Below are 49,637 nucleotides of genomic sequence, written 5' to 3' on the forward strand. Positions count from 1 at the left end.
CGCCTAATGTATCGCAAGATGATTGAGGAAGCTTCTTTCCAAAACCAGATTGCGGTGGATTTATTTAAAAGCTCTCGAAAACCCGACATGGGTTTAGTTAAGGAAAACAGCCGCTATTTGTATCGAAAAGTTGATTACATAAAGGACAAGAAATTAAAATCAGTCTACTTAACAGAGGGGATAAAAACCACAGGATTTTCACCCGTAGAGCTACTGATCAACCAAGCCAATAAATACTGGGAGCGATCGCAATTAGAATCACGTCCCATCGTCCAATTCCAAGACTTATTCCGTGGCGTGGAGTTCATGCCGCAGCAGAGACTGGAAGCGATCGCCGCGAAATTCGAGTTTGACCGACTGTTCAATGTGGCGTTTAGGATGAATCAAAAGCGGGAAACGGAAATAGGCCCCTCCGCCATCATCCAAACCCAACAAGGAACCCAAATCGAGGTGACAAACCTGACCCGCTACGGGCATCCATTGATTTGGAAGGCACAGACCATAAATCTGAAATTAGAGGCAATTGAAAGCGCCCCTACCAAAGAACGACCGCATACATTAATTGCTGTAGCCCAAATTGATAATGAACTAACAGAGTTAGGAAAACCCGCATACCGCAAACTGGGAACAGTCAGTTTGCAGTCGGTGAAAGACAATAACCTCAAAGCAGGCATGGCTACTAGTAATGCCAAACTGTTGGAACTAAAGCCAGAACTCACGCCAGGGCAAACGAAACTGCTGTTTGATGCGGCTTATGAGTACGCGCGGTCATTCAGAGATAACATAGTCCCAGAACAAAGATTAGGAGCCGCCGCCGCCGCTTGGGCTGTTGGTGCGGCGCGACAGGATGAACTGGAAAAAAAAGCCAAGGATAAGCCTACTGAAAATGAAGCAGAGTCAGTTGATGAGGATAAAACCGAAAAAGAAATTCAAAAGAAAATCCCCAACTTTGTATTTGCAGCATTCCCTGATGAAATAGTATCGCGCTTAGACCAGTTGCAATTCACCGAGTTAACACTGGGAACTCTCAGTAATGAGTCCAATAATTTCCGTGGTCAGGAATGGAACCCCCAAGAATTGTACCCGATTGAAATCAGGGCATCTCACCACCCTCCGGGACATGAGCGCCACGTTTCACGATTGGCATTCGTACAAGATAGTGATGGGCAGTATAAAGAATATGCCATGTTGGAACCAAGAACCGGACAGCTACCGATTGGTACAAAAGCACTGGCTAACATCATCCCAGGGCAGACATACACAGCCAACGCTACAATCTCTATACCGGGAAAGCCAGAGGTAAGCTTTCTCATCAGGGAAATGAGTAAGTTTACTTATGCGGGACGAGTTTTCAACGCCGAAGATGCGTTAATAGAGATTGGTACAAAATCAGTGCCTAGCCAAGCGGTAAAAATTAAATTAGATGGTCAAATTCTAGGAGAACTGGACGCTGATTCAATTAAACAATTGCAAGCATATAATATAGTCAGAGATGGACAACCCCTAAACCTGAAACTAAAAACAATTTCCGACAACCTTAAGCATGGATTTGTGATAGCTCAATCGCCCAACGGGAATTTATTAAGAATTAATAATATTGGCAAATATGACTACAAAGGTCAGACATTTAACGATGAATCTTATCGTAAGCTGACATTAGCTGTATCACAAACCCAGGTCAAGGATGCAATCTTTTTAAACGGTCAACCATTAGGTGTGTTGTTTAAGAATAAAGACAAGGAAGCTCTTAGGGAAATAGGTGTTTTACAACCGGGAAAACTAACTTCGGTACAAGCCACTATTCAAAGCAATTTCTCCACAGCGATACTTAAGGTAGACCCTCAAACAATCGAGTACCCCCAAACATGGACGAAGGAATCGCAGGCGTTTGGCACACAACAGCCTCCAGTACAGCAGCAGATGGTAGAGATAACTGCACCGATATTAGCCAAAATCAAAGAACGCCCGACTATCTTATTTGCCAGCGCAGAGGATAGGGAGCTTGGCATCACGCGCATGGCAGTTGATAATCATAAGTTTGAAGCTGTCAGCCAATGGTTGCGACAAAAAAATGTTAGCTTCACAAAATTAGCACCAGAGTCCGTACCAGAGGAAACCAAGAAAGGACTGTCCGTATTTAGGCTCGTCAACTCTTCCATACCTGAGTCAGTATGGAGGTCGATGACTAGTAAATTCGGTGCAGTTGAGTCATTTGACCAGTATCAAGCGAAAGTGCGATCGCTGCCCTTACGTCCTCAATCTTTGCAACCGTCAGGTGTGGAAAACGAAGATACTCAACCGAGCAATGTAGCGATCGCACTACGTCCGGTGAAGCAGTTTACGCCGAATGATTTCCCGGCGGTGAGAATGATAGAAAGTGCGATCGCTCACAAGCCATTAGAAGAACAATGGTGGTTTGATTCGACGGGAATGCCAACCAAACAAGTTCAAGGTAACGAGCGTTCTGTCAGTGGTGATTATCTGAGTGAAGAACTAGACGCATTACCAGTAGAACACAGAAAGTTCTTTAAACAATTTTGGGGAACACCAGTATTATTGACACATAATCACCCGACAAATAATCCGGTAAATGGTTTTACGAGTGAACCAGTAGGACAAAGGTATGCACCATTGAGCGATAAAGATTTAATAATGGCTTCGTGGTTAAATGTAACTATTAGGGCGGTTAATGCTGAATATGCTGGTGGCGTAGTTCATGAATTTAAGCCAGGGCTAGCTTATCAAACAGATATAGAAGAAGCTCTTCAAGCTGACCCAAATATAGTTTTAAACCCATCAAAACTTGAACAAGAGTTACAGAATAAGCAGTATTACACCAGGGATGACAATGATGAGTTAGTTCCTCTGACCATGACTGATGATAATAAGCCAACCCTGACAACTTATGAATTGCCTAAAGCCAATCTGATTCCTCACCCCCATTTGATGGGTGATAGCTTTACATTTAACTCACCACAGAAGACTGTTAATGTGGAACAACAATCTACCCTAAATCCGCCCAGAGAAGCTATGTCAACTGGCGTTGTTACCCGACAAGGACAAGTTACACCCAGTCCAAGAGTTACCATTGAAGATTTAAAGGACTGGTACGACAATGCCCATAATTTAGGTAAGCCCGACTCTTATTTGAAACGGATTGTGGAAGTAGGCAATGCTTTCAAAGCGGGAGAACCCTTATCAGAGAAAGCCTACGCCGCGATGCAACAGGATAAGACGCAGCTAGACCAAATCATTCGCCTCACCGAAATCGCTCAACGCCTGGGGAATAAATGGGGTGTCCCCATTGAAGACAACCTGACGCTGGTCACAGGCAATAGTTATGACTTGGCTTATAACAAAGAGCGCCAAGACTTAGCGATCGCACAAAAAGATGGTGAGGTACTTTTGCAAGTGGAGCGGGGGAAAGTAACAATTAACAAAGTTACTCCGCATTTATTAGAAACTTTTGATAACGCGGATAAGAGGCTTGAGGCGATTAATCGTGCTACACAGCAGATGGATATGCAGCAGTGAACAGGGTGTAGGGGGTAGGGGGTAGTGTTGGCGTAGCAAGAGCGTAGAGAAGACGGCGCTCTTAAAAGGATTCTGACGAATTCCAATGCAATCACCCTGAAAGGGTGGGGCTTCTGACCCACTGGTTGTTGGGGCTATCTCGATCCTGCAACCCCACACCCCACACCCTACACCCAACAAAGCGCCCCAACGGGGCTTGGTGAGAAGAAGAAAAGCCTCCAAGCGGAGGCTAAGAAGTACTTAACAGTAGTTAACAGTGGTTAACAATAGTACGGATCAAGCAAGATATGCCACAAACCTAACCACTCGGCTAGGCTAACATCTTCTCTGCGTACTGATGCTTTATAGCCGTTAGGATAGAGTTCTTTATCCTGTTCGTTAACTTCTACCGATAAATTAGGCTCACCAGGAACCCAAGATACTCTTAGGATTTCCATACAGCATTCTCCGATTCCGGGGATATTAAAATCTGTGGCTGGAGTCGGTATCCTTTTCTTATTTAATTCCTCGAAATCAGCCAGGAAAGTTTCCCATTCTGCGAGTGAAGTAGGTAGTTCAAGACTATCTTCATAAGCCTTCTGGTTCACCTTTTCTTCTTCGGTTAGATTTAATTCCCACAGTGCATCAATCTCAAAGCCGGACATATATTTTTCTCCAAACTTAACGTTTTCACTAATGCTTATGCAAAGCATCAGTAAGTGAGATTTTTCGTCAAAGCTGAAGTATAGAAAAACGCTAATAGCATATTCTTTACCTCTAACTTTCATTATGTTTCGGCGTAGCCTTTTAAATTCAAGTCCTACAAAATAAGTAATTATAATAAATTTAAGTACAATTATTATAACTAGATAATTTTGGTAAATAAACAATTATGGAAGCAACAAATTTAGAGCAAGCACAAGCTTTTTTTAATCAAGGCATAGAACATCTTAAGTCCAAAGATTTAAAATCCGTTGCTGAATGCTTTGAAAAGGCACTAACGCTTAACCCAAACTTTGCAGAAGTTCATAACGCTATAGGATTAGTGCAGTTTGGGATTGAAAAATATGAAGGTGCGATTGAAATGTTTGAGGCGGCGATCGTCCTCAATCCAAATTTTGCCGAAGCTTATAATAATCGCGGTTTAGCTCGGTTAAAAATCTGCCACAAATCTGAGTTTCCCAAAATTGTTGAGGATTATAATCAGGCGATAACTTCGTTAAGCTTCGCTAACGCTCTCAATCCCAACTTGCTTGAAGCTTATCAAACCCGCGCAGATATTTATAAAAATTACATTGGGGATTTTGATGCGGCAATGCAGGATTATCAAAAAATAATATCTCTTGAACCTAATCATGTAGAGCCTTATATTAACATAGCTCACATTCATTTTGCATTAGGAAATTTAGAAGAATCGCTTGGTCAATTAGAGCAAGCTTTATTGATAGACTCTGATTGTCCAGAAGCTTACTGTGGACGAGGGACAGTTAGGTTTCATTTAGGTGACAAAGAGGGTGCGAAAAAAGATTTGTTCCTGGCTTTTGATTTGTACGAAGCGCAGGGAAATATAGTTTATTGCGTTTTCACAAGGAGTTTAATCATGAATTTATTTAAGGATTATGAAGTGTATAAAGACCTGTTTGAAATTGAAAGTAGGATGAGAGAGAAAAAATAAATACTCCTAACAGGAGTATTTATATAAGAGATTAGAAAGGAATCGGGTCGTCCTCGCTGGGTGGGACATAATTACTTTCGGACGGGAACTCTTGCCTGATAAAATCTTCCAGAATTTCTAATGGAAGATTTTCCTCAAGCTGGACAGCAAACTGATAATTAGCCTGCGTCCAAGTTATCTCAGGGTCTTGTATGAAGTCTTGAACCCTCTCCCTGAAAAACGGATCTCCCTTAATCAGTTCTTTTTCCTCCTGATTCCAATCGCGTTGGTTAATCAGGAGAATAATTGTTTGGAACTGTTCGGCAGTCGCGCTAGTGATCATAGCAATACCCTCCTTTGGGCATGAAATTTTCACTAACGCTTTGGCGTAGCCTTCTTTCAAGAAAGTGTATTGGCGCGTAAGTCCTGTTATTTAAAAAATAAAGCGACGGGCATTAACCCATCGCTTGACAATACAATTAACCAACGATTCTCATCACATCAGCCAGAATTGCCGCAGCTTTGTCGCCAGTTGGCACGAATATCCGCTTACGCCATTGAATAATTTCCGTGAAGCACCCCACAGCCACAAGCCGATCAGCCAACGAGATGGCATCAACCAACTCTAGTCGTGGTTCAAGAGCAATGGAAGACCGCCGCAGCGTGATTCCTCCGGGCAATTGCTGCGAGTGGAAAAGTCCTTGTTAATATTGCAGTATGAGGCAGTAATAGGAAATAAGTCATGTTTGCCCTCGTTTCTCCAGACAAAACTGAATTACCTGCTGGTGCTGTAGTACGATTGCCTGCCAGTTGGCAAGAATATCAGCATTTATGCAATCAACGAGGAGATGGGTCAATACCGCGTATAAAATACCGTGATGGAGAAGTATTGCTGATGTCGCCTTTACCAGTGCATGGTCGAGATGCTCATTTACTGGCTAACATTGTGATGGCTCTACTAGATCACGATGAGCGAGAATATGATGCCTTTACGCCTGTAACTATGAGCTTACCCCAAGAAAGCGGCATTGAGCCAGATTACTGCTTTTATATTGACAATTGGCAGGCAGTCTCAGGCAAAAAACGTATCGACTGGAGGCAAGATCCCCCACCATGTCTAGTCATCGAAATTGATGTCACCAGTTACTCTGATGTGCAAGATTATCTCCCCTATCGTGTTCCAGAAGTTTGGTTGTTCAGAAACCAGCAGTTACTAATTCACGAACTACAAGGTGAAAATTATCAACTGCAAACCCATAGTCGCTATTTTCCTAACTTTGATTTAGCGCAAACCATAGCTCGTTGTGTGCAGATTGCTTACGAGCGTAACTCAAGTGCCGCCATCCGCGATCTTAAAAGGCGATTGAGGAATAATGTTGAGCCTTGATAGCAGTCAGAAACTAGCTTATATGTAAAAAAGTTTCTGATTTTAGCAGCACAAAATACGGTTTTTGGTAAAGTAATTAACAAGCGTCACCTTTTTTTGGAAATGCCAGCGATGGCACTCTTGTTTCAAAGGTAGGACTCAACGGAGATTAAGATGAAAGTCCTTCATGGCTCGTGGATACCAAACCAATGTAGCGATTTTGTACAGTCTGGAGCATTTTATCTATGGGTAGAAACTCCGATTAATAATAAAAAGCGTACTCATACACAAGTTCACCCCGGACATTTATTATCTCTTGAATTAATCAACTTTCTGACTCAAACTTTGGGTCTTAAAGAAACTGAAGCGCAATTAAAACAACGGATATGTTCAAAATATTTTGCTTTACCAACTGCTAATAACCAGCCATTACCTTCACCAGAGTTAGTCAAATACTTAGAAATAGAAGTCCCTGAAGAGTATGAAGATTTTCAATATTGGCAGATAACTTGTTATGAAACTGTTACTTCTGTGAGAGCAGTGACAGCAATTAATATTATTAAATTGCTCAAAGATATTCATTTTTTAGCCTTGTACAATGCTAGTGAATTTCAATTAGGGTCAGATTTATTATTTTGGTATCATTATACGCAATCATTTAGACAAATAATTATTAAGGATCAATATATTCCGTCTTTAAAATATAGAACGATTGCAGCGACTATAAAGAAAAAACCTAAACAACCATCCCCAGGATTGGAAATATATGCTGGTTGGGAAATAATTTCCGAGCAATATGAAGCCAATATTCAAAAATATATTGAATATATGCCATTGATTTGTGTAGCAGGTAACAGCACACAAACTGATAAAATAGAATTTTTCGCTCCAGAAACTCTATTACGCCACTTCAGTGAGTATCTTCTCAATGATTTAGTGAGTAAGACACCATTTACCGCAGCATTTGACAAACAAATTGATGATTCTCTAATTCACTATTGCCTTTATCCCCAAAAACACAACCCACTCAAAACTCATACTGCTCTCCAAGAGTATCAGCAATGGTTGGGATGGAAAAATAGAATTATCCGTACTCAAGCTGAATCACCATTTTATCTTTGCTTTCAGTTACATTCACCGCAGACTGAACAAATCGACAATTGGCAGATGCAATTTTTGGTATCAAGTAAAAAAGATCCGTCTTTAAAGTTAGCTTTGGCAGATTACTGGACGATGAACCCCAAAACCAAAGCTGGTGTACATAAAGAATTTGGCAAAGATTTCGATACTAATTTACTGCTAAATTTAGGCTATGCAGCAAGAATGTATCCCAAACTCTGGCAAGGTTTGGAAACGGATTCTCCCACCCGAATGCAGCTAAGTTTAGATGAGGCGTTTGATTTTCTTAAAGATAGTGCTTGGGTGTTGGAAGATTCAGGATTTAAGGTCATTGTCCCGGCTTGGTATACTCCGACTGGTCGTCGCCGTGCGAAAATTCGTCTCAAAGCTTCTAGTGGTCGCAAGGTAGCTGCTACGGTAGGGGAAAGCAAAAGTTATTTCGGTTTAGATTCACTGGTACAGTATCAGTATGAATTGGCAATTGGTGAGCAAACAGTCACACCCCAAGAATGGGAACAATTGATTAATACTAAAGCACCACTAGTGCATTTTCGCGGTCAATGGATGGAATTAGACCGGGATAAAATGCAGCAGTTATTAGAATTTTGGCAGTCCCACGGCGATGAACAGCCCCAAATGAGCTTGCTAGAGTTCATGCAACGTAGCGCTCAAGGGGAAGATGACTGGGAAATTGAATATGATGCAGCTTTATCAGAAATAATGGCAAAGTTACAAGATAAAAGTCAGCTAGAGCCGATTTCTGAAGACTTAAATTTGCAAGGCAACCTACGAGAATATCAAAAGCGGGGTGTGGCTTGGCTGCAATATTTAGAAAAATTGGGATTAAATGGCTGTTTAGCAGACGATATGGGGCTGGGGAAGTCCTTGCAGGTAATTGCGAGATTAGTACAGGAGAAAGATAGCCAAAGTTCTCCATTACCGACATTATTAATTGCGCCGACTTCGGTTTTGGGTAACTGGCAAAGAGAAATTGCTAAGTTTGCACCCCATTTAAAAACTATGGTGCATCATGGTAGCGATCGCCTGCAAGACCCTGCCGAATTTAAAGCCGCCTGTCAGCAGCATGATGTGGTGATTAGTTCCTTTACTTTGGCTCGCTTAGATGAAAAACTCCTAAATAGTGTGACATGGCAACGTCTAGTTTTAGATGAAGCGCAAAATATTAAAAATCCCAAAGCAGCACAGACTAAAGCTATACTTAAACTCACTGCTAAACACCGTCTAGCTTTAACGGGTACGCCAGTTGAGAACCGCTTACTTGATTTGTGGTCAATTTTTAATTTCCTCAATCCCGGTTATTTAGGAAAAGAAGCCCAGTTTCGCAAATCTTTTGAAATTCCCATTCAAAAAGATAACGACAAAGTTAAATCAACTACTTTAAAGAAACTGGTTGAACCGTTAATTTTACGAAGGGTGAAAACAGACCAATCAATTATTAAAGACTTACCAGATAAAGTTGAACAAAAACTCTATACTAATCTGACCAAAGAACAGGCTTCATTATATGAAGTGGTAGTTAGAGATGTGGAAGAAAAATTGCCAGAAGCAGAGGGAATACAACGCAAAGGTTTAATTCTCTCTACCCTGATGAAATTAAAACAGATTTGCAATCACCCCAGACAGTTCCTCCAAGATAATAGCGAATTTTTACCGGAGCGATCGCACAAACTTTCACGCTTAGTCGAAATGGTAGATGAAGTCATTTCGGAAGGTGAAAGTCTGCTGATTTTTAGTCAATTCACAGAAGTCTGTGAACAAATAGAAAAATATCTCAAACATAACCTTCATTGCAATACTTATTACCTACATGGGGGTACAAGTCGCCAACGTCGAGAACAAATGATTAATGACTTTCAAAATCCTGATACAGAAGCATCTGTATTTGTCCTGTCTCTAAAAGCTGGCGGTGTGGGGATTACTTTAACTAAAGCCAATCACGTCTTTCATTTTGACCGTTGGTGGAATCCAGCCGTTGAAGACCAAGCCACAGACCGCGCTTTTCGCATAGGTCAGAAAAAGAATGTGTTTGTACATAAATTTGTCGCACTTGGCACTTTAGAAGAAAGAATCGACCAAATGATTGAAGATAAGAAAAAACTTTCTTCAGCAGTAGTCGGTAGTGATGAATCCTGGCTGACTGAATTAGATAATGAAGCCTTTAAGAAACTAATTGCCTTGAATAAAAGCACAATTATGGAGTAGTTATTATGAATAAGTTTAGTAGAACGTGGTGGGGCGAGCGCTTTATCAAAGCACTAGAAGATTTTACCGATAATGGTCGCCTACAAAGAGGGCGCTCCTATGCTCGTGGTGGTAAAGTAAAAAGTTTTGATATTGATAAAAATACCATCACGGCTCAAGTCAGAGGTTCCGTGAATCCTTACTTTGGAGTTTATAAAGAACCTACATATAATATAGTCATTGAAATTACTCCCATTGCCAAAACCCGTTGGAATGAAGCCATCAAAAATCTTTCTTCCAAAGCGAGTATTGTTTCGCGGTTATTATTAAACGAAGTCCCCGAAAATATTGAAGAAATATTCTCCCAAATGGGGTTACACTTATTACCCCATAGTAGCAAGGACTTTAAAACTAAATGTTCTTGTCCAGATTATGCTAACCCTTGTAAGCACATAGCTGGCGTTTATTATTTAGTAGCTTCTCAACTTGATAGCAATCCCTTTTTGCTATTTGAATTAAGGGGGCTTACCAAAGTAGAATTACAAGCTAAACTAGCTGATTCACCTTTAGGTAAAGCATTATCTACAGTTTTAGATGAACAAGAATTGGCTATCGAACCGAGTCAATCTTTTTACACAAAGCCTGAAAAACACACTGTTAGTGACAAGCCACACTTAAGAGAGTTTTGGTTAGGGGCGAAACGTTTACCATCTACTATTGAAGTCACCAATGATAGCGGAGTTTCAGCAATTTTAGTTAAAAAGGAAGGCGACTTCCCAGCTTTCTGGCACAAAGATAATTCCTTTATTGAGACAATGGAAGAACTTTATCAACGAGTCAAAACTAAAAATCAAAATCTAATGTGAATGTTTTGATAGTTAATCGCTTTGGATAATTAAGAAACCACAGATACATAGTTTAAATTATCCTGGCTGAACCAACAGTGGATCAAGCTGGCCTTTGGTATGGGAGCAACGCGATTTTTTGAAATTCGGTTTTATTCTCAATTAAATAGGTAAATTCTCAATAACCCCAGGTATTTGGGTGGCGATCGCGCTACTGTAGGGGGAGCATCATCACTCGTTTTTATCCGACTTTAGAAAATCGCGTTGCTCCCATGCTAAAACGGTATGGCCACCGTTAACGATGCCATCACTCCCACCCTCATTAGCCTCTAATATCTCTAGTTCTAGCTGAGTCTTTTTACTGTTGGGCTTGACCTTGTTGGCACACAGTACAATTCCACTATGCCGCTCAAAGAACTTTTCAGGTTCTGTGGTCAGTGAGTCGAAAATTTGTCTGTACGTTGAGCTTTTGCGGTTCGGCTCCCGAATATTTGGTTCTAACGGTAGGTCAGAAGGAAAGCTGTCAACATGAGCAGTAGCGATAATGCAGTGTGTGTTTGCATTGAAAAACTGGTCTACTTTCAAAGCCCAATTTTTTGGCATAGTCTTCTTAGCCCAAAAGTGCAGTGCATATTGATCCAGAGTACAGAATCCTGAATCGAATGGCACTAAAAAGCCTCAAAATATCTTGGCATAAACTTTAGAGATATCTGAGCAAATATACTTAAGGAGGTAGTTCAATCTTACAAATCAAGAACGCTGATTTTTTGCACAAATGGCGGTGATTATTTGCGCTCTGGTTCATAGACTAGTGCCACAACACCTGAACTGAACGACTGTGATTTCAAAAGCTTCAAAGTCGCAGTAGTACCCTCTTGAAACAGAAGCTTGCCTTTGCCCACAACTACTGGGTAAACAAGCAGCCGATAGAGATCCACAAGATCGTGCCGAATGAGAGTTTGCACAAGCGCGGAACTGCCGTAGACCAGAATGCCCTGGCCGTCTTGCTGCTTGAGTCGGGTGATTTCTTCGACGATATTGTCTTTGATGAGAGTTGAGTTGTTCCACTCTACTGCGTTTAAGGTCTTTGACACTACGTATTTGCGGACGTTATTCATGTATGAAGCCCCATCATCAGTGCTGTTTGGCCAGGCGGCGGCAAACCCTTGATAAGTCACGCGCCCCAGGAGCAAAGCATCACTGGTGAGTTGCTCTTCATCTTTAAACTGAGCGATGTCGTCATTCCAATAGGGTGCAGTCCAGGCCGGTTCTTCTATAACGCCATCGAGTGATATGAATTCAGTGACGACTACTTTTCGCATGGTGTTATCCTTTTACCATTCGCTGTCTACCGCAATTATGGTGCAGCAAGAGAACGGAGTTTTGGAAAAAAACGCAAACTATGGAACCGCGATTTTGGAAATGATTTGCGCGGGAGTTTTGCCAATAAAGTGCTTTAGCGAATTAGTCAGATGTGCCTGATCAAAATAGCCTAGCTCGAAGGCAGTGTCTAAAATGGATGTACCTTGCTCAAGCAACCAGACGGCACAGTGGGCGCGTTCAATCTGCTGAATCGTCTTTTGGGTTAATCCGGTTGCCTGCAAGAAACGGTACTGTAAGGAACGTATCGATATGTCGGGCTTGTGTCCTTTTATTGCCGCCTCGACCACTGGATCTCGCACAAGTATCTCCTGACGAATCAGCCTGTTGACAAACACATCGGCGTTTTCAAAGGTCGGCAATTCCCAGGACACACCATGCAGCCAGAAGGAAGTATTTGACGCTTCAGGAAGAGTTGCATCCTGCCGATCCACAAGGGTTTTTACAGGAAGATGGGGCATGAACGTGCCAAGTTTGAAGGTGATGCCAAAGAACTCAGCTTCGGCCGGGAAATCGGCAAGGGATGCTTTAGTTTCCGGGCCTCGTGCGACAATCTTTGTCTTGCCGTTGAAGGTGGCGATGACGATCTCCCAGTGACTGACAGCTGAGGAAGTAAAACTACCAGCGCGATCGCTGTGAGTGTGCCAAATCGTTTCGACAAAAGACAAGTCTGCCGACCTTGTTTCAAATACAAATTCCATACTGTCTTCTGTAAGAATAACAGAACTATCGGAGCAACTAGGACTACAAACTTTATATTTAGTTATAATTTTGACTTTTAATTCCTTAATAGATATCTCCCGAATTAGTCGTTTCTACAAAACTTTTTAATCGACGGGAGCAGCAGATTTCATCGGTTGTCTATTGTTCAGATAAATATAGCCATAATAACGTGATAACTCCTCAAACCAGAAGTTATCAAAGCATGAGCCTACTAGTGAACCAGTCAGTGAACCTATGACTGACCCAACAACAGAAGCACCCAAAGACATTAGTAATGCAACTGTTGGTGAACCACTCCCAATACCAACAACACAACCAATAGCTGAACCAACAATTGCACCGCTTAAAGAACCAGCAACAGAACCAATTACAGACCCAATTCTTAACATCGGTTGATTACTACGTTATTTTTCAGAACTGTCTAAAATTATATACGTATATTAGCGGTGAGAGTGTACATCAAAATTTGATAAACACCAATGCACAAGCAAAAAGGAATGAAATCAGGAAACCCCAGCCAAGTGCAGAGTAACGGCGAATAGCATTGCGTTTAAACAAGGCAATTGCCGCAGTCACGAAACCACCTAAAAAGCAAATTAAAAAAGTTTTAGACCAGACGATAGTTGCCATTAGCTGAATATCAGATGTTGGGCTAGGAGTGGGTTTATTGGTTGAGACATCCAAGAATGTTAACGATAGGAGAAATGCGGGGATAAAAACTGCGCCGATAATGGCAATATTTCGTTATCCTGGTACAGTGTGGCAACTAATAAATGAGATTGTAACCGAGCATAACCCAACAAAGTTTACGACTGCCCAAACGATCAAGATCAACAACACAACTATTCCCATAAAAAATATGGCGTTGCTGAATTAGAATATGAAATCGCAAAATGACCGTCCTTTTTCTTTGTAACTTAGCGCCTTTGCGCCTTTGCGTGAGACAAATTCATATCTTGATCAGCAACGCCAAAAATATAGCTAGATTTAGCTATATTTACGAACAAATAATTGTTAAGCCATAAATTATACCCATTATTTTCTTTAACACCAATGCAAATCAAGCGATGAGAGCGGCAACATCATTAGCGAGTTTACGAGTATCAGACGAAAATACCCGATGAAGTCCTTGCCTAGCAAAATTTTAGAAAAACAAAGCGACGTGAAAACCACATCGCTTTGCTCTGATTACACAAGAATCCTAATCACCGCCGCTAGTACACTAGCAGCGCTTATGCCAGTTGGCACAAACAACCGCTTGCGCCATTGAATGATCTCAGTGAAACATCCAACAGCCACAAGCCGGTCAGCCAGTGATATCGCCTCGACCAATTCCAAGCGAGGCTCACCAGCAATAAAGGAACGACGCAAAGTCACGCCTCCAGGCAATTGCTGCGAGTAACCTTCGTTAAGTACCAGAGATACTAGCTCTTGTGGAGAAAGCAGCTTCTGTTTCAAGCCCAATTGTTCTGTGACTGTTTGGATGTCTACCGCATGAACAACCCGCCCCAAAATCTTCTGGCCATCACTTGTTTGCAAGCGAAAGACCCGGCTGTTCTTCTGTGGGAGAATTTTCCAGATAGGCAGCAAAATACCAGTGACTAGATGTAAATGGTCAATAGTGAACTGAGGTAGTTCTGAGACTTCCTTTGACCATGCAGCAACAAACGCATCAGTCAAAACAGTCCGCCAAGTTGACGACTCTAATTGTTCGACTGGCATACGGGTTTCTTTCTGTGGACGGACGAGCAGAACTCGCGGTATAACACCACCTTGCTCATCAAACACGCTATGAGTTGGCACTGACACAGCCGCGTTACCAGACTTATCATTTACCATGAGTTGTCCAAGGTACTTAGCAGCAAAATCCAGCATCTCAGCAGCCGTTCTGATGTTATTCCTTTGAGTGCGTTTTATCTTGAGATAGTTCGTTACGCTACCAGTTGCAGGGTGAGTATATACTGTTTGACTACTTTCAATTATGAACCGTTCAGCACGCAGAGTTTCTACACCCATCTCGTAGATACCATGTGCGATCGCAGTTTCAATTTGCTGACTTAATAGCAGTTCAAAGCGCTCGAATATGACATTCTGCATCCCGATTCGCAAAGCCAGCAACCGATTGAGAAATTGTCGCAACGGTGGTAAATCTATTTTCATCCCGCCTTCGTGAGATGTTAGCGATAGTCCAGTCATTTCCTCAAATTTCCCCAAAGGCACTTCATGAAACCGACCCTGGAATATCTGCTTGAACAATTCATACAGTGCATACTCTGCGTACTGAGACTCAAGGTTATCCTTAGTATCAAAGATGCCATTTCCACCAGTTTGGCGTTGTCCCCGCGTCAGTGCGCCCAGGCTGTCCAGCCGTCTAGCAATCGTGCTAATAAATCGGCGTTCACCGCGCACATTAGTAGTCACAGGTCTAAACACTGGTGCTGATGCTTGGTTTGTACGATGCGATCGCCCAAGCCCTTGAATCGCATTATCAGCCCTCCAACCAGCTTCCAGCAGATAGTGCGATCGCCGCCGCCGATTCACAGCGTTGAGATCCGCGTGATAGCTACGACCAGTACCACCAGCATCGCTAAAGATGAGAATCTGCTTGTCTCCCGTCATAAATGCTGTAGTCTCCGCGATGTTAGCACCACTACCACGAGAATCCACAAACAGCCGTCCAGAGTCATCCTTGAGAACTCGTTTACTGCGTCCGGTAACTTCAGCCACTTGTTTGTGACCAAAGTGCCAAAGTAGTTGCTCTAATGCGCCGGGTATTGGGTCAAGACTTGCTAACTTATCGACTAGCGCATCTCGTAACGCCACAGCTTCAGATGAAACAATCGGAGAACCATCGGCATCAAAAGCTGGTTCGGAACGTTCTTCACCTTCAGCTGATGAATGAATCTCATGCAGATGTACGGGAAACGCACTCACCAAGTAGTCAAGAACATACTCCCTTGGTGTTAAATCAAGGTTTAAATCCTTCCACTCCTCTGCGGGAACTTCCCCCAGTCGGCGCTTGAGTAATTCCTCATTGGTGGAAACTATTTGAATTACAACAGCATTGCCTTGGTCTAAATCATTCTCAATTGCTTTAATTAACTGTGGGCATTTCACGCTCGTGAGTAAATGATTAAAGAAACGCTGTTTGTGACTTTCAAATTGAGCGATCGCGCTCATTTTCGCAGCACGGTTGTAAGTTTTCGCACCAGTGATGTTGCAGGCTTTTAAGGCTTTCTCCAGGTTATTGTGTATGATTTGAAAGGCATCGGCATAGCTATCATAGATACGTTCTTGAGTAGGAGTGAGTTCGATTTCTAACATCTCGTACTCGACACCATCGAATGATAGCGATCGCGCCAGATACAACCCCAACGCCTTCAAATCCCTAGCGACTACCTCCATCGCCGCAATACCGCCGACTTCGATAGATTCTACGAAATCCTCACGCGAAGAAAACGGGAAATCCCCAGTTTGCCAGAGTCCGAGACGATTGGCATAGGAGAGGTTAGAAACTTTAGTGGCTCCAGTTGCAGAGACATAAACAACCCTTGCCAGAGGTAATGCGTTTTGTAACCGCAGCCCAACAATACCCTGCTGTGATGCGCTCACCAAACCGAGTGTTCCCTCAACTGCCATTGCATTCCCCATAGAATGGCACTCGTCAAAGCATATCGCACCCTCATAGTCCTTGCCAGCCCACTCAATGATTTGCTTAAGCCGACTTTTGCCGTTCTTTTGAGAGCGCAGAGTTGAGTAAGTACAGAACAGAATGCCTTCAGTGAAAGGTATGCGATCGCTAAGTTTAATGTTACTGAGGTCGATAATGTCTTTCTCATTACCACCCATAGCACACCAATCGCGTCGGGCATCCTCAATTAGTGCGGCACTTTTCGATACCCAGATAGCTTTGCGTCGTCCCTGACACCAGTTATCTAATATAATACCAGCGCATTGTCTACCCTTACCCGCGCCCGTCCCATCACCGAGAAACCAGCCGCGACGAAATCTAACAGCGTTTTCTTCACTAGTTGCGGCAACTGTAATATTATCCCATGAATCATCTACCAAGTATGACCCTGATAGATATTCAGAATGAGCCTGACCTGCGTAGATGACGCTTTCAAGCTGTGCTTCTGACAACAAACCTTGGGTAACGATATGCCGAGGCAGATGTGGTTTGTATACGGGAGCCGGGGGAGAGACTAGAGCTAGTGCTGCACTTTCGCAAAGTAAGGAAGGATGGGGTAAAGCGTCCTTGATTCTGATTCGCTGTGGGCGATAGGTTTCATAAAGTGTATCCTTTAAACCCTCAGTAGCAGCCCAATCAACTACCTCATAATTTAGAGGTGCAACATCCTGAAATTGAGTTAATACTTGAGTAACTAGTGCTGATTGAGATTTTGACTTAACAGTATCTAAACGAATCGCTTTTGATACTCCGGTTTGAGCAGTTGGAGTAATTCGTTCCCACAGTAGTCGCGGTGGCAGTTGTTCAATCAGCGTTGCGAGTTCCGCTAGTTCAACGGTGTCGCTAATACAAGGAATTTCCTGTGAGTCAGTCGCCGGAACTTTATCGATCACCGTCAGGCGGGTATCCATCTGCGTACCATGTTTTGAGTACACCTTGCCGTTGATACCGACCGAAAGCACTACTGTTGCTTTCTCCTGCATCTTGGTGAAAGTATCTCGCCAAGCTGCATTGTTTGGTGAAAACCAGTTAGCAGAAATTGTTACCAACCGTCCGCGATCGCTAAGTCTCTGTAACGCCGAGTTGATATGCCGTGGTGTAGCATCAGGGTTGCGGCTGTTGATTTTGGGTGATGCCGAGAAAGGAGGGTTCATCAGCACTACAGACGGCTGAGTCTTTCCAGCTAAGTAATCGTTAATCTGTTCGGCGTTAACAGAGAACAACGGAACGCCAGGGAACAACCGCCGAAGGATTTTGCTTCTGTCGGGCGAGATTTCGTTAAGCATCAAACTCGCGCCCTGAAGTTTAGCAAACTGAGCCAATACCCCAGTTCCGGCTGATGGCTCCAGCATTAAATCATTAGGTGTGATTTGTCCAGCTACAGAAACCAGATACGCCAGAGATAACGGCGTAGAGAACTGCTGAAGTTGCAATTGCTCCTCGCTGCGGCGGGTGTGCGTGGGGCAAAGACTTTCAATCAGTTGCAACTGTTCTAGTGGATTGGTGGATAATCCCAAGTGACGCAAGTACAGAATTGCTGCCACTTCCACCGCTTCGTATGCGTCCTTCCACTGCCATGCTCCTTCTGCTGCCGTGCCGTGGAAGTGGCGATTCATCTGGGTTTGGATTGTTTTGGTGGAGATAGCCCGTTGCTCAATCAGTGATTTGGTGAGTTCAGTTGCAACGCTGAGAATTGATTGCCCGTAGTCGAGGACTGTTTGTATATCAAACAGATTGCCTTGTGTGGCGATAAGGCTGACCATATCTATATATATCAATACATCACTTTGTTTTGGCGTAGCCGTTTCAAAAAAAACTATCGCTGTTGAGCCACAAGACTTACCTTGCGCTCAAGAGCGATGAGACTACGGTCATTTTTCACGTCGAAGCTTCGACAATGGTGTGGGTGCAAAACTTAAATCCCGTTCAATGCCCAAGCCGAAACGGTTGCGAACCTCTTGCAATTCGCTCAAACTAAAGTAGCCCAACTCTTCTTCCTGCCCTTGCACCAATCCAAAGAATGTATCCTCACCGTCGAACTCGGTGGCATACCAAGTCATGTCACTGCTGGGCATGAAGAATTTGACATATGCGATCGCGTCTGAACAATGTTCCTGCGCGTACAATGCAGGCAATTGTTCGCGGATGGATGCGGTTAATAGTTGCATAAAAAATCCTTTGTGTTAAAGTGAATTGAGCTAGAACCTGTTGTGGAGAGAAAGTTCTAGCTAGCTTGCGGGGCTATATTCCCAAAATCGCCCGATAGAAGAACTCGACCTGTTCTTTTAGATACTCAAAAGTAGACCTAGCACGAACATTAAGACACTTCTGAGTACCTTCGTAGAAAGTGAGTACTAACTGCTCCCCCTCAATTTCCCAGTCAACCAAAAATCTCAAATCCTGGGCTAATTCCAGGTACAGGCGAGTATCTTCGGGAATTTCGTGTCGGTGCATTTGGAATAGCAAATGTATCCCAATCGACATAGCCATCTTTGAAGTGATATTCATGGTTAACTCCATTAATTAGTGTTAGTTGGGAAAGGCGATCGCTCCTGTGAAGCGAGGTCGGGGCGATCGCTCATAAATTCTTGGGACTAAGCAGTAAGAGTGCGTGTTTTGGTGGACTGGCGCTTGGGAGTAGAGGCGGATTTAGGGGATTTAGGAGATTTAGGAGATTTAGAGGACGATTTCGCTCTCTTCCGCTTGGGTTTGCTCGGCTGTACTTTGGCTGGTGGCAACAACCTTAATGTGGGGAATGGGACGATGACTGATTGTGCGCTAACTGTATTTACTGGCGCTGGCTCTAACCAGGGATCAGGTATCTCCTCAAACTGTGGTGCGGACGCGGGAGATAGTTGTGGGATTTCCTGCTGTGGGTTGGGCTGTGGTGCTGTGGCTGGTTCGATCACTGGTGGTTGCCAGGAAGCCGGGGGCATCGGTACACCCCAAAGTCTATCGGCAAAGTCAAACAGCATCAACGATACGAAACCCATAACGATTACTTGAATGGCGATATTAAGGATATTTTGAATGTCCATGATTAACTCCAAAGGTGGTTGAATGTGGTGAGGCGTTGCAACTCTCATCATGTTTTGGCGCAGCCTTTTTTATCTGGGAGCGTAAAGTGCGTATGTTGGGAGAGTGAAGCGTTGCACTGTTACCTCATATTGCTTTGGCATAGCCGTTTTCATTTGTGGCGATCAGCGTTCGCGGAGCGTCCCGTAGGGAAGCTATGCGCGGAACGCCATCGCGTGAATATTCAACTCACGCGATCGCCTGCTCTGACAAAGCCCCCTAAAAAGGTATGTATGTTTTTTCTTCCTCATCACGTAGAGAAGATGGGGATAAACTATTGACCAAATCGTAATTAGCATCATGCCAGCAGCCATCACTGAGGCTATTTTCAAACCATCCTTGCAACTGGTTCATCAGTTCGGGATGACTTAAAACTACAGTCTTTTGTTCATCAGTCCACTCTCTTTGACTGCCGTCACAAACAGCAACAAAGATGGAATCATAAATTTGTCTTGTAATCATAATGAGATTTTCCCGTTAGCTTTTCACTCTCGCTTTGGCATAGCCGTTGAAATCTCGTTACTAAAAGCTAAGATCCAAAAAAGTAAATCAATTGAAACCAGCAATGCCCAGCAAATTAATCGAAGTCAGAGAGTACACTGTCCGAGCGCACAAACGCACGATTCACACCCGCACATTCAACTTCGTGTGTAAGCAATGCGAACAAATGACCAGCCGCGAAACGTTTGGGCCACGTCCTCTGTATTGTGAAATCTGCCGTCCGCCCCAGGCTCCGAAGAAGTCTGCCGCCGCGCCTGCAAAGAAGGCCAAGCCCAGGGCTAGGGTTTACAAGAGCGATGTGGACTTTCCTAAATAGTTGTGGTGCGATCGCATCAACAAAATGCTTCTGAGCAATTGAGTCAGAAGCATTGAGTGTGTTTGACTTTGATTGAGCGATTTTCCAGTTTATAGAACAATTGTACTATTAAATAATTGTTCTGTTAAGTATCAAATCAAATGTGATGGGCGCTTATTCAAATTTCCAGCCATCAAATAAGTTAGGCTGATCTACGCCGTATTGACGTTGCACTAAGCGCCGCAGTTCTGCTACTGAATTTGCCGACTTCATCAGCACCAAAACAGAAGTAATATGTGGGGTTAATCTTTGTTTTGTTTCCTCATTGAGCAGTTGATGTATTTTGTACTTTCTACGTCCATTGGTGAGTACAGGATTAACCAGATCAAGCTTGACTTTTTCCTCTGGAGTCATCCACTGATAAATAAATTCCCAGTAATACTTTCCGTTTTTGATGTGCTTTTTGTGCAGCTTGCTTAAGCGTGCGAGGTTTTCCTCAAACTCTACTTCAAACATTTTTGTCCAAGGCTGGGGGGTTTCCAGAATGCGACTAAGTTCTTGCCTTTGCTGACGTGATGATTGATATTGCTGTGGTAGCCATCCTGTTTTGGCTTGAATAAAACTGTTGATACCAATTGCACCAATTGCATCTAAAGCTCTAGAGGCTTGGAGTCTACCTTTGCGCTCATAGTATCGTAATATGCCCCAGCAAACTAGGGCTTTAACTGGCGTGGTTTCTCCTCCCTTAACAGTGGTGCTATCGGTCAGGTACAAGTCGCTTCCTACAAGGTTTTGAAGCCAAAGTGGGGCTTTATTTTCGGTCAGGTTTTTCAAGAGATTTTGCACGGTACTCAGCCGCACCCCACACAGACGAGACAATCCCCTTTGGCTCATTCCTGATTCCCCAGTGCTGGCGATGGTGAAATATTCTACGCCGTCAATTTCTTGACGCAAGATATCTGAAGACATATTTGTTTGTCCTGAAAAGAGCGTGATTGTGTGTAGTCAGATTTTTGGAAGGCCCCAACGGATACCAAAGCAGTTGTCCGTTGTTTAGCTCCTCGCTCCAGGCATCAAACGCCGCTTCTACCTTTTGTTCTGCTGCATGGGTGCAACTGGGTATTGAGCAGTACTATAAATTGGTGCTAAAGTTTTAATAATCATCATTTCCTTTCTGGTTTTGGTGGAGAGGCGATCGCGTAGTCTCGCAAACAGGGCGATCGCCTTTTTGATTAGTTTTGGTAAGTAATATCTCTCACTACCACTAGATATATACTAGCACTCTGTCTAGTAAGTGTCTAGTAAATATGTCTAGTGTTTGATGAGTTTTTCTGATCAAGGCTCTCTCTAACAGGACATTCGGCTTATATATAGTCTTCAATAGTTGACTAGTGCTAGTATGATGTCTAGTTAAGAAGCTAGTAATATGAGTGATAAAGAAAGACTCCAGTTAAATCTTCGACTAGATGGACATCGAGAATTGTATGAAGCAGTCAAAGCAGAGGCAGCCAAGCAAAATACCAGTGTCAACAGTTTTGTGATCAACGCCCTCCAAACTGCTGTAGGTTGGCAGCAGGAACAACCTCACCAACAAGTATCTCTTTCCTTAGAGGTAATTTTAGAAGCGGTAGAAAATAGGTTAGATGAGATACTAGACAAAAAATTAGAACAACGATTGGGGGAATTAATAGCCTGAGAGAGAAAGGTTGAACCTCTCAGGCTAGCATTACAGCTAAATTATCAAATCATCCGCGATCGCGCTCTTGCCAAACTCGGAGTAGATCAACTATCTCCCCAATCCCAGGCGATTAATGCTTTATAATCTGTTATTTTCAGAATAGTGAGGCTAAAGTTACAGAAATAGAGAATGCCATTAAAGACTCCGCCGCAAAACTACCTCTCCACACTCTTAGCATTACGAGACTATTACGCACCGCTTGTGGAACAGTATGAAAAGTTATATACACAAGCTAAAGATAACCTCAATCATGTAGAAGCGTTATTAGCAAACTGGCCTGCAAGGTCAAGCGAACAGACCAATCGCTCCCCATCAGAGCAAGTGGCTGTTGCGGTCACTGCTGCTCCCCAAGGAAAAGACTCTTCAAATGGCAGCCAGAAGAATTTAGAAACTGAGACTAACTTAGGCCAAAACGTACAAACAGAGCATGTATCCCAAGCTGAGGAACAAACTAATGTCCAGCTAGAGATTCCACAGCCAGATGTTATTGCTGTGGAATCTCTATCCTTAGACAATAGCAATACTATTAGTGAAGTTGAAACAGTCTCGGTAGAATCCAACCCCACTCAAGAAGATTTATCTTTAGCTCCTGGGGATGACACAGGGCAAACACCAGCAGAGCAAGAAGAATATTTTGATGAACAACTGCCAGTCACAGACATCAAGCAGACCGATTTATCATCTGTCAGCCAAGAAAATAACGATCCAGCTAGCGTTGAATCTACAACTGTTGCCCCCGACTTGACATCAGACAACGGCGGCAACAACGCCGAAACTGAGGATGGTTCGGAGAATACCGCCACAGGCAACTTAGAAACCAACAGTTCATCAACAGCCACCCAAAACGAACGTCAACAGCCACAAACAACATCTAGCCAACAAAAGAACGCACAGCAAACTGAGAACGAACCGCGTTCTTTGGGGGAAATTCCCATGCGAGATGAATACAAGGGACTTAGCCGCATAGAAGCAGTACAAAAGTTATTACAAAAACGTCCAGGCAGTATATGTCATGTGGATTTTGTGTTACGTGCGCTTTATGATGAGTTAGAGCCAGATGTTATAAAAATAGTTAGAGGTAGAGTTCAATCAACACTAACTCAGGGGAAAAATAGCGGTCTATGGTTTTTGGTTCCAGGGAAGCCGGGTTATTACACCATAGATTTAGAATCGCTAAAATCGAACCAGAAAAGTAGTTCTTCCCAACTTGAAAATAATAGAAAACCTTCTCCCCAGTCTAAAGCTAATGCTGCGCCGATGAAGGAAGAATTTGAGGGCAAGTTTTTAATTGATGCGCTGGCTAGTTTATTGCAACAAAATCCCGGAAAAGTGTTCAATCCTACTCAAGTGATGGAAGCACTATATGGACAGGTAGAACCAGAAAAATATCAAGAGGCCAAAACTAGTGTAATGAATGAATTATCACGGGGTCATCGCACAGGACGATTCTCCAGAGTGCCGGGAGAAAAAGGTGTTTATACTTGGGATGTTACGTTACTTAACTCACAGAGTTAGTTGAGAAATATATATTGCGGCGAGATTTATTTGTAGACAGAAGTCAGCATATTACATAAAATTACATCTTGTGGTTAATATGTGATTCAAGGCAGGTAAGTCGTGCTGGGGTTGCAAAACGCACTACCCAAAGCCAGGGTTGTCTATGTCCCCGCGACTGGTGCGACCAAAGTATCAAACCTTTCTTATGCCAATCGCTTAGGGTTGTGGCAAACAGGGGATTTCCCGTTTACCTCCCGTGAGGATTTCGTAGAATCTATCGAAGTCGGTGGTATTGCGGCGATGGAAGTGGTAGCCAGGGATTTAAAAGCGTTGGAGGGGACAAAATGTTAGGCTTTCAATATATAGTTGAAGCACGAAAGTCTTGACTTTACTAAGTTTCACGCTATAAATCTTCATCAAAGTTATAGTTCAAGCTATTATCTTCTTCATCAAAGTTATAGTTCAAGCTATTATCTTCTTCATCAAAGTTATAGTTCAAGCTATTATCTTTGCTATCTATAATGTAATAACAATCATCTGTCTTACCGTGTTTGGCAGGACAGTTTGCATCCCAATTACCATGAATCCAAGGTACTTTATGAAAAAAAACTTTACACCCATGTAAACATTGAAAGTACCAAGCGTAAGCACCACAAATTTTACAATGAGTCTCAAAAAACTTTTCTCGACACTCTTCTCCATGAGTTGCTCCTCGACTGTCTCTCCAGTTATAACCATTCATGCTTTTAAATTGGTTTTAATAACTATAAAAATTATCAACTAATCTTTCGTACAATATTTTTAAGTCTGAATCTGAAAAATGAATTAAAATTTAATTACTTATCCTTATCACCTTTTTTGACTGGATTATTTTAAATTATTTAACTTTTTCATTACTAATAATTGTAGAGTGGATTAGTTGCTTGTAGGTTCAGATTGAATTAACTCTTCTACACTAATATTTTCTGCTCCTATGCTTTGAGTTTCATTATTTTCATTATCCTTTTCAGCTTTTGGAATTACTTGTACAGATATTTTAGGTATATATTTTAGAAAATCCAATTTATTTCTGAAAATTTTGTAGTTATCTACAACTTTATTTAGTTCATATTCAAGTTGAAACTCAGATCGTATTTGCTGTATCTTAGTTCTTATTTCTTCGCTTTCTTTACTGTTATCCAGTTTTTGTTCTATCTCTTTCAAAAAATAATTTGCTGTACTGCGTTTTGTTTTATTAGGGTTGTTATCAAGAAAATGTTTAACTAGGCGGCTCAATTTTTGGGAAACACTTTCCAAGCTTAATATATCCAATGCTTTTTTTTGTAAATCATTTAATTTAATAAATAAGACTTTAAAATTCTCAATAAGTATTTTTATATCAGATTTATGTGGGTGATTTTCCATTTGTTCTTGACTTATACCTTGAATAAAGTCAATAATACTTCTTGCGAACCCGACTCTATCAATACTATGTTCACTATGCTCTAAAAATAAAGCATCTTGTATTGCACTAAATACTGTTGCACCTTTACGAATCTCTCCATCAACATACTCTGATATAGTTTTGTAGTTAAACTCACTTAACCCATAGACTTCTTGTAAATAAGCTTTGACCGCTTCTAAGCATATTGATATAGGAATAATATCTTCTATTTCTATTATTTTTTCACTATTTATTCCTTTAAATTCTGAGTATAAATCTCCTATCTGAAGTATAAATTCATTATTAAGAAAAGCCTTTTTATGATGGGTTCTTACTAATCTAACTTTAGAGGCTTCTGCTATATCATTGCTACTCATCAAAGCAATCATAGCTGGTCTTTCTATATCTCTACCACGAGCTAAATAAGCAATTGCTAACATATTACTAGAACCATCCGTTGGAATAATAGTAATATTGTTTAGATCGAGAGTTTCTTCAGGAGGTATAGCAGATAAAGAGCGTAAATATGTTGCTAATCCAGAAATTAATATTTGGGTACTTATATTTTCAACTAATAAATTACAGTTACCAATAAAGCTTGTTTCTCCTACAAAAGCTCCAAAAGCCGATCGGAGAGGTTCATAATGATGCTTTGCTGCATCGTTAACTACTCTTGTACCCTCGTCATTTACACCTTTCTCTAAAACACGAACTCTTTCTGGATAATTCTTATCAATAAGAAAAGGTGAATGAGTAACATAAATTACTTGGATAGGATTTCTATCATCTTCTGGATTAGCAAAAGCTTGAAATATTTTTAGAAGATTTTGTTGAGCTTGACTAGATAAGTATTGATCTGGCTCGTCCATTAAAAGTATTTCTGAGACATTAGGCTGAGAAATATGAGATTTATATTGTATATAGTAACTTAAAAAATATTTTAAGCCACTACTCCTTTCTTGGAATGAATATTCTGAACCAGTTCTATCTTTAATAGCAAAGCCAATATCATAATCTTTAGGTGAAATAACTAATTGAAAATTTTGGTCTTGAACCCACCAATTAGGAAAATTTAAATTTTCTGCTAAAGATTTATTGATTTGTTCGGTAATAGCGCGTGTAAAGCCTTCATTTTCAGTCAGCATTGATGCTGCGAGTTCAATAAGAGCCTTTGGATCAATCTTAGCTACATTACAAATTAATTTATAAGCGAGTTGAATTTCAGCCTGGCGTTTTTCAGATAAATTTTCAGATTGCGGTAAAAATTCTTTATAAATTTTATTTAGAGCTTCTGGTGGTTTGGTGCTATCAGATTTTGCAGATGAACTAGCATTTTTTTGATTTCCTTTCTTCTTTTCTTGAGCTATCCAATCATCTATTAATTGAGTTATTTCAGTTCTTTTTTGACGTTCTAGTTTTCCAAAATAAGTTGTAATTTCTTTTGGTAACTCTTTAGTAGAAACTCCAGATTCTTCAATCAACCTAATAATAGGTACACTGTCTGGTAGAGCAGTCTTTGAATTAATTTCAAAAGGTTGCGGTAATAATTTAAGAAGATTTGAAACTTTATTATGTGCAATAGAAAATTCTAAAAAATCGTCATGGTCTAAATCTACTTCTTTCTTATTAGGTATATATACACGAATATCGTTACTGTTATTTCTAAATATTAGAAAGTTAGTAAAATGTAGATTTTCTTTAGATGTGTTACAATTTTTAACAATAATATCTTTATCTTTTACATCTAAATTAGTATATTCAAACCCAAAGTCAGGATACATCATTTTATCCTGTTGCGCTGTAAATAACTCTGAATAACGACAAAAATCCTGTCTTTGAATTTCTGTTCCTTCAAAGTCGATACCTGTTATTCCTTTAGCAATAGCACTTAAAAGATGAGATTTTCCAGATTCATTAGCTCCTACAACTGTTGTGATTTGTGCATCAATCGGAATTTCTACATAGGGATACCATAATTCTTGATTTATTTTTTCCCAAGGCTTCTTATTTATCTTTCCATAATGATATTCAGAAAACTTAAGATAATCATAATTAAATGATTTATAAAAACGTATAAAAACAGTTTTTAGTAGCATACTTTCCTAATAAATTTAACACTAAATTGTAAACACTTGGTTTTAGAAATATTTATGGTAGAATTTGTATAAAATTTTACTTTACTAATTGATACGCTAAGTAAGTGATTTACAGTGATTACATCATAAAATTGCTAAAGCTCGCTTGTAACCCGTTAATATACTGTTTTTTAGATCAAATTTTAGAAAGTAGCAAAAATAAAAAGTAGATTGCAAGTATAAAGCCATCAGCAAGTATATGGTAACTTAGCGCAATCGTTCTAGTCTTACTCACCTATTCCACCAATCATATCTGCCCCTCCCAAGATTCCAGTTGCCCCTTGCGCCCCCTCCACTTAAGGCATGACGCATGACAGGGCCGCCCAGACCTATCACCATGATTATGGTGCAGTAGGTGGACAATCTCATGCGCTACCACGGACGGCAACGCTGACACGGGCGTGGCGGTTGCGGGTGATGTTGTGGTACGTTTCGCAAACCTGCTTTTGTTGGGGTATCTTGTCTGGTGTGCTTCGACTCACCACAAAAAGTATAAAGTATTGGCATTAATTACCCCTGTTTTGTCACTCTCCAAAAACATTTACCATTTCTTAATCCTAGAGCTTTTGTAAAGCAAGTGCTTGCTCAATTTTTTTCTAATAATACAAGAGTCACTTTTTCTAATATAGGATTCCTACTTGATTTTTGAACAGATACTTAAATGTGTAGGGTGTGTTAGCGACAGCGTAACGCACCTACCCTGATACTTTGGGTGCGTTACGGCTTACGCCTAACACACCCTACACATACTTAGATTTTTTCAGAAATCAAATCGGATTCCTATAGTATAGTTTGTATTGATTGCCTCATGAGGCTTCTAGGGATCACCCTCCCCGAAAGTAACAGAAGAGGGATAAGTCCCAGAATGAAAATCTCATTCAGCTTCTCCACTAAGAGCAAATGCAGCCCACATACTCGGACAATTACGATATTCTTGCATCACTGTTAATATAGCTTGACGTAAAGCTTGAGCTTTATTCATGCCTGTGCAGAGATTTCTATAAAACTCAATCATTAAAACTTTGGTAGAACTATCTTGAACTTCCCACAGAGATAATATTACGCTAGGAACACCAGCAAGAAATAAACAACGAGACAAACCAAGGATACCATCACTAGTAATTATTCCTCTTCCAGTATCACAAGCGCTCAGAACAACTAATTCAGCATTTAATTTTAAATCTAAAATTTCACTAGAAGTTAATAAGCCATCATCGTTATCTGATGGAGCTAAAGCTATGGCTCCTGGTATTACTAATTTATTAATATATAGTAGTCCATGAGTAGCAAAATGGATCAGTCGCGCTTTAGGCATCTTTTGCAGAATATGTGATTTAATAGCCTTTTGGCCAGTTAGAGCATCTGTTTTAAGTAATAAAGCTATTTCATTTGCTTCTTCTTCAGCATGAAATAATGGTTTTAACTGTTGTGGTGGTTGAGAGTATTTATCTATTGGCATTGTTGGATTTCCTACCACAAGAGCATTAATAAAATCTTCTTTTTCTTGAGAATATATATTTCTCAGTCTTTCTCTTTGTTGGAGAGTTAAGTTCAGGGTCATGATAGAAGGAATTGTTAATATAGTATATTCCTCAATTAAAAATTTGCCATTACTATTGTTCTGCAATGCGGAGAAAGGAACCAAAAATAACTGATTGCTTGGAACAAAAATTACAAGCTGATTGGTTTCAGTTGGCAGTAAATTATGAATTGGCTGAATTAAATATTGGTAAAGCTGCTGTGCTAAGGCTTGAGCATCATTCGCCCAGGAGGAACTAGCAATTCTTTGATGTGCCTCTACTATAATTTCTTCTAAAGGTATATTCTCTTCCATTAACATTGTTAAATCTACATTACGAAAGTAAATTTCGCCTGTCGGTTTAATAACCCAAATATACAAAATGGAAAATTCTTTAAAATAAAAAGTTGAGTATTCAACGATTATTGCTTTATGTGATTCTGCAATGCGTCTAATTGTACTAATATTAGGTAGATTAATTTCTAATTCTAAATTTAATGCTTGAATAGATTCTAAAGACTTCGTTGATAAATGTTTAGACAATAATTCTACAAATGCCCTAGTACGGCTTCTTTCAGAAATCTCTAGAGCTTCAGATATTTTGTTTTGATCTATTAAGACTTTTTGCAGTAATAAGTAGGGAGATAGCTGAGTTTCAAAAATTGAAATTTTATCGCTATCCTTAATTAATTGTGAACGAATTTTTTCCAAATTTTTGATTGCATCATACAATATTTTTTCAGATTCCTCTAGTTTGTTAATTTGAAGTAACGCATACCCTAAATTATTTAAATATTTGCTTTTATAAATAGTATCACCTATTTCTTGAAAAATAGTTATAGACCTTTGATAGTATCTTATTGCTTCCTCAAATTGATTTAATAATAAATAAGCATTTGCCATATTACAAAGAGCTATTGATTCTCCTGTTCTGTCATTAATTTTTTGCGTAAGAGTAAAATACTGGCTATATAATTTAAGTGCTAAATTATATTGCTCGCACTTCATATAAAAATTACCGATTCCAACCAATGAATCAGCTTGTCCTTGATAATCTCCTATCTTTTGAGCTATTTTTAACCCTTGATCATAATAAGCAAAAGCTTTATTATAATTATTAATAGCAAAAAAACTATTACCCAACCCAATAAGCGCATTTATTTGTCCATTATAATAAGATATTATTTGTGAAGTTTCTAAAAAATTTTGATAATAAATAATAGCTTCTTCATATTTACCGAAATGGTAAAAAAGATTACCTAATGCGCCTGAAGAAGCTGCTTCACCTCGACGATTATTAATTTTCCTTTCGATGTTCAGAGATTTCTGATAATAATTTATAGATGTTTGAAGTTGCCCTAAATTTTGATATACATCTCCAAGATTACTTAATGCAGCAGCCTCACATACTTGATATTCGTTTTTCTGTGAAATATCTAAAGATTCTTCAAGGTATTTAATTGCATTATCATATTCTCCTAGTAAGATATAAATTTCTCCTAAATTATTTAATGCTCCTGCTTTACCTTCAATATTATAGTTATTAATAATACTTAAAAAGTTATTTTCATATTTTAAAGCTTTGCGAAATTCTCCTATAGAACGGTAAGATTGACTTAAACAATGGTAAACCGCAGCTTGCATATCATAATTATCTATTTCTAATGCTAGAGTTAAAGATTTATGAAGAAATTTAATACCTTTTTGATATTTCCCTAACAAAAAATAAGCGTACCCGATTTGAAATAATAATCTCTCATTTATATCGAACTTTGACTCATCTATTCTTTCAAGAGTTTTAATTGATTGTTCTAAAATGCGTAATGCTTTTTTAGGATTATCAGGGTTACCTGTATATAAAGTAATTCCTTCTTGTAGCTTATTTTGGCATTCAGAGATTGTTATAAAAAACAACTCTTGAATTAAATTATAGTTTTTATTTTTACTACTTTTATATTTTTTCATACATTTTCATGTAAATAAGTAAGCTAATTTAATAACAATTTTACTAAAATAATGAAGTGATTGCTTGCATTGTAAGTTCATTGTTTTACTCTCTCTCCCACTCCATCAACTGCCCATCCACAACCACATAACCCGACTGCGGACACTTCCGCACTAAACCTCGTAATTACAATTTGCAAGGCGGGGTCATCTTGCCAACACACCATTAGAAAATCTAACCCAGGATTTCCTTTGAATAACCCTGCCAACTTGAGTGTATCCATGCGCCTGGGTCTAACCTTCGACCTTTCGGCGATCGCTTGACCATTTGTCTGTCTGTGTTTCCGGCTCAGGGGTGGACGGCGGGGAAATATGGACTTTATGACTTGTTCCCGGCTCAACACCTAAGTCTTGATTCTCCGCCGACAACGGAGTGGGTTGGTTTTGCTGCTTTGGTTCTTCGTTTTGAGCTAACGCATTTTCAAAACCAAGAACAACGGATGCTAAAGGAGAATAAGCGGTTTCAGCTTGATATAGCGCAGTTGTGTCGTTTAGCTTTGTGCTAAATCAGTCATTTATGTTACTTTGTTATAGTAAGTAGATGTATTTACCAATACTTATTTTTAAACTATGACAAAGGGTTTTGGAAAATCAAGAGACAGCGACATTCCTAATGAAGAAAAAAAAGCTCGAATCCTACAAAAATTAAATGATGAGCGAGACACTATACTAGCCTTTTTTTGGAAAAATTATCTCACACAAGGGAATGGAGCAGTAATTATACGAGCAGTAGAAGATGAAGTTCAGATGACTTACCGTCCACAAGATAAGATAAATGACTACAAAGATTTAAAGATTGTTCTAGGTAATGATCCTAATATTGCAGCAGTTGTTTTTGCTTATTTCAAAAAAAACGAATATTTAGTAACAACCTTAATAGGGACAAAGACACCACCGGAATGTTATCAAGATATGCCAAAAGATTTAAAATCCGAAGATTTATGAATAAAATTAAATACAACTAAATCAGCTACGCTTATACGCACTATTTGATGCTATGAATGTAAAAATTTGAACTACCATAAAATATGGATAAAAACTTAGAATGGCGCATTAAAAAACACGCCCTGCGGTGATTTTACCTCTTTCCACGTCCGCAATGCCTCCTTGAGATACGCGATCGCACCTGGCACATTCGCCCAGTAACGCTTGACCGTCTGCTGAATCTCCCAGTTTAGCCGAAACTGTGGAGTACAAGGAATTTATCTTAACTGTTGCAATACCCCCTGAACTTCCTGCTGACTGGGCTGTACTGATTTATCTTGTGGCTCATGCAGCGATGGCTGCGCCAACGTCTGCGACGAACGCTTTCGGTATTGGCGCACTGCATTACTCTCTCTCCCACTCTATCAACACCCCATCAACTACAACCAAACCCCACTGCGGACACTTACGCACTAACCTCGTAATCACAATCTGCAAAGCGGGGTCATCGTTCCAGCACTCCATGAGAAAATCTAAGCCTGGGTTTTCCTTGAGTAACCCCGCCATCTTTAATTTCTCCATGCGCCAAGGTCGAGCCTTTGACCGAAGGGCGATCGCTTCACTTGACCATTTGTCAGGCTGTGTTTCTGGCTCAGGGGCGGACGGCGCGGAAATATGGCCTTCATGACTGGTTTTCGGCTCAACACCCAAGTCCTGTTTCTCACTCAGCAACAGGGCGGGTTGACTTTGACTTACTGGTTCCTCACTTTGCGTTACCGAATTTTCAAAACCGGAAGCACCCGGCGCGGCGGAAATATGGCCTTCATGACTGGCTTTCGGCTCAACACCCAAGTCCTCCTTCTCTGTCAACAACGGAGCGGGTTGACTTGGTACATCATCTACGAGCGCCAGCGACGTGCAGTCCGTTACCGCAGGTAACTCTTCTCTTTCTTCCACGCTTTCCAAGGTCTGAGGCGACGCATCCCCCAAGGATGCGATCGCCGTCTCATCACCGTGCGAATTTTCGTTTTGCGTGGAAGACCTAACTACCTTACCAACAACCTTAGTTGGTTGTTGGTAGGTAGTTAAAGAATTGTTAGAAACGTTGTTAGGTTTCTGGAAGCCTTGCAAATCCTCACTTTTTTGACCATTCTTTTGGAATTGTTCCAAATCAGGTTGGATTGATTCCACGCCGGGATGGTTTTGATTGGGTTCGGCGTGGTTGATTTCCTCCCCGGCTTGGACGCTGTTCTCATTACAAGAATTAGTTTCGCCTGATGTGGACGACTCCCAATAGAATCGATTGTAATACCCATGCAAATTACGGACACGGTAGCCAATCAACCCAGGTCTACCAGAGGGCAAACGGCCAAACACTTCCTCATATTGAAATAACCCCTGAGCCGTCAATGCCGCACCTGCTTTTTGCATGGACTTGTAGGTTAGATTGGTATCCAGTTTGTGAGCAGCCCCACCAAATTGTTCTGCTGCAACCGAGTCCAGCCATAACTGCTGCACACAAGGCGGTTGCTGTCTTACCCAGTTGATATCCTCTATCGAGATTTTGCAGTGGAGTCTAATGGATTTCTCGTCTGTGGATTTTTGGCGATCGCTGTTTTTCTGACCACCTTTAATTGCTTTCAATGCTGTAGTCATAGTATTCCCCTAATTTTGAGTATGACAATATCGGCGGTACTGTATTCGTGCCGCATTTGTTGAGTGGACTATTTAGTCGTTGCTAGTCAGACAACAGGCGTAACTCGTCTTTGGAATGTCGGAATGATTTTTCAGTTCGGTCTTTCCAGTGATCCCACGCCACCCAGACATCATCACCTAAGTCTTGAATAACTTCACCTCTGGCGTTGTATAAAGCGAAGTACGGGTCATTGTGGGCAACGATGGAACCTACGGTTATAGTTTTGGGTTGTGCGGCCTTCTCTAAGGCGGTGATTAGCTCTACCTCTTGTGGGGTCAATTGGGCTAAGTAATCCTGCTCGATAACCTCGTACTCTCTTGCTACATCCAAATAGTCCTGCCATGTACGCCCAGGCTTGGACAGCACAGCCCGAATATCACTCACAGCTTGGGGTAATAGTTGCAACTGCTCGGCTCGATATGCGATCGCGCTTGGTGTCGGTTCACTCCCCAAAAGCACAGCCGCAGCTTGCAGCGCTTGAGTGTTGTTCATTGCCGTCGCTAGATTACCAAGCGCTATACCCATTAGTCTGAGACATTCTTGGGCGTTCTCTTTTGGTGGTTCGACGGCTAGCGATCGCAGATCAATAGTCTTGTCTAAAGCTTGCTTAACTCCTTTGTTCAGTGCTTTAGTTGCCTGCTTGGTCAAAGTATTCCCCCACTGCTGGGCGGGGTGTTCTTGTACTGCGTTCTCTAATTCCTGAATACGCTGCTTGAGTTGTTGGTTCTCATATTTAAACTGTTTGAAAGCTTCCATCTCATCCAATCGCTGTTGTAATTGGATGTTTTGCTGCTTTTGCTGATCAAACAGTTGTTGTAAAGTGGCCAGTTGCTCTTGTACTTGCTGTTCAGCTTTGGCGTTAGCTTCGGACTGTAGACCAATCCTCAACTCCTGCTCTAGCCGTTCTATTTTCTGCTGGTACTGCTGTTCGAGTGCGGCGAGTGCTTCGGCGTATCCTGGGGGGTAAGTCCTTTCTAGTGGTGATGTTGAGATATTTAAATCAGCATTGTTAAGCAGCAACTTTTCGCCATCAGCAAAAGTTACAATCTGCTGGGTTGGGTTAGGTGGATCTGCCTCAATGGTTCCTTCCTCACCATAACGAGGGTGATCTAGTGACGTAACCGTAACTCTGGCAGACTGGGGAACCAATGGTTCCTGATTTTTGGGAACCATTGGTTCCTGACTGGGGGCTTTGATGCGTGGGCGTGGTTGGCGAGGAACCACTTTCTGAGCCGCAGTCGCAAAATCCGATGCGCTCGGTGAAGGGTTCTCTTGTAATGCGATCGCTACAGCTTCCCGGAGTTTGTCTGGTTCCTTGACTAACCGGAGCAAGGGTCGGGCTTGACGTTCATTCTTGATGTGCTGTCCTAATTCGCCTACTGTATCAATAACTCTCTTGGCCCCTAACAGTTGGTTAATTCTTCGTAAACCTCCCCAAGCTAACAGTTCGGCTTGGCAGTATTCTTTAAAATTCGTGTAGCCAGCCGCAAGGTAAAGCTCAGAGTCCCGCATTTGCAGAAGTTCATCTATGGCCTGCCACTCGAAGCGGTCAAGGGAAGTGAAGGTTTCTTTAATGCTGTCATTGAGCAGGCTGTAATTAGGGGTTGATGTTTCGGCTTGGTCTAGTGTCAGCATGACAATTGCCCACTATTTGGTAAATGCTGAAGACGGTCACGAATGCAAATTGCCAAAGTGAACATTGATGCTGAACTGGTGGGTTACACCTTAAATGTGTCAGCATTATATTTAGCTCACTTTGTTGTCTAACGATTTGAGCAGGCGATCGCACTTGCTTGGACGGCGGGCGATCGCTTTCATTTAAGAAAAAATAGAAAGAATTTTGAGCGTTTAAAAAAAGCTAAGGAATAATAATGTCTACCAAAAAGCTGATGAAAAAGATAAATCATACGGCTTGTTTTGGCAAGACTCGTTGCATCTAAGATGACGGTTGCATTTGAGCGACAACATAAATGGATTGATTTGGACATAATCGTTTTTATGCTGATTGCCTCTCAAATGGAAGCACTATTCCATCTGCTTGATCTTTCGATTCTTTACGAGGACGCTGATTAATATTTGCCCTGTCGTCGATTTGAGATATTTGACTATCGGCAATTACGTCAAGACATGGTTCTTCATCAGGTAGCCAAACTAAAAGTTCCCCTGGCTGAACTCTATAAGTAGTGCAAATTTTATCTAATACACTGCCTGTAGGTACATAGTTCGGGTCATTGCATAGACGATAAGCAGTGTCTCTGCCAAGTTTAGTGTCTTGCCAGAACTTATATCGGCTGATGCCTTTGTCTTCAATAAATTGTTTGATTCGATTTTGCACTGTCATACCTCCATATTCTCATAATAGATACTATAGCCTAAAAATGCGAATACGCATATTGACACTATTACCAAATAATGCGAATATAGGGGTATAACAAAAGGCGATGCCCTCAGCCTGGAAAACTTTGAAGCAATCGCCTTTTGACTCTGTTGCAAGAGGATTCTATTATGACTCATATTACCGACCGCAAGCAAGCGCCAAAAAGCGGCAACCGCACCCCAATTCAGGAACAAGCCGCAGCACAAGCAGAACTATACAGCCACCTGGAATCCCAAGCCCAGACTGTAGCACCCGAAAGCCTGACAATCCAAGAAATTCACTCGCAGCACTTTGAAATCTTTGCTGGTAATCAACTGATTGCATACATCACCTACGATAACGCCGAGTTCGTGACTCAACGCTGGGTTGTCATGGTGCAAGGTAACGAGATTTTCCGCCACAACACCATCGCCCGATGCCTGCGTTACGTAGAATGGCATCACAAAGATGGTTCACTTCCAACCCCATTACCTGCACCAGTCGAATATCCCGAAGTTCCCAGAGTTACAGAAATCTCCTTCCATGATCAAGAACTAATCGTTGATGGTGAACTAATCGCCAGCATTGAGTACGACCACGACAATTATCAAGATTTATACTGGCGAGTCATCATCAACGGCAAGGAGATTTACCGCGACACCACCCCCGCCAGATGCCACAGCTACGTCAAACAAGCCTATCAGCAAGGTATGCTACCCGTCCAGAAGCCATTTGAGGAAGAAGACTTTTCCCCTCTGCACCCTGCCCCCTGCACCGTTGCCTCTTCCGAGAACCGAATTATGGTGCATATCTTCAACGAGTGCCAAAAGTACGGTTTTGAAATTTTAGATAACGGCATATATAAGGACGACCACAAGCTAGGACAGGTCGGATGCACTAACGGGAATTGGTGGGTAATGCTAGGTAGCTTAGGTCAACCCCAGTATTCTAACTCGGTATTTGATGCTGTACGAGCGCTTGTACCCGTGTCCGAGTCAGGCGATGCAGAAGTTGACGACTGTGAGCAGTTGCTAGACCTGCCGTTTGAGATGTTAACGGCTCAAGACTGGCAAAGACTTTCGGTGTATGAGCCAGATTGTGATTTAGTCGCAGCGTAATTCTCATAGCGATCGCTCATCTCACCCAATAAAGAGCGATCGCATCCCTTCATACCCTTACTACCATCAATTCATCTATGCAACCGACAGTATCAATTCCCCAGGGCTGGGACTACCCCCGATTCGTGCCTGGACAATGGACAAAGCAGGGTCTAATTATTGGCATGGAGTACAACCCTCCAGGCACATTATTAGCCCATGAATACGGGCAGGGCTGGCGTTACGCTATTTTACCTGATAAGAACTCCCAAGAAGTGCTTTATTGCTTTGATGACCAAATCGAACAGCTTTCTGCGACAGAAGTTCAGGCAAAGATACAGGCTGAACTTGAGCAACATCAACAGCAAATTGAAGCACTTCAACAGCAATTAGTGGTGATCACGGGAGCAGCGAACGATGGCTAAACGGAAGAAACACGCCTCTAATTTGACTGTTGCAAATTTGTTGTACTCTCTACGTTGCCAAGGCGGTTCTGCCCCTTTGCATACTCTCGGCTTTTCTAGAGGTGTCATTCAGTCTTTGTTGGATAGAAATTTAGTCAAAGTGCAGAATACGGGACGCGGATTTTTGTTGCAAATTATCGACCAGATGTAACCAGTAGTCAGGAACCAAAGCCATTAAAACTCATAAACATTAATGGTTCCTGACTGTTGATTATCAACAAGCAAAAGTATTAGGAGATACTGTCATGGGCGAAGGTGAAGTTAAGTTAGTTGATTTAGTGAGTGTCACCCAATACCTCATCTCTAAAATTGCTCAACATCCAGACTTTATCAAGTTGGAATACTACCCTGATTTAACGATTGGTGACGCTCAAACTGCACTGTCTTATCTCCAGTCAGAACTAGAAGCTAATCAACAATCTGCTGCTACTGTCAATGTTTCTGATTAGAAGAAACTCGCCTGAATTTATCACTCTTAATTCGGGCGAGTTCTAGTATTCATAAATTTAACATTTTAGTACAAGCATGACTAAACAGATATCCGATTCATACAACTATAAATGTCATCAAGTTGCTAGTATTCTCCATCTTAATTTGTCTACTGTCCGTCTTTGGATAAACCGGGGCTGGCTCAAAGTAAACAGGCGTTGCCCGAAGCATTACGAGATTGGCATAGTCCACCTCAAAGAGTTTTTAGAAAACCCTCCACAACAAATCAAAAAACGCATTGAGGCACTTGACATTGAGGCGATTAATCATCTTTTCAAGGGGAAAGTATGACAGAACAGATCAACGAGTTAGAAAGATGTTGGTATTTGTCCCCGCCTTGGCGTGGGGAAATTCCTCCAGTTGAGGTGAACTTATGGGAACGGGTTTATTTCACACCGTTGCGGACATTCGGTTATTGTAGTGGATTCCAGTGGAGCAAAGGCGAGTGGGTTTATCTCATCGACCTTAAGGATGAAATTGTACAGACTATCAAACAAGAGATTATTGGCACTGGCCGCATGGAAGCGAACACTGTGAGAAAACCGGCTTATGTAGTTGGCGATCGCGTGATGCTCGTTAATGATGCGCCAGGGACAAAGCAGCGTTTGGTGTTGGGTCTTCAGGTTGTAGATAAAACTTGGTTCTACCTCGTGGAGTGGCGCTCACCAATGCTTATCAAGAGTACGTCCACGTTCAATCGCTTTTCTTTGGTCAGGGAAGAAGACTTAGTGCGAGTGATGGTCTGAACCCCTGGTATTGAAGATTTCAGTAAAGGTGACTCACTAAAACAGAACTCAGAACTCAGGAGCCAGAATTTGTAAATTTACAAATGATGAATATGATTCTGACTTCTGGATTCTGACTTCTGGATTCTTCATTGAGTTGCCCTACAAAATATTAATTCTGTTTTGATTTTGATGAGTTCTTGAGGTTGAGCTATGAGGATTAAATGGAGTGAAGAAGAATTAACTACCCTTGAAGAGATGGCAGAAATTTACACAGTTCAACAAATCGCTTTCCGCCTTAAAAGACGAGGGTATACACGCTCACTTGAAGGTATCAGAAAAAAACTCCGTTCTTTGGGTTACTCAGTGCGGCCTACCCTGGACAACTATAGCTGCAAATATATTGCTGAAATTCTGCAAGTTGATTGTAGTACAGTTGCAGACTGGGTTAAAAAGGGTTGGCTCAAGGGAACAAAACCTAGCACTCATCATTATCAAGTTAGAAGCCAGGATTTAAAGCAATTCCTTAACAATCCTCCGCGCAGAATTAGGAATCGGATTGCCTCTTTGGATCAAATGGCAATTAGTTATTTAGTGGGGTAATCGAAAGTTAGCAAGAACTCGGAGATAGTTCAAATGTTTAATCTGACATACGAATTTAAACTTAAACCCAATTGCGCCCAAATTGCTATATTTGAAGACTGGCTAGAACAATGTCGCCGTGTCTATAACTATGCACTAGCAGAGCGCAAAGATTGGATTAAATCTCGTTCTTGTCGGATTAATGCTTGTTCGTTACACTCTGAATACATAATTCCTGCTGATACACCACGACCAACTTATTTTAATCAATCCGAAAGGTTAACCCAAGCCAAAAAGATATATCCTGAACTTAAGAAAGTTTCGGCACAGGTTTTACAACAGACATTGAAACGTCTTGAGAAAGCTTTTGTGGCAATGTGGGAACAAAAACACGGATTCCCCAGATTTAAAAAACCAGGGAAGATGCGCTCTTTTGTATTTCCACAGTTAGCGGCTAATTCAATTGAGAAAGGAAGAATTAAACTGCCTAAAATTGGCTGGGTTAAATTTCGTCAATCACGAGAAATACCTGATGGTGGCATGGTTAAACAAGCTCGTATTGTTAAACGTGCCTCTGGTTGGTATGTCATGCTCATCGTGCAATGGGATGTATCCGTACCCCAGCCAACGCCACAAGGTGAAGCATTAGGAATTGATGTCGGGTTAACAAACTTTATTGCTACTTCTAACGGGTTAACTGTCAAACGTCCGAGGTTTTTTGTAGATGCCGAACGCAAGCTTAAATTGCTGCAACAGCGTGTTTCCAGAAAACAGTTAGGCTCGAACAACTGGCACAAAGCCCAAAAAAAGGTGGCAAAATTTCATGAGTATATTGCTAATTGCCGCAAGGATTGGCATAGGAAACTGTCTCATCAAATCTGTAATGATATTGGGATGGTGTTTGTTGAGGATTTGAATCTAGTCGGGTTGTCCCGTGGGATGCTAGGCAAGCATTGTTTAGATGCAGGATGGGGTCAATTCTTCAACATCTTAGAGCAAATCTGTTTTAAACGTGGTGTCTATTTTCAGAAAGTAGACAGTCGCAAAACTAGCCAGATTTGCCCTAATTGTGGTGTTGAGACAGGTAAGAAAGAGTTGGCAGAACGTACTCATGTTTGTTCAAATTGCGGCTATACCACTGATAGAGATGTAGCCGCCGCTCAAGTAGTTCTTGTTAGAGGACTTGCAGCCGTAGGGCATACGGTCAAGATGCTTGCTGAGGGTAAATTCATTGGAATCCCGAAGATGCAAGAATCCCCCGTTTTATAAACGGGGGAGTGTCAAGAAGTCAAAACTAGTGTGCTAAATGAATTGTCGCGTGGTCATCGCACAGGACGATTCTCCAGAGTGCCAGGGGAAAAAGGTCTTTACACTTGGGATGTTACGTTACTTGTATCAGGAAACTAGTAGGTTCAAGCGTGAGGTGATTATTCATTAAGCTAACGAAGAGCTTCTGGGATAAGTGACCAGAAGCATTGAGATTGTATTTGATTATGAACGAATCTCTAATTAGGACATATGTACTATAGCTTGAGATTTGTATATCATTTTCTAATCAAAGATAATTCTCTTCATGACTCAAAACGTTTTGGGTCACTATTCTTTTAAAAATTCTTCTATTTGGGATAAAAGATTTTCTGCTTGCTGAAGTCGCTCTGGATTAGCCTCCATTTTCTTCAGTGATTTCTTGAATTGCTTGTAAGCTATATCTAAGCGCTCTTGAACTACATTTGATGAATTTGGTTTATGAGACTGAATAAATTTTTTAATTTCTGCTAGCGAAAGCTTTTGAGAAATTGCTTTTGCTAAAATTTTTTTTCTCAATTCAGGTTCTTTAATTTTGGCAATTTCTAATCCTTTAGTGTATTCAATCTTTCCTTGACGCACAGATTCTAAAATTTCTTTAGGTTTTTTAAGTAATGGTAATCGGCTTTTAACGAAAGATTCCCAGCTAATTCCACCTAAAAAATCAAATACAGATTGAATGTTGTTATATTGAGGATGATCTAAAACGTTTTCAATTCCTGAACGACGTTTGAGATTATCCATTTGATACAAAAGGCTTATAGCTTCCTCAATAGTTCCTTCGATAGCTATGGCGAGAAGTTTAAGCGTTGCATCTAAATCTTCTAATGCACTAAAGTCTCGACGATTTTTATTTTCTGTGATAGAAGCTTTAAAAGCTTCTAAATCATTCCAATTAAATATTCGCACAGGTAACATATCAATTTCTGCAAATTCAGAAGCATGATAACGACGTTTACCCGCAACTAGTTCATATTCATCAGATTGTTCATTATTAAGCGGACGAATCCACAAGGGAGAAAGGATACCATTCGGTTTTAAGTCATTTAATGCCCACGCTTTTAATTCTTCTATATCGTAGTAGTACCTTACAGGTTGACCCTCTGGTGCGAAACTAAACGTTAAATGTATTTTAGAGCGATGTACCAAAATTACAGGAGAATTTTGGCTTGATTCGTGATGATTAATGCCGCTCTCTTCTAATTCAGGCGTGAAGCTTAAAATCTGCTTTAAGTTAGCAATTCTTTGATTGGTTGTAGTTTTGCTAGTGCTTTCCAATCCTCCCATGCTTTTTTGCCTCCTCTTTTGATTTCGTAAACTGGTTTCCCTTCAGCAGCTGCATGTTCATAAACTTTCAACCTCTGGATTCCCTGTTCTAATACTGGTAATCCCTGCTCTCTTAGCGTATGAAACACAATTTCACCATCAGGCTCTGATGAAGGAGGTACAACCGTCAGTAAAACATAAAATTTCGTTTTTGGTGGAAAACTTTGCACCATCATATTCAAAGCGCTTATTGAAAGAGCAGAGGGAGTTGTAATAGCAAGCAGTAAATCGCATCCATCAACTAGCTCTTTTATTTCTTCAGAAGTCGGTCTTGCTGGTGTATCAATGATTATAAAATCAAATTTTTCTTTCGCCATTACTCGATTAGCAGTGTTTTCTGTAGCTACTTTAAATGGCAGCTGATTGCGAGAACTCCAAACTGATGCCGAGCGGTTAGGGTCATAATCAATCAGTAAAACCTTGCGTTCTTCCTGAGCAAACAGGCAAGACAGACAAATTGCTGAGGTAGTTTTCCCCACCCCTCCTTTAAACGAAGTCAGTGTTACAAATTTTGTTGTCAAGGCTTTGTTCCTATTACCGATTGTAATTGAAAAAGAATTTTAACCTAGCCGGGACTAATTCTTGATTAAGTGAAGAACTTTTCTCTGATTTTTAATATTGACCAAGCCCCGTTGAGGCGGGGTGTGGGGTGTGCGGTTCAGGCAAAGAGAGAGCATTAAAAAACCGCTATCGATACAAGCCCCGTCTTTTCAAGATGATTGCACCATTCGGACTTTCAAGCTCAGTCCAATGCCGTCGTCACTACTCCCAACCTCCTATTTTTGACCCAATATGTTTTGGGTCAACTAATAATTTAAAAAAAATAAATAAATTAACTTTGAATCATAAATTTTTGTGGTGTACATATAGGGTATAAATATATCACAAAAATAATTAAAGGCTTTTTCGTTTAATTTAGTACCCATATAGGGTATATTTAGTTGGTTTTTAGGATATTTATACTGCTATCAAATTTCGTATCAAAATTAACCCTATGACAAATGTTCACGGTTTACAAAAAATATTTCCCGCAGGGTTCGATAACGGCTACGGCAATCTCAAACTTTTAGTCGAAGGCTTTGATGTCGTTCGCATACCCAGCTACATTTCTACGGCTGACATGGAAGATGTACCAGGAAGGGTTGAGTTTGAGGGTAAGGCTTACACAGTTGGCGAATCAGCTTTCCGTGCCGGAACCCATTTTGAACGCAACACCGACAGCAATGAAAACAAAGTCAAGAATGCACTCACTACTTTGTTAGGAGCGCTGGCACATCTGCCACACCGTAAAGCATGGCATTTGAAGATGGTGGTCAGCTTACATGATGTTGGTCTAGCAGAAGAAATAAAGCAAGTACTAAATGGAGAATATCAGCCGATACTTGCAGGCAAGCCATCAGAGGTGAAGGTAGAAGTGCTGAAGGTAATACCAGAAGGAATGGGAGCATTATTCGGACAACCACTACCCAAAAAGTTAACGGTGCTGGACTTTGGTAATGGTACAACTTTGTTTTCGCGTTACAACCAGGGCAAGCGAGAAGTACATACCCCATACCCAACAGGTGTTGAAGTTCTCATTGATGACATTGCCCAGAAGATGAAGCACCTCAATGGTGGCAAAGTCGCAGATCCAGCCAAGATTCGCTATTGCTTGGAGATGGGGCATACTCGCTATAGCCGCGACATCGACATTAAAGAAATTTACATTGCTTGCTTAAAAGATTGGTATGAAAAATACTTAAAGAAAGCAGTGAATTTGGCACTTGATGCCAAGCACTCAGGCGATGAACTCTGGGCGATAGGTGGTGGTTGTCTGTTACCGGGATTCACGAAGCTGCTGGAGAAAAACGGATTCAAGGTACTAGACAATCCAGTAGAAGCGAATGCCGTGGGGCTTCTAGAAATGGCGAAAACCATTGCCAGCAAGAACTAGTAAGTCCAGGTGAGGTGAAAAATGAGAAAAGAACAAGACAACTCGCCAGAGAGAGTTCGCATCCGCGACAGCTACCGCAGACGCATATTTCTAGAATCGCAAAACCTGGATAAAAGTTATCTCGAAACGCTGTACTTTATCATTGACTGCTACTTTGCCTTCAAGAGGGGCGCATTTCCATTGCAACTAGGGGGACTGCAAACACCAGTCCCACCCCCGGTAACTGTCAACCAAATCCAAGCACAACCACAACAGTCAGAGCAACAGCCAGTTACCCCTACACCCCAAACACCGGAAAAACCAGATGAAGATACATTTACGCTAGATTTTGATTTGTGAGGTATGGTCAAGCTAGTTGCTGGGCGCAACATTAATGCGTTGGGCAGCTAACTCCGGCGTTGGCGATCGCACCCTATAGATGCTGGATACAAGTATGCCAAGTATAGGCTAGGAGAGTTGTTAGTTGTCAATCCAAATTTGAGTAAAACGTTCGGCCGTCCATCCAACAATATCTGACACCTGCCCATCACCAATTTCTACGATTCGCTTAATGCCATCGCTACGTTCCACTACATCAACAGAGAAAAACTGGCTTTCAATCCGTTTGGCGCACTCAAAAACAATCTCTGGAATTTCTTCATCTGGTGAAGCAGCAAAAGGTTTACCAGATAAAACAAAGTAACGCTTCTCAGTTTCTCTAACAAAATCTTCAATCCGTCGCACACAAATACCTCCTTCAATCGTGCCTCGGAATTTTTGCATCTGGGCAACTACTGTTTTGATTTGCTCTGGTTGATTAATGATGGAACCAACTGAGGTTTTGAGAGACTTAACATAATCTTTGATAAAAAATCCATTCCAGCCAAGTTGGTTCAACTGGTTTTCTAAATCATCATCGAGCGAATAAAATTTAGTCTCTGGAGTTAAATCAGTAATTAGCCCATACCAATTAATTAAATAATGTGTAGCTAGATACTCAGCTAAAGAAGTTAAAACACTTGCCCCTGAACTTTCTACGACACTAACTAATAATTCATAATCTCCCGGCGTGAGCATCCAACCCCGATAGACCACTTTTGAATTAGGAGTTGGGACGGGAATAATTTTTGACGAACCAGAACCCAACGATTCCAAGGAAATAACTCTAGTTTCAAACCCAGCATTTTGCATACAAGCCACTTGCTCCAAGTAAGCTGTATCCGCCTTTTTGGGATTGAAGTAATCACTAGGAAAAAGAAATATCACAATTTATCAACCAATGTATATTAAAGAATTATTTATCAATTTTTAAAAATTTAATTTCGTACAATATGTAAACGAGATTTACGTACAAACATATATTTGTCTTGCTTGTCTGCAAAGTACTCATCAACTGCCTGACGACATCCTGACCAATGATCGTAGTCATCGATAATTAAAACACCACCTGCAATAAGGTGAGGTTCAATCTGTTGTAAGCAAGTCATAACAGAGCTATACCAATCTCCATCTATATGTGCTAATGCTACTGGCTGTTCAACAAGCAGTACATCCTCAAAAAGCCCTTTTACAAGGTGGATATTATTCTCTTCCACTGGCAAATTATATGTGCGAAAGTTGTCGATAACTTTGTCTAGTAGGTTTTTCTGGTAGCCATAGTAAATATCGTTTCCTAACCCTTGAGATTGCCCACTTTTTATTACTTCATATCGTTTTTGAACATCAGTACCATCCTTTTGTGTTGGCGGTGGAATCAGATCGAAGACATCATAAACGAACAACGGCCTCCATTTTGACTTAGCTGTAGCTATTACAATAGCTGAACCACCTAATGCACAACCAGCTTCAATCAATATGCCATTAAGACCTTTTTTTTCTATTTCAGTTACACATTCAAATAAATCATTTAGAGCATTCTTGGAAAGATAGGTAAGATTATTTGTACTTACTAGATTTACAATTTTTGGTATTGGTAAATTTAGTAAAATTTTAACTTTCCAGACAATTTTTGGGAAATTATTAACCAGATTTTGTAATTTATTCCGTATTTTGTTTGCCAGACTTACTGTTTTAACCATATAAAATGCCTTAGTCTGTGAGTGTCAAGACTCTGCCTAACTTAATAGCCTTAGCTTAATTAAATCAGAGACTATTCATAAAGTAAATCTTAAGGCTAATTATGGTTAAAACGCTTGCTTTAAGAGCATTACTTTAATTGAGAGTCTGTACATTATTTGTTTAAAACTACGAACAATTTTCTCATACAGAGCCTGACTCAGTAACCCACACAGGTTGAGGCGGCTTTGCCCTAGATACTACCTTGATAGTGCAGTAAAAATGCTGCATATTATACATAAATATAGATTGCTTAGTCATCTAGGTGAAACAGCTATAAATCTTTGCTGATAACATTTTTAATAACCTTGATACAACCTAGATGCTACGGAGATAGTAACCGTCATGCGAGGCGAGGTAGTATCTAGGTGGTGGGCGAAATTCTGCTCATTAACTAGTACAATAGTATTAGTTAATTGCTAATAATTTTAGTTATATTTGTTAGTAGTAGTTTTGTACTACCGAACTTTGATCAGCGATGAGGCAGTGCTGGTGGGGTTATATGTTCGCTCTTATTTCAAGAGCGATCGCCTACGGCAGGCGATTACGCCATCGCAGATGCTCAAGTTATGGTTTATTTAGTACACTTGTATTAACAAAAACAAAATAAGAATCAATTATCTTTTGTACGATAAAAACTACGATTAAAATATAGAGTTTTTGACAACAACAGTTTTCGGACATCTAATGTCCGTTGCTGACTTATGAAAGCTACGAGAAAGTCTTTACGGGGAATGTGGCGAATATAGGCGTTTGAATATACTTCTAGCCTATACCTTATATTAGCTGTTCATTATCATCAATATCTACATTTTGATTATTCGTTTACATAACGTATCAATGTTTTGTCAACAGTTCGGGTCAGCACTAAGATTTATCAGCATTTTGGCGACGAGGTAAACAGATTTTACCTTCAATCACGTACAATGCTTGGGTGTTAGTTCCACAGTGCAACGCAAGTGATCGCACCCGACATGATGAACCCGAACCAGCTTGACAAGCTACCACCAATCAAGTTGATCCATCTTCAAGATCAAGCGCCATCAACACAGGGACAATCTAGAAGCAGGGCAGCGAAAACATCACCCCCCACAGACCTACGTTGGCTCAAGGTGCTAGAGTTCCTACGCAGCACCAACCTTGCACCAAACAGCCGCAAAATGTACGAACGTGAACTAAAGCGATTCTTGGGATGGACGCAACTGCACTATCACGAACTACGTCCGCGTCACCTTGGGTTGTACAAGGAATATATGCGGGATGAAGTCAAAACTGATGCAGGAAAACCCCTGTCAAAAGCTAGTATCAATGCAGGGATCGCCGCACTTAAAAGCTTTTTCAAGTGGATGTGCTACACATATCCTGAAATAATCGCTACTAATCCCACACTGGGTATCAAATTGGAGAAAGTACCATTACCTCCAGCCCAAAGCCTGACTGATGAACAGATGGCGCGGGTATGGTCAGCATTAGAGATGCTAGGAGAAACAAAGCAACGGGACACAGCCCTCGTCCACATTCTTTCTCACGGACTCCGCGCTGGGGAAATTGTACAGCTAAATGTTGGCTCGTTCGATGGTAAGTTGCTGTTCTTGCCTGATACTAAAACCAATGAACCCCGGCTAGTACCATTGCGAAAAGATAGCCGCAACGTACTAGAAGAGTATTTGCGATCGCGCAGCGAACAAGGCGAAGAACTAAACAGTCTCACCCCGTTGATGATTTCACACCACGCATCATATAAAGGCGAACGGCTCAGTTATCACGGGGTATATTTTGCGGTGGAGAAAATTGGTGAATTAGCTGGTATTGAGGACTTACACCCTCACCAGTTCCGCCATACCTACGCCACTGAGTTGTTGCTGTTGGGTGTTGACCCCAGTCATGCGCGGAAACTGACGGGGCATCAAAGTGAGAAAGCGTTTCGGCGCTATACTTTGCGTAGTGAACAAGAGGCGGCGATCTCTGCTTACTATCGGGCGATAGGGGAAGAAGCAGAGTAGCCTATGCCTAAGCCACTTGATCCTAAGTGTCAACTGTGTGCCAAGTTACCAGCAGCTAAGGCTAAGGTGCTGCACGGGCCAGAGGGTGATGGCTGCTGGAATCCGAAGGTTTGTCACAATCGCCGTTCATTTTACCGGAACAGTAGTAAGGAGGATTCGGCACAAATTGAGGCGATTGCCGTTGAACCGCCAGAAACATATTTCGCCGTGTTGTATCTTTACAAGGAACCTGGAGATAAACCCTTACACGCCTTGGGTGCAGAGCTATGGCTGGGACAAAAACCAATCTGCCGTTTGGAGCCGATTCACTGCTTTGGACTCACGGCGGGTAAGATTCGGGCTTACACTGATAAAGTATTGCAGGCGTTTGCAACAGAGTATAATCTGACACTGTATCAATATAAGGAGATGTTCGAGATAGCACCAGTACATTGTCCTGTGCGGCCTTGTCCCCTGCATCCTGAATCATAAAAATAACAAAGTTGTTAAGTCAATCTTGTGATAGTTAATAAAAGTTGACCTGTATTGTTCCAATACATGGACCATAAATCGTTAGCATAACAAAAAAGCTCACCATTAATTGTTGGTGTATACGTTATTTTCTTTCCTATTAAAAAGCTTAAGTTATCCTTACGGTTAATATTTCCCATTAAGGCAAACCATTTATTACTAGGGCTTCTTCGCCAAAATTCAACATAACGTAAAGATGGCTCTGTATAGCCATTAGCGTCAGATTTTATGTGCCAATCATACCAAAATTGCTCACCTTGTACTTCCAATAAGTATGTAGCATTTACTTCAAGATAAATTTTGGTTTCGTTCCAACGTTCTCTTGCTTTTATTGTGACTGTTTGTGGTTGATTAATTTCTATAAGTGACATTGATAAATCTCCAAACCACAAAGATTAGCTAAAATTCTCTATCCTCATTTTATGCTAACAGCAAAATGCTTTTTACTTGATTTTCAATTATTTATACAGACAATTATTGTAAGTGTTTATTAGACATATAATAAGCGTCTGTATCCATAACAGGGAAAGATAAGGGAAAGTGTGAAGTTAACCCAACACACGGCCCTGTGCGGCCTTGTCCATTGCATCGTGAGTAATCGTAATACAAGCGATCGCTCCCGCTTCACTCGCCCTAAGCTGAAACGAAATGAACCAACTCATAAGCTAAAAAGCTTATACTGTAAGGTGTATACAACTTTTGTTATTTTGATTCGCTTCCCCTGAGATGAGAATTGCTATGACCAGCACACCAGACCAGCCAAGCAGACTAGACCGAATTGAATTACTGGCAATCCAGAATACTGAAGCCATAGCAGCATTAACCAACAAACTCAACAATCTAACTGACAAGGTAGATAACCTAACTGATAAGGTGGATGACTTAACTGATAACGTCAGTGAGCTAACCAGTAATGTTAACTCTGTATTGGCTAGGGATGCAATATTAAATGATGTACTGTTAGAGTTACGAGATAGCCACGAAGAATTAAAACATAACTTTGAACAACACCAGCAAAACTTTGAGGAAAACCAGCGAACCACGAACGCTGCATTAAATCAGCTTGGGGCTATATTGGTGCAGTTAACAAGAATTGATCCGCAAAATTAAAATAACCATTTAGCACAAATGTAACCTTACAGGACAGTCCGTCCTTCTCCCCTGTACCATGACTATTGACAACTAACAACTGACAACTGACAACTGATAACTGATAACTGACGACTAACAACTGATAACTGATAACTGTCAACTGATAACTGACGACTAACAACTGATAACTGATAACTGTCAACTATCAACTGACGACTAACAACTGATAACTGTCAACTATCAACTGACAACTATCAACTGACGACTAACAACTGATAACTGTCAACTATCAACTGACAACTGATACCTAACAACTAACACCTGATACCTGACAACTAACACCTAACACCTGATAACTAAC

51 protein-coding genes and 2 pseudogenes are annotated in these 49,637 nt (G+C 41.1%); 25 read left to right on the forward strand and 28 right to left on the reverse strand.

Features of this window, described 5'->3' with window-relative positions:
* Window positions 1–3,534, forward strand: a pseudogene (locus H6G83_RS35615) (hypothetical protein); the annotation flags it as partial.
* A gap of 260 nt (window positions 3,535–3,794) precedes the next feature.
* Here H6G83_RS35615 and H6G83_RS28875 read toward each other — a convergent pair.
* Window positions 3,795–4,178, reverse strand: coding sequence for a hypothetical protein (locus tag H6G83_RS28875; protein ID WP_190478507.1), 384 nt, complete (start codon window positions 4,176–4,178; stop codon window positions 3,795–3,797).
* A gap of 227 nt (window positions 4,179–4,405) precedes the next feature.
* Here H6G83_RS28875 and H6G83_RS28880 point away from each other — a divergent pair, with 227 nt between their 5' ends.
* Complete coding sequence (locus tag H6G83_RS28880) at window positions 4,406–5,188, forward strand: tetratricopeptide repeat protein (RefSeq protein WP_190478509.1); 783 nt, start codon at window positions 4,406–4,408, stop codon at window positions 5,186–5,188.
* 31 nt (window positions 5,189–5,219) lie between these two features.
* Here H6G83_RS28880 and H6G83_RS28885 read toward each other — a convergent pair whose 3' ends face one another.
* Together H6G83_RS28885 and H6G83_RS28890 are read right to left on the reverse strand one after the other, a co-directional pair.
* Window positions 5,220–5,510, reverse strand: a complete 291-nt coding sequence (locus H6G83_RS28885; protein ID WP_190478510.1) for a hypothetical protein — start codon at window positions 5,508–5,510, stop codon at window positions 5,220–5,222.
* A 136-nt stretch (window positions 5,511–5,646) separates the two neighbouring features.
* Window positions 5,647–5,847 carry a hypothetical protein gene (locus H6G83_RS28890; RefSeq protein WP_190478513.1) on the reverse strand — a complete coding sequence of 67 codons (201 nt, stop codon included), beginning with the start codon at window positions 5,845–5,847 and terminating at the stop codon, window positions 5,647–5,649.
* A gap of 62 nt (window positions 5,848–5,909) precedes the next feature.
* On the opposite strand from H6G83_RS28890, the gene H6G83_RS28895 reads away from it, so the two are divergent.
* From H6G83_RS28895 to H6G83_RS28905, 3 genes are all read left to right on the forward strand, one after another.
* The gene (locus tag H6G83_RS28895) at window positions 5,910–6,554 is read left to right on the forward strand and encodes a Uma2 family endonuclease (RefSeq protein ID WP_190478515.1); all 645 of its coding nucleotides are present in this window, start codon (window positions 5,910–5,912) and stop codon (window positions 6,552–6,554) included.
* Between the two features lie 153 nt (window positions 6,555–6,707).
* On the forward strand, window positions 6,708–9,875 hold the full coding sequence (locus H6G83_RS28900; RefSeq protein WP_190478516.1) for a DEAD/DEAH box helicase: 3,168 nt from the start codon (window positions 6,708–6,710) through the stop codon (window positions 9,873–9,875).
* Between the two features lie 5 nt (window positions 9,876–9,880).
* Window positions 9,881–10,720 (forward strand): SWIM zinc finger family protein, encoded by an 840-nt coding sequence (locus H6G83_RS28905; RefSeq protein WP_190478518.1) that lies wholly within the window; start codon window positions 9,881–9,883, stop codon window positions 10,718–10,720.
* 213 nt (window positions 10,721–10,933) lie between these two features.
* On the opposite strand, the pseudogene H6G83_RS28910 reads toward H6G83_RS28905, so the two are convergent.
* The 10 genes and pseudogenes from H6G83_RS28910 to H6G83_RS28955 form a co-directional block, all read right to left on the reverse strand.
* Window positions 10,934–11,302, reverse strand: a pseudogene (locus H6G83_RS28910) (AIPR family protein); the annotation flags it as partial.
* A gap of 182 nt (window positions 11,303–11,484) precedes the next feature.
* On the reverse strand, window positions 11,485–12,021 hold the full coding sequence (locus tag H6G83_RS28915) for a dihydrofolate reductase family protein (protein ID WP_190478523.1): 537 nt from the start codon (window positions 12,019–12,021) through the stop codon (window positions 11,485–11,487).
* 78 nt (window positions 12,022–12,099) lie between these two features.
* Window positions 12,100–12,780 (reverse strand): helix-turn-helix domain-containing protein, encoded by a 681-nt coding sequence (locus H6G83_RS28920; RefSeq protein ID WP_190478526.1) that lies wholly within the window; start codon window positions 12,778–12,780, stop codon window positions 12,100–12,102.
* Between the two features lie 126 nt (window positions 12,781–12,906).
* Window positions 12,907–13,191, reverse strand: coding sequence for a hypothetical protein (locus H6G83_RS28925; RefSeq protein WP_190478528.1), 285 nt, complete (start codon window positions 13,189–13,191; stop codon window positions 12,907–12,909).
* A 70-nt stretch (window positions 13,192–13,261) separates the two neighbouring features.
* Complete coding sequence (locus H6G83_RS28930) at window positions 13,262–13,432, reverse strand: hypothetical protein (protein WP_190478530.1); 171 nt, start codon at window positions 13,430–13,432, stop codon at window positions 13,262–13,264.
* 558 nt (window positions 13,433–13,990) lie between these two features.
* Window positions 13,991–18,256, reverse strand: coding sequence for a strawberry notch family protein (locus tag H6G83_RS28935; protein ID WP_190478532.1), 4,266 nt, complete (start codon window positions 18,254–18,256; stop codon window positions 13,991–13,993).
* A 108-nt stretch (window positions 18,257–18,364) separates the two neighbouring features.
* Window positions 18,365–18,661, reverse strand: a complete 297-nt coding sequence (locus H6G83_RS28940; protein ID WP_190478534.1) for a DUF2958 domain-containing protein — start codon at window positions 18,659–18,661, stop codon at window positions 18,365–18,367.
* A 73-nt stretch (window positions 18,662–18,734) separates the two neighbouring features.
* Complete coding sequence (locus tag H6G83_RS28945) at window positions 18,735–19,001, reverse strand: hypothetical protein (RefSeq protein WP_190478536.1); 267 nt, start codon at window positions 18,999–19,001, stop codon at window positions 18,735–18,737.
* Window positions 19,002–19,087: 86 nt separating this feature from the next.
* Window positions 19,088–19,582 (reverse strand): hypothetical protein, encoded by a 495-nt coding sequence (locus tag H6G83_RS28950; protein ID WP_242044899.1) that lies wholly within the window; start codon window positions 19,580–19,582, stop codon window positions 19,088–19,090.
* Window positions 19,583–19,787: 205 nt separating this feature from the next.
* On the reverse strand, window positions 19,788–20,030 hold the full coding sequence (locus tag H6G83_RS28955) for a hypothetical protein (protein WP_190478538.1): 243 nt from the start codon (window positions 20,028–20,030) through the stop codon (window positions 19,788–19,790).
* Between the two features lie 103 nt (window positions 20,031–20,133).
* Between H6G83_RS28955 and H6G83_RS35620 the strand changes: the two genes are divergently transcribed.
* Entirely contained in the window at window positions 20,134–20,385 is a 252-nt protein-coding gene (locus H6G83_RS35620) for a hypothetical protein (protein ID WP_242044900.1), read from the forward strand.
* A gap of 153 nt (window positions 20,386–20,538) precedes the next feature.
* On the opposite strand, the gene H6G83_RS28960 is transcribed toward H6G83_RS35620, so the two are convergent.
* A complete protein-coding gene (locus H6G83_RS28960) occupies window positions 20,539–21,333 on the reverse strand; it encodes a P63C domain-containing protein (RefSeq protein ID WP_190478540.1) in 795 nt (264 codons plus the stop codon).
* A 457-nt stretch (window positions 21,334–21,790) separates the two neighbouring features.
* Here H6G83_RS28960 and H6G83_RS28965 point away from each other — a divergent pair, with 457 nt between their 5' ends.
* The 3 genes from H6G83_RS28965 to H6G83_RS28975 all read left to right on the forward strand — a co-directional run bounded on the left by H6G83_RS28965 (window position 21,791) and on the right by H6G83_RS28975 (window position 23,950).
* On the forward strand, window positions 21,791–22,060 hold the full coding sequence (locus H6G83_RS28965; protein WP_190478542.1) for a toxin-antitoxin system HicB family antitoxin: 270 nt from the start codon (window positions 21,791–21,793) through the stop codon (window positions 22,058–22,060).
* Between the two features lie 171 nt (window positions 22,061–22,231).
* Complete coding sequence (locus tag H6G83_RS28970; protein ID WP_190478544.1) at window positions 22,232–23,617, forward strand: hypothetical protein; 1,386 nt, start codon at window positions 22,232–22,234, stop codon at window positions 23,615–23,617.
* Window positions 23,618–23,719: 102 nt separating this feature from the next.
* Window positions 23,720–23,950: a strawberry notch-like NTP hydrolase domain-containing protein gene (locus H6G83_RS28975; protein WP_313937307.1), complete on the forward strand. Its 231-nt coding sequence runs from the start codon at window positions 23,720–23,722 to the stop codon at window positions 23,948–23,950.
* Between the two features lie 52 nt (window positions 23,951–24,002).
* Here the strand turns inward: H6G83_RS28975 and H6G83_RS28980 are convergent, their stop codons facing one another.
* Window positions 24,003–24,341 carry a hypothetical protein gene (locus tag H6G83_RS28980; protein WP_190478546.1) on the reverse strand — a complete coding sequence of 113 codons (339 nt, stop codon included), beginning with the start codon at window positions 24,339–24,341 and terminating at the stop codon, window positions 24,003–24,005.
* Window positions 24,342–24,514: 173 nt separating this feature from the next.
* Window positions 24,515–27,118 (reverse strand): AAA family ATPase, encoded by a 2,604-nt coding sequence (locus tag H6G83_RS28985; RefSeq protein WP_190478548.1) that lies wholly within the window; start codon window positions 27,116–27,118, stop codon window positions 24,515–24,517.
* A 342-nt stretch (window positions 27,119–27,460) separates the two neighbouring features.
* On the opposite strand from H6G83_RS28985, the gene H6G83_RS35625 reads away from it, so the two are divergent.
* Window positions 27,461–27,667, forward strand: coding sequence for a hypothetical protein (locus H6G83_RS35625; protein ID WP_242044901.1), 207 nt, complete (start codon window positions 27,461–27,463; stop codon window positions 27,665–27,667).
* A gap of 364 nt (window positions 27,668–28,031) precedes the next feature.
* Here H6G83_RS35625 and H6G83_RS28995 read toward each other — a convergent pair whose 3' ends face one another.
* Both H6G83_RS28995 and H6G83_RS29000 read right to left on the reverse strand, forming a co-directional pair.
* Window positions 28,032–30,641, reverse strand: coding sequence for a CHAT domain-containing protein (locus H6G83_RS28995; RefSeq protein ID WP_190478551.1), 2,610 nt, complete (start codon window positions 30,639–30,641; stop codon window positions 28,032–28,034).
* Window positions 30,642–30,718: 77 nt separating this feature from the next.
* Window positions 30,719–31,021: a hypothetical protein gene (locus H6G83_RS29000; protein WP_206759007.1), complete on the reverse strand. Its 303-nt coding sequence runs from the start codon at window positions 31,019–31,021 to the stop codon at window positions 30,719–30,721.
* A 229-nt stretch (window positions 31,022–31,250) separates the two neighbouring features.
* On the opposite strand from H6G83_RS29000, the gene H6G83_RS29005 reads away from it, so the two are divergent.
* A complete protein-coding gene (locus H6G83_RS29005; RefSeq protein WP_190478554.1) occupies window positions 31,251–31,625 on the forward strand; it encodes a hypothetical protein in 375 nt (124 codons plus the stop codon).
* Between the two features lie 108 nt (window positions 31,626–31,733).
* Here H6G83_RS29005 and H6G83_RS29010 read toward each other — a convergent pair whose 3' ends face one another.
* The 5 genes from H6G83_RS29010 to H6G83_RS29025 all read right to left on the reverse strand — a co-directional run bounded on the left by H6G83_RS29010 (window position 31,734) and on the right by H6G83_RS29025 (window position 35,635).
* The gene (locus H6G83_RS29010; protein ID WP_242044903.1) at window positions 31,734–31,877 is read right to left on the reverse strand and encodes a hypothetical protein; all 144 of its coding nucleotides are present in this window, start codon (window positions 31,875–31,877) and stop codon (window positions 31,734–31,736) included.
* Between the two features lie 5 nt (window positions 31,878–31,882).
* Entirely contained in the window at window positions 31,883–32,005 is a 123-nt protein-coding gene (locus H6G83_RS36075; RefSeq protein ID WP_277876450.1) for a hypothetical protein, read from the reverse strand.
* 4 nt (window positions 32,006–32,009) lie between these two features.
* A complete protein-coding gene (locus H6G83_RS29015) occupies window positions 32,010–33,260 on the reverse strand; it encodes a hypothetical protein (RefSeq protein WP_190478556.1) in 1,251 nt (416 codons plus the stop codon).
* Between the two features lie 82 nt (window positions 33,261–33,342).
* A complete protein-coding gene (locus H6G83_RS29020) occupies window positions 33,343–34,935 on the reverse strand; it encodes a hypothetical protein (protein ID WP_190478558.1) in 1,593 nt (530 codons plus the stop codon).
* A 361-nt stretch (window positions 34,936–35,296) separates the two neighbouring features.
* A complete protein-coding gene (locus tag H6G83_RS29025; protein WP_190478560.1) occupies window positions 35,297–35,635 on the reverse strand; it encodes a helix-turn-helix domain-containing protein in 339 nt (112 codons plus the stop codon).
* Window positions 35,636–35,805: 170 nt separating this feature from the next.
* Between H6G83_RS29025 and H6G83_RS29030 the strand changes: the two genes are divergently transcribed.
* From H6G83_RS29030 to H6G83_RS29065, 8 genes are all read left to right on the forward strand, one after another.
* Window positions 35,806–36,774: a hypothetical protein gene (locus H6G83_RS29030; RefSeq protein ID WP_190478562.1), complete on the forward strand. Its 969-nt coding sequence runs from the start codon at window positions 35,806–35,808 to the stop codon at window positions 36,772–36,774.
* A 77-nt stretch (window positions 36,775–36,851) separates the two neighbouring features.
* A complete protein-coding gene (locus H6G83_RS29035; RefSeq protein ID WP_190478564.1) occupies window positions 36,852–37,178 on the forward strand; it encodes a hypothetical protein in 327 nt (108 codons plus the stop codon).
* Complete coding sequence (locus H6G83_RS29040) at window positions 37,171–37,368, forward strand: hypothetical protein (RefSeq protein ID WP_190478566.1); 198 nt, start codon at window positions 37,171–37,173, stop codon at window positions 37,366–37,368. The genes H6G83_RS29035 and H6G83_RS29040 overlap by 8 nt, the downstream gene beginning before the upstream one ends.
* A gap of 94 nt (window positions 37,369–37,462) precedes the next feature.
* Window positions 37,463–37,666 (forward strand): hypothetical protein, encoded by a 204-nt coding sequence (locus H6G83_RS29045; protein WP_190478567.1) that lies wholly within the window; start codon window positions 37,463–37,465, stop codon window positions 37,664–37,666.
* Between the two features lie 76 nt (window positions 37,667–37,742).
* Window positions 37,743–37,997: a MerR family transcriptional regulator gene (locus tag H6G83_RS29050; protein ID WP_190478569.1), complete on the forward strand. Its 255-nt coding sequence runs from the start codon at window positions 37,743–37,745 to the stop codon at window positions 37,995–37,997.
* Window positions 37,994–38,452 carry a DUF1392 family protein gene (locus H6G83_RS29055; protein WP_190478572.1) on the forward strand — a complete coding sequence of 153 codons (459 nt, stop codon included), beginning with the start codon at window positions 37,994–37,996 and terminating at the stop codon, window positions 38,450–38,452. The genes H6G83_RS29050 and H6G83_RS29055 overlap by 4 nt, the downstream gene beginning before the upstream one ends.
* Window positions 38,453–38,644: 192 nt before the next feature.
* The gene (locus tag H6G83_RS29060; RefSeq protein ID WP_190478574.1) at window positions 38,645–39,034 is read left to right on the forward strand and encodes a MerR family transcriptional regulator; all 390 of its coding nucleotides are present in this window, start codon (window positions 38,645–38,647) and stop codon (window positions 39,032–39,034) included.
* A gap of 33 nt (window positions 39,035–39,067) precedes the next feature.
* Window positions 39,068–40,282 carry an RNA-guided endonuclease InsQ/TnpB family protein gene (locus H6G83_RS29065; protein ID WP_190478575.1) on the forward strand — a complete coding sequence of 405 codons (1,215 nt, stop codon included), beginning with the start codon at window positions 39,068–39,070 and terminating at the stop codon, window positions 40,280–40,282.
* Window positions 40,283–40,609: 327 nt separating this feature from the next.
* On the opposite strand, the gene H6G83_RS29070 is transcribed toward H6G83_RS29065, so the two are convergent.
* Entirely contained in the window at window positions 40,610–41,605 is a 996-nt protein-coding gene (locus H6G83_RS29070) for a ParB/RepB/Spo0J family partition protein (RefSeq protein ID WP_190478577.1), read from the reverse strand.
* Window positions 41,548–42,165, reverse strand: coding sequence for a ParA family protein (locus H6G83_RS29075; protein WP_190478579.1), 618 nt, complete (start codon window positions 42,163–42,165; stop codon window positions 41,548–41,550). The genes H6G83_RS29070 and H6G83_RS29075 overlap by 58 nt, the downstream gene beginning before the upstream one ends.
* Before the next feature lie 473 nt (window positions 42,166–42,638).
* On the opposite strand from H6G83_RS29075, the gene H6G83_RS29080 reads away from it, so the two are divergent.
* Both H6G83_RS29080 and H6G83_RS29085 read left to right on the forward strand, forming a co-directional pair.
* Window positions 42,639–43,577, forward strand: coding sequence for a ParM/StbA family protein (locus H6G83_RS29080; RefSeq protein ID WP_190478580.1), 939 nt, complete (start codon window positions 42,639–42,641; stop codon window positions 43,575–43,577).
* A 21-nt stretch (window positions 43,578–43,598) separates the two neighbouring features.
* Entirely contained in the window at window positions 43,599–43,916 is a 318-nt protein-coding gene (locus H6G83_RS29085) for a hypothetical protein (protein ID WP_190478583.1), read from the forward strand.
* Window positions 43,917–44,036: 120 nt separating this feature from the next.
* Here H6G83_RS29085 and H6G83_RS34875 read toward each other — a convergent pair whose 3' ends face one another.
* Complete coding sequence (locus tag H6G83_RS34875; protein ID WP_190478585.1) at window positions 44,037–44,822, reverse strand: ATP-grasp domain-containing protein; 786 nt, start codon at window positions 44,820–44,822, stop codon at window positions 44,037–44,039.
* Window positions 44,823–44,872: 50 nt separating this feature from the next.
* On the reverse strand, window positions 44,873–45,634 hold the full coding sequence (locus H6G83_RS29095) for a TylF/MycF/NovP-related O-methyltransferase (RefSeq protein WP_190478586.1): 762 nt from the start codon (window positions 45,632–45,634) through the stop codon (window positions 44,873–44,875).
* Window positions 45,635–46,109: 475 nt separating this feature from the next.
* Between H6G83_RS29095 and H6G83_RS29100 the strand changes: the two genes are divergently transcribed.
* From H6G83_RS29100 to H6G83_RS29110, 3 genes are all read left to right on the forward strand, one after another.
* On the forward strand, window positions 46,110–46,253 hold the full coding sequence (locus H6G83_RS29100; RefSeq protein ID WP_190478588.1) for a hypothetical protein: 144 nt from the start codon (window positions 46,110–46,112) through the stop codon (window positions 46,251–46,253).
* Between the two features lie 392 nt (window positions 46,254–46,645).
* Window positions 46,646–47,674, forward strand: a complete 1,029-nt coding sequence (locus H6G83_RS29105; RefSeq protein ID WP_390823064.1) for a tyrosine-type recombinase/integrase — start codon at window positions 46,646–46,648, stop codon at window positions 47,672–47,674.
* A 3-nt stretch (window positions 47,675–47,677) separates the two neighbouring features.
* Entirely contained in the window at window positions 47,678–48,145 is a 468-nt protein-coding gene (locus H6G83_RS29110; protein ID WP_190478590.1) for a hypothetical protein, read from the forward strand.
* A 14-nt stretch (window positions 48,146–48,159) separates the two neighbouring features.
* Here the strand turns inward: H6G83_RS29110 and H6G83_RS29115 are convergent, their stop codons facing one another.
* Window positions 48,160–48,555 (reverse strand): hypothetical protein, encoded by a 396-nt coding sequence (locus tag H6G83_RS29115; protein ID WP_190478592.1) that lies wholly within the window; start codon window positions 48,553–48,555, stop codon window positions 48,160–48,162.
* A 367-nt stretch (window positions 48,556–48,922) separates the two neighbouring features.
* Here H6G83_RS29115 and H6G83_RS29120 point away from each other — a divergent pair, with 367 nt between their 5' ends.
* On the forward strand, window positions 48,923–49,294 hold the full coding sequence (locus H6G83_RS29120) for a hypothetical protein (RefSeq protein ID WP_190478594.1): 372 nt from the start codon (window positions 48,923–48,925) through the stop codon (window positions 49,292–49,294).
* Window positions 49,295–49,637: the final 343 nt, after the last annotated feature.

Source organism: Anabaena azotica FACHB-119 (assembly GCF_014697625.1).
Classification (GTDB): Bacteria; Cyanobacteriota; Cyanobacteriia; order Cyanobacteriales; family Nostocaceae; genus Trichormus; species Trichormus azoticus_A.

Excerpts from the sequence above, each read along its gene's own strand:
- H6G83_RS29050 (WP_190478569.1), top strand. The coding sequence starts at position 37,743 with ATGACTAAACAGATATCCGATTCATACAACTATAAATGTCATCAAGTT.
- H6G83_RS29040 (WP_190478566.1), top strand. The coding sequence starts at position 37,171 with ATGGCTAAACGGAAGAAACACGCCTCTAATTTGACTGTTGCAAATTTG.
- H6G83_RS28985 (WP_190478548.1), bottom strand. The coding sequence starts at position 27,118 with ATGCTACTAAAAACTGTTTTTATACGTTTTTATAAATCATTTAATTAT.
- H6G83_RS29085 (WP_190478583.1), top strand. The coding sequence starts at position 43,599 with ATGAGAAAAGAACAAGACAACTCGCCAGAGAGAGTTCGCATCCGCGAC.
- H6G83_RS28965 (WP_190478542.1), top strand. The coding sequence starts at position 21,791 with ATGAGTGATAAAGAAAGACTCCAGTTAAATCTTCGACTAGATGGACAT.
- H6G83_RS28945 (WP_190478536.1), bottom strand. The coding sequence starts at position 19,001 with ATGAATATCACTTCAAAGATGGCTATGTCGATTGGGATACATTTGCTA.
- H6G83_RS29080 (WP_190478580.1), top strand. The coding sequence starts at position 42,639 with ATGACAAATGTTCACGGTTTACAAAAAATATTTCCCGCAGGGTTCGAT.
- H6G83_RS28950 (WP_242044899.1), bottom strand. The coding sequence starts at position 19,582 with ATGATGAGAGTTGCAACGCCTCACCACATTCAACCACCTTTGGAGTTA.
- H6G83_RS28915 (WP_190478523.1), bottom strand. The coding sequence starts at position 12,021 with ATGCGAAAAGTAGTCGTCACTGAATTCATATCACTCGATGGCGTTATA.
- H6G83_RS29055 (WP_190478572.1), top strand. The coding sequence starts at position 37,994 with ATGACAGAACAGATCAACGAGTTAGAAAGATGTTGGTATTTGTCCCCG.
- H6G83_RS28970 (WP_190478544.1), top strand. The coding sequence starts at position 22,232 with ATGCCATTAAAGACTCCGCCGCAAAACTACCTCTCCACACTCTTAGCA.
- H6G83_RS29030 (WP_190478562.1), top strand. The coding sequence starts at position 35,806 with ATGACTCATATTACCGACCGCAAGCAAGCGCCAAAAAGCGGCAACCGC.
- H6G83_RS28885 (WP_190478510.1), bottom strand. The coding sequence starts at position 5,510 with ATGATCACTAGCGCGACTGCCGAACAGTTCCAAACAATTATTCTCCTG.
- H6G83_RS35625 (WP_242044901.1), top strand. The coding sequence starts at position 27,461 with ATGACGCATGACAGGGCCGCCCAGACCTATCACCATGATTATGGTGCA.
- H6G83_RS28905 (WP_190478518.1), top strand. The coding sequence starts at position 9,881 with ATGAATAAGTTTAGTAGAACGTGGTGGGGCGAGCGCTTTATCAAAGCA.
- H6G83_RS28920 (WP_190478526.1), bottom strand. The coding sequence starts at position 12,780 with ATGGAATTTGTATTTGAAACAAGGTCGGCAGACTTGTCTTTTGTCGAA.
- H6G83_RS35620 (WP_242044900.1), top strand. The coding sequence starts at position 20,134 with ATGCCCAGCAAATTAATCGAAGTCAGAGAGTACACTGTCCGAGCGCAC.
- H6G83_RS29095 (WP_190478586.1), bottom strand. The coding sequence starts at position 45,634 with ATGGTTAAAACAGTAAGTCTGGCAAACAAAATACGGAATAAATTACAA.
- H6G83_RS29065 (WP_190478575.1), top strand. The coding sequence starts at position 39,068 with ATGTTTAATCTGACATACGAATTTAAACTTAAACCCAATTGCGCCCAA.
- H6G83_RS29005 (WP_190478554.1), top strand. The coding sequence starts at position 31,251 with ATGACAAAGGGTTTTGGAAAATCAAGAGACAGCGACATTCCTAATGAA.
- H6G83_RS28875 (WP_190478507.1), bottom strand. The coding sequence starts at position 4,178 with ATGTCCGGCTTTGAGATTGATGCACTGTGGGAATTAAATCTAACCGAA.
- H6G83_RS28935 (WP_190478532.1), bottom strand. The coding sequence starts at position 18,256 with ATGGTCAGCCTTATCGCCACACAAGGCAATCTGTTTGATATACAAACA.
- H6G83_RS28955 (WP_190478538.1), bottom strand. The coding sequence starts at position 20,030 with ATGATTACAAGACAAATTTATGATTCCATCTTTGTTGCTGTTTGTGAC.
- H6G83_RS29020 (WP_190478558.1), bottom strand. The coding sequence starts at position 34,935 with ATGCTGACACTAGACCAAGCCGAAACATCAACCCCTAATTACAGCCTG.
- H6G83_RS29120 (WP_190478594.1), top strand. The coding sequence starts at position 48,923 with ATGACCAGCACACCAGACCAGCCAAGCAGACTAGACCGAATTGAATTA.
- H6G83_RS29115 (WP_190478592.1), bottom strand. The coding sequence starts at position 48,555 with ATGTCACTTATAGAAATTAATCAACCACAAACAGTCACAATAAAAGCA.
- H6G83_RS29015 (WP_190478556.1), bottom strand. The coding sequence starts at position 33,260 with ATGACTACAGCATTGAAAGCAATTAAAGGTGGTCAGAAAAACAGCGAT.
- H6G83_RS28940 (WP_190478534.1), bottom strand. The coding sequence starts at position 18,661 with ATGCAACTATTAACCGCATCCATCCGCGAACAATTGCCTGCATTGTAC.
- H6G83_RS28895 (WP_190478515.1), top strand. The coding sequence starts at position 5,910 with ATGTTTGCCCTCGTTTCTCCAGACAAAACTGAATTACCTGCTGGTGCT.
- H6G83_RS28995 (WP_190478551.1), bottom strand. The coding sequence starts at position 30,641 with ATGAAAAAATATAAAAGTAGTAAAAATAAAAACTATAATTTAATTCAA.
- H6G83_RS29070 (WP_190478577.1), bottom strand. The coding sequence starts at position 41,605 with ATGGGAGGATTGGAAAGCACTAGCAAAACTACAACCAATCAAAGAATT.
- H6G83_RS29105 (WP_390823064.1), top strand. The coding sequence starts at position 46,646 with ATGATGAACCCGAACCAGCTTGACAAGCTACCACCAATCAAGTTGATC.
- H6G83_RS28880 (WP_190478509.1), top strand. The coding sequence starts at position 4,406 with ATGGAAGCAACAAATTTAGAGCAAGCACAAGCTTTTTTTAATCAAGGC.
- H6G83_RS29035 (WP_190478564.1), top strand. The coding sequence starts at position 36,852 with ATGCAACCGACAGTATCAATTCCCCAGGGCTGGGACTACCCCCGATTC.
- H6G83_RS29060 (WP_190478574.1), top strand. The coding sequence starts at position 38,645 with ATGAGGATTAAATGGAGTGAAGAAGAATTAACTACCCTTGAAGAGATG.
- H6G83_RS29045 (WP_190478567.1), top strand. The coding sequence starts at position 37,463 with ATGGGCGAAGGTGAAGTTAAGTTAGTTGATTTAGTGAGTGTCACCCAA.
- H6G83_RS28960 (WP_190478540.1), bottom strand. The coding sequence starts at position 21,333 with ATGTCTTCAGATATCTTGCGTCAAGAAATTGACGGCGTAGAATATTTC.
- H6G83_RS29110 (WP_190478590.1), top strand. The coding sequence starts at position 47,678 with ATGCCTAAGCCACTTGATCCTAAGTGTCAACTGTGTGCCAAGTTACCA.
- H6G83_RS28930 (WP_190478530.1), bottom strand. The coding sequence starts at position 13,432 with ATGGCAACTATCGTCTGGTCTAAAACTTTTTTAATTTGCTTTTTAGGT.
- H6G83_RS28980 (WP_190478546.1), bottom strand. The coding sequence starts at position 24,341 with ATGAATGGTTATAACTGGAGAGACAGTCGAGGAGCAACTCATGGAGAA.
- H6G83_RS28900 (WP_190478516.1), top strand. The coding sequence starts at position 6,708 with ATGAAAGTCCTTCATGGCTCGTGGATACCAAACCAATGTAGCGATTTT.
- H6G83_RS28925 (WP_190478528.1), bottom strand. The coding sequence starts at position 13,191 with ATGTTAAGAATTGGGTCTGTAATTGGTTCTGTTGCTGGTTCTTTAAGC.